Below are 57,664 nucleotides of genomic sequence, written 5' to 3'. Positions count from 1 at the left end.
AACCTTCTGGTATACCGAGGTGCCTTTTATATGATTATCAATCTGGCACAAGCAGGTCCGGAGTTTATCCTGCCTGCCTCGTTTCACGAGGAGAGTATCGAAGGGACTCCGCTCCCTTCGCCTGCGGCTCAGGATTAACTCTTTCTAAGATTTGGCCTTCGTTACCACTCGGCAGTGATCTTCGATCCGAGTAAGCCCTTCGTCGGCTTCCGCCTCCTCAGGATTAACTCTTTCTAAAACTCGACCTTCACTAACACTCGGTCTCGTCAAGAAAGAGTAAACACGACGAAATATGACTCATGCCATCCGGCGATAAAGCAATCTGCCTCTGGGAGATCCTTCGACTACGTCGCTCGCCAAACTCACGACTTCACTCAGGACGAAATATGCCTTATCCCGTCCAAGGACGGGCTAGACCTATTTCGTTTTCGCTTGACATCTGGGGTTGTGAATGTTAGCGTGATAATTCCCTTTGTGATGTTTTTCACAAAGTCGTCTCACAGTCCAAAACAAGGGAGGTCTGAAGGATGGCCCAGGAATTCTTGAACTATATAGGTGGGAAGTGGGTCAAATCTCATACTGGAAGAACTACTGAGAACGTCAATCCGGCCAATGGGAATGTTCTATCTGTATTCCCGCGGTCAAACGCCGAGGATGTGAAGAAGGCAATCGATGCAGCAGAGAAGGCCTTCAATAGCTGGAGGCTCATGCCTGCCCCCAAAAGGGCTGAGATTCTCTACAAGGCAGGAGATCTTCTCATTGAACGAAAAGAGGAATATGCACGGGAGATGACTCAGGAGATGGGCAAGGTCTTGACAGAGACTCGCGGAGATGTGCAGGAGGCGATTGACTTCACCTTCTACTCTGCGGGCGAGGGCAGGAGGTTGCTTGGTGAGACGACTCCGTCTGAGCTTCCCAACAAGTGGGCGATGTCGGTCAGGATGCCTGTGGGTATTATTGGCGCAATCACCCCGTGGAACTTCCCCATGGCAATCCCGTCCTGGAAACTGATGCCTGCTCTCGTAGCTGGGAATACCATTGTTTTCAAGCCGGCAAGATATACTCCCAAATCTGCGTGGAACCTGGTCAAGACTCTCGAAGATGCAGGCCTTCCTAGCGGTGTACTGAACATCGTTTTTGGACACGCGGGTGAGGTTGGCGACACGATGATAGAGGATAAAAGAATTCGTGCCATATCCTTTACCGGCTCATGCTCTGTGGGAACAGACATTGCATCAAGATGTCCGAAGACGTTCAAGCGAGTATCACTGGAGATGGGCGGTAAGAACGCCATTACGGTCCTTGAGGATGGAGATCTCGGCCTGGCATTGGAAGGGATCATATGGTCCGCGTTCGGCACCACAGGCCAGAGATGCACTGCCTGCAGCCGGTTGATTGTTCAGAAGCCCGTCGCGAAGAAACTGACCCAGATGGTTGTTAACAGGGCGAAGACTCTGAGATTGAGTGATGGGCTCAGGCCCGAGACTGAGGTCGGTCCGGTAATAAATGAAGACCAGTTGAACAAGATACACGAATATGTGGGCATAGGGAAGAAGGAGGGTGCGAAGCTTCTCTGCGGCGGCGAACCGGCAACCACTGGTGAACTTTCCAAGGGATTCTTCTTCAAACCCACAGTCTTTGGAGACGTGAAACCCAACATGAGGATTGCCCAGGAGGAGATATTCGGCCCGGTCCTGAGTATAATCACAGTGGAATCTCTTGAGGAGGCTATCGAAGTCAACAACAACACGGATTTCGGCCTGTCCAGTTCTATCTACACACAGGATGTGAACAAGGCATTTGTGGCCATGCGAGACATATACACAGGGATCTGCTACATCAATACAGGGACCATAGGTGCCGAGGTTCACACACCCTTCGGCGGAACGAAGGGGACTGGTAACGGCCACAGGGAGGCAGGAACAACGGCTCTGGACGAGTGCACAGAGTGGAAGACAATCTTTGTTGACTTCTCTGGGACACTTCAGAAGGCCCAGGGCATAGACTAACCCTTCGATTCATAAATTCGATGACGAATTCATTCACCCAGGACTAGTGCTGAGTGAGCGACGTGGGGCAATGTCCCTTGAATGGAACGTCACTGTATTTGCGAATCGAAGCACTAGCTGCACTGTCGGAACACTCTGGATTAGAGTAAGAACTTCCTTACAAGGAGCACACTGAGAAGATGCGTAAAGTCATAATCATGGGTGCTGCTGGAAGAGACTTCCACAACTTCAACGTATTTTTCAGAAACAATAACACCTACAAGGTTGTCGCCTTTACAGCAACCCAGATTCCTGACATAGACGAGAGGAAATATCCATCTGCCCTCGCAGGTAAGCTATATCCCAGGGGCATACCGATCCATCCAGAACCCAAACTGAAAGATTTGATAAAGAAGCACGATGTGCATGTGGTCGCGTTTTGCTACAGTGATGTTTCATACCGTCATGTCATGTCAGTGGCCTCAGAGGTAATCGCTGCTGGTGCAGACTTCATGTTCATGGGTCCTGAGTGCTGTATGCTTAAGGCGAAAGTGCCTGTGGTTGCTGTCTGTGCGGTAAGGACAGGTTGTGGCAAGAGCCAGACGACAAGGAAAGTCTGCCGCCTTCTAATGGAGAGAAAGAAGAAGGTGGTGGCGGTCAGACATCCGATGCCGTATGGTGACCTGAAGAAACAAATCTGGCAGAGGTTTGAGGATCTGAAAGATCTGAAAAAGCATGACTGCACCATCGAGGAAAGGGAAGAGTTCGAACCTCTGATAAGAATGGGTGTCACCGTCTATGCTGGTGTTGACTACTTCGAGATTCTGAAACGCGCTGAGAAAGAGGCTGACATTATCGTATGGGATGGAGGGAACAACGACTTCCCCTTTTACAGGAGTGACCTCCACATAGTCCTTCTTGATGCGCTCAGGCCAGGAGATGAGCTCTTCTACCATCCGGGTGAGGCGAATCTGAGAATGGCTGACGTGGCAATAATCAACAAGATCGATTCCGCAGCAGCAGAGGATGTGGAGGAAGTGAGGAGCAACATTCGTGAGGTCAATCCGAAAGCGACCATAGTAGATGCCGCCTCTCCTGTCTTCTGTGATGATCCAGAGAAGATTCGGAACAAAAGAGTGTTGGTCATAGAGGACGGTCCTACCCTCACCCACGGCGAGATGGCATTTGGCGCAGGTATTGTGGCCGCAAGGAAATATGGCGCCCGAGAACTGGTGGATCCCAAACCCCATGCTGTGGGTTCCACAAGGGAATCGTTTGAGAAGTATCCTGAAATCGGGAGTCTTCTTCCGGCCATGGGATATGGAAGTGAACAGATCAAGGACCTCGAGAAAACCATCAACAAGGTTGACTGTGACTGCGTGATTGTGGCCACACCAGTTGATCTTTCGAAACTTATAAAGATAAAGAAACCTTCAGTAAGGGTGACCTACGAGATTGACGAGATAGGCAAGCCCGACCTGAGAGGCGTGATAGATGATTTCCTGAAGAAGAAGTAGATCAGTTGATTCTCGGCCTGAGGCCGAACACCGCGGCCTCTGTCCTGGACTAGCTCTTTTTTCGGAGGTTATGGTGGGGGGAAAAAGGGCTGTAGTTGCGCTTGGCGGTAATGCGATAACCACACTGGGCGATACTGGGTGGATTCCAGAGCAGTTTACCAGGACGCGGGAGACGATGACATCGATAGTCGAGCTGATCGAAGACGGCTTTGAGCTTGCAATAACCCACGGCAACGGGCCTCAAATTGGCAATGCCCTGATCAGGGTTGAGGCCTCCAGAAACATGGTTCCTCCACTGCCTCTGGAAATCTGTGTTGCAGACCTGATGGGTGGCATGGGATACATGATAGAGCAGATCCTGAGAAACGCCCTCCAGAGAAAGGGGATCCACAAGGATGTGGTGACTATAGTGACGCAGGTTCTTGTGGACAGCAAGGACGATTCTCTGAGCCGTCCGACCAAACCGATCGGCCCTTACTACACAGAAGAAGAAGCAAAAGAAGTCGCCAGGGAGATGGGCTGGACGATAGATGAGATACCTGAAAAGGGGTACAGAAGGCTTGTTCCTTCGCCCAGGCCCCTGGAGATTGTGGAGAAGGAAGCCGTAAGAAGCCTGATTGATGCAGGAAGCATCGTCATTGCGGCCGGCGGCGGTGGAGTCCCAGTGATTCCCAACAAGAACGGCGGTCTGGACGGTATAGATGGAGTCATTGACAAGGACCTTGCTGCCGGTGTGCTCGCAAGAGATATAGGGGCAGGTCTTCTGCTCATTATCACGGATGTCGACAGAGTCTTTCTCAACTACAGGACTAAAGACCAGAAAGAGATAGACTGCATGAGCACCACTGAGGCTAGGAAATACATGGAGGAAGGTCACTTCCCGTCCGGAAGCATGGGGCCAAAGGTCAACGCTGCCATTGACTTCCTTCAATCGGGGGGGAAAGAGGTTATCATAACATCGATACGACTGGCCAGAAAATCGCTTGACGGTGAGGCCGGAACACGCATTGTGCCGTAGTATTCCAGGAGCTCTGCGAGGCAGGGCTTTATTCTGAGGAGGAAAGATGAAAATACACGAGTATCAGGCAAAAGAGATTTTTTCGAAGTTCGGGGTGCCTGTTCCTCCTGGTGATGTGGCAGAAACGCCAGAGCAAGCATACAGTATAGCCAAGAGAATAGCCGATAAACTGGTGGTCAAGGCGCAGGTTCTTGTTGGAGGAAGAGGCAAAGCGGGGGGCGTGAAGCTGGCGGATAGCCCGGAAAAAGCGAAGGAAATCGCCTCAGAGATACTGGGAATGGACATAAAGGGTTTGAGAGTTGAGAAGGTGCTGGTGGCACAGGCGGTTGATATCAAGGAGGAGTACTACCTGGGAATAATTCTGGACAGGAGGAGCCAGAAGCCGGTGGTGATGGCCAGTGCTGCAGGAGGGGTGGATATAGAGGAGGTAGCGCGGAACACCCCGGAAAAGATATTCAAGATGACCATCGAAGATGTGCAAATTGGTCTAATGCCACATCAGGCGAGATGGCTGTGCCTGAAGATATTTAAGAGCAAGTCGCAGGCTCTCAAGGCCTCCCGGATACTCATGTCACTGTATCGGGCTTTCATGTCGAGTGACGCCTCGCTTGCAGAGATAAATCCCCTTGTGGTGACCACATCTGGAGATGTTCTGGCAATCGATGCAAAGATGAATGTTGACGACAATGGTCTTTACCGGCATAAGGAAATTGAGGAGATGAGAGACCTGAAGGCTGAGGATCCAAGGGAAGCTGAGGCGAGAGAGAAAGATTTGAGTTACATCAAACTGGACGGCTCGATTGGCTGCGTGGTGAACGGCGCCGGGTTGGCCATGGCCACAATGGATCTGGTGAAGAAGTACGGCGGCGAGCCGGCCAACTTTTTGGACATCGGTGGAAGCTCAAGCCCTGAGAAGGTGGAGAATGCGGTCCGAATACTGATGACTGATGAGAATGTTAAGGCTGTCTACTTCAACATCTTTGGTGGGATCACCAGGTGTGATGATGTGGCAAATGGAATCCTGGTTGCCCTTGACAAGATGGACATAGATGTTCCGATTATCATTAGATTGACAGGTACAAATGAGAATGAAGGAAGGAAGATTCTTGAGAAGACAGACCTGATCCCGGCAGCCAGCATGGCAGAGGGGGCAAAGAAGGCGATAGAACTGGCAGGAAAGGCTGGATAGGGGGACAAGTTGAGCATAATAATTGATGAAAAGACGAAAGTAGTTGTACAGGGAATCACCGGCAGGGACGGCTCTTTTCACACAAAAGGGATGGTTTCATATGGGACGAGTGTGGTTGCAGGAGTCACTCCTGGAAAGGGCGGGCAGGATGTTGACGGTATCCCGGTCTTTGACACGGTGAAAGAAGCAGTGGAGAAGACCGGCGCAAACACCGCAATCTCATTTGTTCCTGCAAGGTTTGCGGTTGAGGCCATTTATGAAGCGGGTGACTCTGGCGTGAAATTGATAGTGTGCATAACTGAAGGTATACCTGCGCTTGAGATGGTTGGCCTTCTCAGTTTTCTGTCAGAGAAAGGCGTTCGCCTGATCGGTCCAAACTGCCCCGGGCTGGTGAGTCCGGAAAAGTGCAAGGTGGGAATTCTGCCGACTCAGGTATTCAAGCAGGGTCCTGTGGGTGTTGTCTCAAGGAGCGGGACCCTTACCTATGAGGTAGTGAGTCACATAACCAATGCAGGCTACGGCCAGTCGACTTGCCTGGGCATAGGCGGAGATGCCATAATAGGCACCCGATTCATTGACTGTCTCAAGCTTTTTGAAGAAGACCCACAGACCGAGGCCGTGGTTCTGGTTGGTGAAATAGGTGGGACGGACGAGGAGGACGCCTCTGAGTACATCAAGGCGCATGTGAAGAAGCCGGTCATCGCGTTCATAGCCGGCCTCACAGCTCCTCCAGGCAAGAGAATGGGACATGCGGGTGCCATCATATCAGGTGGTAGCGGGACCGCAAAGGAGAAGATAGCGGCTTTTGAAAAAGCAGGCGTCCAGGTGGCAACAGAACCTGAGCAGATTGGCCAGCTTGTCAAAGCCCGACTTAAGTGATTTGGAGTGCACTCTCTTAATAATCAAGCCGGACGCCGTGTCTGGCCACCACATAGGTGACATCCTTTCTGCAGTTGAGAAGAACGGTTTCATCATTATCAAGATGCGCATGTTGGTCATGGACAATCAGACTGCAGCAAGGCTCTACGCCCCACACAAGGGTAAACCATTCTACGAACCCCTGCTTCAGTTCATGACCTCAGGGCCGATAGTGGTATGCCTTCTCGAAAGAGCCGATGCCGTTCAGACGCTGAGGAAGCTTATGGGTGAAACAGATTCGACAAAAGCTGCCAGCGGGACATTAAGGGCCCTCTACGGAGCCAACAAGCAGACCAATGCCGTCCATGGTGCAGACTCGGAAGAATCTTTCAAAAGGGAATGTGCAATATTCTTCGGTGGGAGAGAGAACTGGGAATCTCTTGCCGCAAAAGGACCTTCAAAGTAGGGGGGAAAGATGAGACTTGAGGTAGCATATTCCAAGGATAAGGTTCCCCTGGAAATTGCCGATGACAGGGTCGCTTCGGTGGTCCATCCCAATGAGGTGGAGAAGAGAGACGCTGGTAAGATTTTGAACAAGGCAATGAACAACCCGGTCAACTCCAAATCGTTCGATGACTTCCTATCTGACGCAAAGGATATCCTGTTAATCGTAAATGACGGGACAAGACCCACTCCAACCGCAAAAGTACTCGACCTAATCCGAGATAGAATTGAGAAAGTTCCCTTCAGGTTCATAATAGCAACCGGCATTCATAGAGCTCCCACAGAAGAAGAGTTCCAGTTCATTTTCGGCCCGCTGTATGAAACCTTCAAGGACAAGATATACGTTCATGATGCGCGCAAAGATGAAGATATGGTACACATCGGCACCTCCAGAAATGGAACCGAGATGTATGTGAACAAGCTAGGGATGGAGGCTCACAAGATAGTCCTGATCGGTTCGGTGGAGCCTCATTACTTCGGCGGATACACGGGCGGAAGGAAGTCGTTTCTTCCCGGCATCGCATCATTCAAGACGATAGAACAGAATCACAAGTTTGCACTGAAACCCGAATCCAGGTCTCTTGCCCTTGAGGGGAATCCGGTTCATGAGGACATGATAGATGCTCTGAGGACCATAGAGGACAAGGAAGTGTTCTCCATACAGACTGTTCTGGACAGAGACAGGGACATATACGATGCGACCGCAGGACACATACATGACTCCTTCTACGCTGCGATAGAGTCCGCAAAGAAGGTCTTCTGCGTGTCCGTACCAGAGAAAACTGACATTGTTATATCCGTGGCACCATACCCTATGGACGTCGATCTCTACCAATCCCAGAAGGCCATCGACAACGGAAAGCTGGCGTTGAAAGACGAGGGGATACTGATCATGGTCTCCAAGTGCCGGACTGGCATAGGGGAAAAGGCGTTTTATGATCTTCTTTCCAGTTGCGAAACTCCAGGAGAAGTCCTGGATAAGATTAGCAAGGATTACAAGTTGGGGTGGCATAAGGCCGGAAAGATGGCAGAGGTTATGGCAAGGGCGCAGGTCTGGGCAGTAACAGACCTGAAGGACGAAGATCTGGAGAAGATATTCATAAAGCCCTACAAGTCTTTGCAGAAGGCGGTGGATGACGCATTGGCTGAAAAGGGGAAGGATGCAAAAGTGACCATTCTCATGGACGGTTCGATAACCGTTCCCATGGTCAGCGGATGAGTAAAAGGAGATGGACCCGGATTTCAAGAAAAGGCTGGAAAGAGCGGTGGGGAAAGACTCGGTGGAGACCGAGATAGAAGGACTTCAACCCCATAAGAAGCAGATGGGGCGAGTGCCGGAGGCGGTGGTAAACGTAAAGGACAGTCGTCAGGCTTCGAAAGTGGTGAAGCTGGCCAACAGGTTCAGGGTTCCCTTTGTTTTTGCAGACTCATCAGGTCTCCTCACAAAGGGTGAGAATAGAGTGAAAAGGGGATTCGTCCTTAACTTCGCGAGCATGAATAGAATAAAGGAGACGAGAATCCTTGACCTCTTGTGCGTCGCTGGACCCGGCGTTACGCTGGACGATTTGGGCTCCGCACTCAAGCCGTGCGGCTTCTTTTTTCCGCCAGATCCAGGGGGGAGTGGAGGACAAAGCCTGGGTAGAGTGGTGATGGACAATGCTCCTTTTCCCGCGGGGATCAAGTACGGGGCCACCCGCGACTATGTACTGGGGGTTGAGGTGGTGACGCCAACTGGAGAAGTTGTGGCGCTGGGCAGTACGACTTTGAAGAACTCGTCCGGCCTTCAGATTGAAAGGTTCTTTGCCGGCACCAGCGGGATGCTCGGGTTTCCAACTGAGATAACCGTTGCAGTTAAGCCTCTGCCAGCGAAACGTTCACTATGCACTGCCTCCTTTGATTCTCGAAAAAAAGGTCTTGAGGCAGTGGGCGACGTGCTCGGGTCTGGCGTTACTCCAGCTTCTCTGGAGATGATGGACAGAGCCTGGGCGAGGACGTGCGCTGTGCTGGAAACAATGTCTGGTGGAATAGCTTTTCTTCTGGTTGAGTTAGACGGCCACGCCACAGCAGTGAAGAGGGGGACAGATGTCGTTTCAAGGATTTGCAGGAGGGCAGGTGCTCTATCTGTCAGTCGCACTTCTGACACCAAAAAGATCGAGAAGTGGAGGAGAAAGAGAAGGTCGATTGAAGGTTTTGTCAGTGAAGATGGTACTCTTGCAATGAGCATGGTCGTACCATCCTCTCAGGTCGCAGAAACTCTGGATCAAATTGGCAGGATTGGCAAGAAGCACAACTTGACTGCTGGTACCTGGGGCTTCTTCTTGGGAGGTAATTTCCACATGGTGATGGTTGCAGCGCCAGGAAAGCGGAAGAGCACTGAAGAGACACTTGCAGAGGTCCACAACACCGTCTCTTCTCTGGGTGGAGCCACGAACTGCTCTGAAATGATTGGGTTCTCCCACAGCAAGATTCGGACATCAAAAGAATCCTCATTGGACAGGGTTTCCCTGGCCATCAAGAAGGCTCTTGATCCAAACGAGGTGCTTGGCGCGGGAAGGAGGAGCCACAGAAAAGCCGTGCAGAGCTGACCATTTTGGGTAAATTGTCAGGGTGTACTTTAACACTTAATTGACCAGGAGGTTGAGATGAAGGTTGACATACAGCATTTGAAGAAGATTGTGGGGCCTGAAAACGCTTCTGATGATGTTGCTGAGCTGTATATATATGGTTCCGATGCATCGGTCCATCAGGCGATGCCAGATGCGGTCGTAAGGCCGGGGAAAACAGAAGAGGTTCAGGAGGTAATGAGGTACGCTAACAAGAACAAGATCCCGGTGATAGCCAGGGGTTCTGGTTCAGGTATGTCCGGACACGCTGTGCCCATTGACGGCGGCATAGTCATGGACATGAAGCGGATGAACAAGATCCTTGATATTAGGATTGAGGATGTACTGTGCGTGGTCCAGCCCGGTGTTATAGACGATGACTTGAATAGAGTGCTCAGGCCTAAGGGGGTTTTTTATCCGCCAACACCAGCCTCGAGCAGAGTTGCCACCATTGGCGGCGAAATTGCAAACAACGCCTCTGGACTCAGGTCGGTGAAATACGGTGCCACAAGAGATTCTGTTCTGGGTATGAAAGTGGTACTCGCAAATGGCGACCTGGTGACTCTGGGTTCGAATACGAGAGTCGAGGCCTCTGGCTATCAGCTGGCCAGGCTCATGGTCGGGTCTGAAGGGACTCTTGGGATAATCGTAGAGGCGACTTTGCGCCTGACTCCTGTGCCGAAGTTCAAGGCCATGGCCATGGCCAAGTTCAACAAGCTCGAGGATGCCGGCAAGACAATAACCGCAGTCATGACCAGCGGGATTACTCCCTCGGTCCTGGAGCTGATGGACAATGTGGCAATTAAGGCGGTGAATACAGCCCTGAATATGGGCCTGCCAGATGTGGAAGCCATAATCATGTTCGAGGCGGACGGCAGGATAAAAGCGGCAGTTGAAGCCGACATGAACGATATAGAGGAGATCTGTGAGGCCAATGGTGCATTCGGTATTGAGATGAGTGATGATCCAAAGGAGATGACCCGCATATTCTCTGGAAGGAAGAAGCTGTTCGCCGCCCTATCCAGGTATCAGAAAGGCCTTTCCTGCACGTCTCTGGCAGATGATATGGCAGTTCCCAACTCAAAGATGGCTGCCACTGTGCAGGAGATCGTGGATGTGGGGAAGAGGAACAATGTGGTCATGACCGCCTACGGCCACTGCGGTTCTGGCGTTGTCCATACGAAGATACTGATGGACACGACGAAGCCAGGCCAGTGGGATAATGCCAGAAAGGCGGTTTCAGAAGTTTATGACTTTGTACGCAAGGTTGGTGGAACCACATCTGGTGAACACGGGATTGCCTTATCAAAGGCCCCATCATGGAAAAAGGAGAAGAAAGATTCTCTTGAAATGATGAGAGCCATAAAAAAGGCTCTTGATCCCAACAACATTCTGAATCCTCACAAGATGATGGATGCACCTGATGATTGGGTAAAAGCCACAGACCTGAGATACACTACAAAAGTCCAATAAAAAAGAGGTGAAAAGAGATGAAAACCAAACACCTGAAAGACTGGGAAAATGAACTGGACATCTGCATACGCTGCTCCTACTGTTTTGAAGACTGCCCCATCTTCAAAGAACTTGGTTGGGAGTCCAGTTCTGCGAGAGGCAAGATTCTGTTTGCCTATGGATTCTTGCACGGCGAGCTAGAGCCCTCGGAGTTCATAGCTAAAAGGGTTTTTGACTGCACCCTTTGCAGGTTATGCAAGGAGAAGTGTTCCGCCAAAGTAGACATCACCGAAATAATTGAAGCGTGCAGAGCTGACCTGGCGAAAGAAGGATTCGTTCTTCCCGGGCACAAGGAAATGCTGGAGAACATAGTTGCGACAGGGAATATTTTCGGTGACAAGGAAGCCCGAGCTCCTGTGCAGGATGGGGAGACGCCTCTGTTTATAGGTTGCCAGTATCTCGCGAGGCCTAACAGGACAAAAGGATGGATAAAGCTGCTCGAGAAGATGGGAGTGAAGCCCAAGATAGTAGAGGAAACCTGCTGCGGCTTCCCGATGAAGGCTCTCGGGGACAGGGAGAAACTCGAGAAGCAAAAGAAGGATTTCAAGAAGAAGTTTCCTTTCAAAGAGGCGATCACGCTCTGCCCCACCTGTGCAGCATTTCTGAAAGAAGACTACGATATCGACGCAAAGCATGTCATCAACGTGGTCCTGGAAAAGCTCGGCGGCCTGAAACCAAAGAGCGTGGGGAAGAAGGTAACCTATCATGACCCTTGCGACCTTGGAAGGTCTCTTGGTGTGTATAACCAACCCAGGGAGGTGCTGAGCAAGCTCGGGGTTGAACTGGTCGAGATGAAAGGCAACAGGAACCTGTCAAACTGCTGTGGCGGCGGCGGCGGCATGCTCGTTTCAGATGTCCCGGTCTCAGACAGAATCGCTGACAAGAGAGTGAAAGAGGCTGTTGACACAGGGGCTGACTTGCTTGTGACTGCGTGTCCAACCTGCGAGCAGGTTTTGAGCAAAGCCTCAGCAAGGATGTCGGAGAAGGGACAAGGAAGCATCAAAGTCCAGGAAATGTTTGATCTTCTGTGGAATGCCGTTAAGTAAAGGAGATTGCTATGAGGGAGATACGGGCAAGCCAGATAACTGAGTTGGTCAAGAAGCTGTGCATCGACGCCAACTACAATCTGGGAAAGGACGTGTGGGAGAAACTCGAGGCCGGCCGGAAGACAGAAGAGTCTCCCACAGGAAAGGCGATACTCGATCAGATATTGGAAAATGCGAAGATTGCTCGCGATAACGAGGTTCCGATGTGCCAGGACACGGGTTTCGCAGTCATTTTCTGTGAATTGGGTCAGGATGTCCACGTAGTGGGCGGCGACTTCAATGAAGCCATAAACGAGGGCGTCAGGCAGGGGTATGGTGAAGGCTACCTGAGAAAATCGATTGTTGACGACCCAGTAATCGAGAGGAAAAACACCAAGGACAATACCCCCGCCATAATCCATCTCAGGATAGTCCCCGGCGACAAGCTGAAGATAACGGTTGCCCCCAAGGGCGGTGGAAGCGAGAACATGAGCGAAGTGAAGATGATGAAACCAGCAGACGGTATAGAAGGCGTGAAGGAGTTTGTGATTGACAAGGTGAGAAGGTCTGGCGGCAATCCCTGCCCCCCCATCGTTGTTGGTGTAGGATTGGGTGGTACATTTGAGAAGTGTGCTTTCCTGGCCAAGAAGGCTCTGTTGAGACCTCTGGGGGAACACAACAAGGACCCGAAATACGCGGAGGTGGAGAAGGAACTCCTGGAGAGAATCAACAAGCTTGGAATAGGTCCTCAGGGGCTAGGAGGCAGAACCACTGCCTTGGCTGTCAATATCGAGGTTCACCCTTGCCACATCGCAAGCATGCCTGCGGCAGTCAACATAAACTGCCACGCATCTCGCCACAAGGAAGGGACGATATAGACTCGACCACGGAGGTTCCCAACCGAAGCAGTTAACTCTGGAGGAAAAATGGCTGAACACAAACTTACGACGCCGCTTTCCGATGAGGATGTGAAAAAGCTGAAGGCCGGAGACACAGTCTTCTTGAACGGCACAATCTACACAGGAAGAGATGCCGCACATAAGAGGCTGGTCGAGCTGATTAAGAAGGGTGAACCACTTCCTGTGGACTTCAAGGGTCAGGTCATCTACTATGTTGGGCCCGCTCCTGCAAAGCCCGGCCAGGCAATAGGCTCTGCGGGGCCGACAACGAGCTACAGGATGGATCCCTATGCTCCGGCCCTGATAGAAAAGGGTCTGAAAGGGATGATAGGAAAAGGTCCGAGGGGAGAAGATGTTGTGGAGGCGATGAAGAAGCACTGTGCAGTCTACCTGGCTGCAACCGGTGGGGCGGCGGCATTGATCGCCAAGTCGGTTACGAAGTGTGAAGTGATAGCATACGAGGACCTTGGTGCCGAAGCGATCAGGAAGATGGAAGTGAAGGATATGCCTCTTATAGTGGCTCAGGACTGTCACGGTGGAAATCAGTTCGCAGAAGGTGTCAAACAGTACGAGAAAACTTGAAAGACGATGGAGACCAGATCTTGTTGCATCGATTGTTCTCTTCCCGGGAGTTTTCCGTTCTGGCAAAGCCGAATATTCAAGAAAAGAAGCGTGTTTGGCGTTGACACAATTCGGTCGCCGAGTTAATATCTCCCTCTATGTCCATCAACATGGCAAAGCTCAGAAAGGATGAGCCATGAAGTACTGGCGAAAACCTTTGGATGCAGATAAGGTCAAGCAGGACAAGGGGATAATCCACATAATAAAGGATAGGTGCAAGGGGTGCGCTTTCTGCGTCGAGTACTGCCCCAAGGACGTGCTGGAAATGTCAGAGGAGTACAATGCGAAGGGGTATCACCCGCCGTATGTCAAGAATCCTGATGACTGCGTGAATTGCCACCTCTGCGAGATGCTCTGTCCTGAGTTCGCCATCTTTGTTATTTCAGAGGAAGAAGAGGAGAAAGAAAAGAAGGAGGAAAAGAAGGTTGAAAGCAGATCCTAAGAGTGTACTCACTGGTTCCCATTTCATAGACGGCGACCACGCTGCCGCCGAGGGGGCCCTTGCCGCCGGCTGCCGGTTTTTCGGAGGTTATCCCATAACCCCTTCTACAGAGGTGGCAGAGAGATTTGCCAGAAGATGTCCACAAGTAGACGCTATCTTCATCCAGATGGAAGACGAGCTCGGCTCTCTCGCCTCAGTTATAGGTGCGGTCTGGGCCGGGAAAAAAGCGATGACGGTCACATCCGGCCCCGGTTTCTCACTGATGATGGAACACATCGGCCTTGCAGCAATGCTCGAGACTCCATGTGTTTTGGTGAACGTCCAGAGGGGAGGTCCATCTACGGGTCTTCCCACTCTTACCGGTCAGGCCGATATGATGCAGGCCAGGTGGGGGTCACATGGTGACTACGAAATAATTGCTGTATCTCCGAACTCCCCTCAAGAGACTTTCGAGTTCACCATTAAGGCATTCAATCTTTCAGAACAGTACCGGGTTCCTGTATTCGTAATGATGGATGAGTGCGTAGGACACATGACCGAGAAGGTGGTTATTCCTCCCGCTGATGAGATAGAGCTTGTTGAAAGGAAATGGTACAAAGGTCCTCCGGAGGAGTATCTTCCCTTCAAGCCCGATAAAGATATGGTTCCTTTCATGACCAAGATTGGAGATGGAACAAGATTCCACGTGACTGGCCTTACCCACGATTACAAGGGATATCCGGTGATGAATGCTGCCTGCCAGGAGCAAAATGTGAGACGGCTGGTGGACAAGATAAGGCTGAATACCGACAAGATATGCGAATGGGAGGAGGATTCGATAGAGGATGCTGAGGTAGTTGTGCTCAGTTATGGCATAACCTCCAGAGTCGCCATCAGGGCTATTGATCTAGCAAGAGAAAAGGGGATCAAGGTGGGGGCCATGAGACTGGTAGTTGTGTGGCCTTTTCCCGAAGAGAGGGTGCGTGAGCTCTCCAAGAAGGTGAAGACTTTTGTTGTACCTGAGATAAACTATGGACAGATCGTTCTTGAGGTAGATCGGTGCTGCCAAGGTCGTGCCAGGGCTGTGCTTGCGCCTCATGGAGGCGGTTGGGTACACGACCCGGAAGATATTCTCTATGCCATTGAACAAGCGGTTAAGGACGACTCTCCCATTGAAGGTTACAAGGAGTACAGACGGAAGAAGTAGGACTACCACACGACTTAACAAAGGAATCATTATGACTCCAAAAACATTGACAGCAAAAGCGAAAGAAGAGAGACGGCATCCAATGGAGAATCTCCTTCGGATGGACAGAATACCGCATATATGGTGTCCTACATGTGGTCTGGGGACAGTTCTCACCGCGTGGGTATCGGCTCTGGAGAAGGCTGGCATAGATCCCAAAATGACCGCAGTGGTCTCGGGGATAGGGTGCACGGGTAGGGCGGCGGGCTATCTGAAGGTGGATTCACTGCACACCACTCATGGAAGGCCAGTTGCTTTTGCTACAGGAGTCAAGCTGGGCAATCCCAATATCAATGTTTCTGTAATAAGCGGTGATGGAGATCTGATTGCCATTGGCGGAAACCACTTCATACATGCCGCCCGGAAAAACATGGATATCACAGTCATATGCGTCAACAATTTCATCTATGCGATGACGGGAGGTCAGGTGGCGCCTACCACACCCATAACCGGATACGCCACCACTTCGCCTTACGGCAACTTTGAGCACCCGTTCAACATTCCCCATCTTGCAGAGTCCTGCGGAGCAGTCTATGTGGCAAGGTGGACTGTGCTTCATGTGAGAAGGTTAGTGAATGCTATCACTGAGGCTCTTCTGAAGCCGGGTTTCTCGGTCGTCGAGGTGATTTCACCTTGCGCCAACTACTACGCCAGGATTAACAGGTTGGGAACCGGGCTTGATCTGATGAAGTTCTATCACGACAATTCTGTTATCAAGAACGGCGAGGATACCAGGAACGTGGCTATAGATTTCCAGAAACCGATAATTGTGGGGAAGTTCATCGATAGAGAGAGGCCCACCTTCCTTGACTCTTACAACAAGAGATTGAAGGAAGTGATGGGTGATAAGTTCAAGCGATACGAGGGATGAAATGAGAGAAGTGAGATTTGCTGGATTTGGCGGTCAGGGGATAATCCGCTCAGGGATCATAATAGGTGCTGCCGCCTCCCTTCATGACGAGAGGTTTGCTACCTTGACCCAGTCGTTTGGACCGGAGGCGAGAGGCGGAGCATGCAGTGCCCAAGTTGTTGTTTCTGACGAAAGGGTGCTCTATCCGTACATTACAAAACCAGATATTCTGGTGGCCATGTCTCAGGAAGCCTACGCAAAATACGAAGAGGAGTTGAAGGATAACGGTCTTCTTGTCTATGATGCCGACCTTGTTCATCCAAAGAAGAGGAAGGTGAAAAAAAAGGAGTTTTCTATTCCTGCAACCAGATTTGCGGAGGAGCTGGGAAACCGTATCATTGCCAATGTGGTCATGCTGGGTTTTTTCACTGCGGTTACCGACGTTGTGTCCAAGGAGGCAATGAAGAAGGCGATACCGAGCTTTGTCCCTTCAAGGTTCATAGATCTTAACATGAAAGCCTTTGACAAGGGTTACGACTACGGGAAAGAGGGGCAAAAGAGTTGACCAGAAAAGCAAGTCCTTTGAAGTCACTTCTGTCTTCTGAAGACGCCGCGCTCGCGTTTCCCGAGATTGATGCAGAATATAGGATAGAAAAGACAAAGATACCAATATGCAGGGTCAACTGCCCTGCTGGTGTAAACATAAAGTCATATGTAGGGCTGATTGCAGAGCGGAAGTTCGACAAGGCTCTTGAGGTGGTTCGAGCCACCAATCCTCTGCCTGGAATATGTGGACGTGTTTGCACTCATCCCTGCGAGAATGAATGCAAGAGGAATGATGTCGATGATCCGGTGGCGATATGCGCGTTGAAGAGGTTCGTCGCTGATTACGAGCTGTCACACAAGTCCAGGACAAGACCCAAGCCAATAGAGCAGACAAAAAAGGAAAAGATTGCCATAGTTGGCTCAGGTCCCGCCGGTCTGACCGCGGCAAATGACTTGGCCAGGATGGGATATGGAGTTACCATATTTGAGGCTCTTCCCGTAACCGGGGGGATGCTTTCGGTCTGCATTCCTTCTTTCAGACTTCCACGAGACGTAGTGCAGACAGAGATAGATTCGATTGCGGCTCTGGGGGTTAAGATAAAGACGAACTCGAGAATTGACGATGTCGAAGGTCTTCTTAAGAGAGGTTACAAAGCAGTCTTTGTGGCGGTGGGTGCTTATCAGGGCCTGAAGCTTGGTGTACCAGGCGAGGATGAACTCGAAGGTATCGTCGACTGCATCAAGTTTTTGATGGACTTCAATCTTGGAAAGAAAAAGAAGAAGCCCGGCAAGAAGGCTATCATCATAGGAGGTGGGAATTCTGCACTCGACTCCGCGAGGACAGCATTGAGACTGGGTTGTGATGAGGTTCATATCGTATATAGAAGGTCTCGAAAAGAGATGCCTGCCAATCCTCATGAGATAGAAGATGCCGAGAAGGAAGGCGTGAAGATATCGTACCTCGCGGCTCCCGTGAAAATAGTCGGTAAGAACGGAAAAGCCACGGGCATGGAGTGCATAAAGATGAAACTTGGTGAGCCGGATGCGAGTGGTAGGCGGAGACCCATTCCCATAGAGGGTTCGGAATTCACCATAGATGCTGACTTCATAGTCCCTGCTATCAGCCAGAGACCGGATCTCAGTTTTCTTTCGAAGAAACACAACTTCGAGATAACAAAATGGAATACATTCTCTGTTGATGATGAAATTCTGCAGACAAGTGTTCCAGGCATATTCGCTGGAGGCGATGCTGTGACAGGCCCAAAGACCATCATTGATGCGATCGGAGCCGGTCATAGGGCAGCAGCGTCAATGGACAGATATCTCAGGGGAGAGAAGCTGAAGCCAGCGTGTTCTTATCCCGAGGACGAGGAACTGGAGCTGATCGTCGATGGTCACGCTCATCAGGAGATCAGGAGAGCAGAGGTACTTGCTCTTCCTGCGGCGAAGAGGCTCAACTTCAATGAGGTAGAATCGGCATATGACGAGGAGACTGCTGTCAATGAGGCCAAGAGGTGCCTAAGATGCGGCCCGTGCGTTGAATGTGAGGAGTGCATTGCCTCATGTTGGAAGAAACTGATGGCTGTTGAGGAGGCAGGCAGGGGCGAAGATGTATTGATTCAGATTCCCTGGGCTCCTGAAAGATTCCCTCCCGGCCTTGGCCCCTGGAAGGCCAACATCGTCCTGGGTAGTAAGAGCAAGAAAGAGGTTCTAGCCGAGCCGATAATAAGCGAAGTCGTCAGTAGGAAATGCAGGGGATGCGGTAAGTGCAAAGATGTGTGCGAGTACAAGGCGGTCAAACTCGAGGAGTCAAATGGAGGTCTTACCGCAAAGATTGATCCCCTCCTTTGTCACGGATGCGGCACCTGTACTGCTGTTTGCCCGTCATCTGCCATAGAGCCGTTACACTTCGCAGATGCCAGGCTGACTGGGTTGATGAGTACCTGATATTAGGATACCAAGATGGCTGCTGGAAAGAAGTTCATCTCAAATATAGTTGCTTTTGCCTGCAACTGGGGAGGCTATCCTCTGCTGAAGGAGGTCGATGTTGAATCGTCTTCCGACATCCATCTAATCAGGCTGATGTGTGGGGGGAGAGTGAGTGCGGGACTTCTGTTGCGAGCCTTTGAACACGGTGCAGACGGAGTGGCGGTGTTCGGATGCGACGAAGGAGAATGTCACTATTCATTCGGAGCCACAAAAAGCAAAGAAGAGTTTGAACTGGCAAGAAGAATGGGACGTCTTCTGGGAATAGACGATGAAAGGTTAGTCTATTGCAGCGTTCACCCCGGGGATATGGAGAAGACTCAGCAAGACGTGAAAGAGTTCTTGAAAGGGGTGAAGAAGTTGGGTAGATCAACGATCACGTTGGGACAAGGCTGACAATGGAGTCCACCAAAGATACGATAAGAAGAAACAATGCCTACTACTGCCTCGATTGCGGGAAGTGCACTTCTGTCTGTCCTGTTACGACTGTGGGACAATCTCCCAGGCTGGCAGTGAAGAAGGTATTGCAGTCTGAGGACGAGGATGTGGCAGCATATGAGTTTTTCTGGTCGTGTCTCACGTGCAAGGCATGCAATGAGGTGTGCCCATCAGATGTATCATACGCTGAAATGACCGCAGAGTTGAGGGGGTTTGCAAGAGAATTTGGGGTAACAGGTGAGTGCACCCACTCTGGCGCGATAAACGCGCTGGAAAGGATTATGACTGCCCCAGATTTGAAGCAGAACCGGATGGACTGGATCTCAGATGATTTAAGGATAAGAGACAAGGGCGATGTCCTCTACTTTGTGGGTTGCCTCCCCTATTTTGATGTCTTTTTTGAAAGTTTCAACTTGAACTTATTAGATATTGGAAGAAGTACCATAAAGGTTCTGAACAGGCTGGGGATAGAGCCGGTCGTCATGAGAGATGAGAGGTGCTGCGGGCATGATCTGTTGTGGACTGGGGAAGTAGAGAATTTCGAACGGCTGGTCACACATAATGTCAAACTGATCAAGAAGACAGGAGCAAAAACAATTGTTACCGCGTGTGCCGAATGCTACAAGACTCTGAAACAGGACTACCCCAAATTCTCATCGGATTTCAAGCTTGAGGTTGTCCATCTCTCCGAGCTCCTCGCCAAGAAGCTATCGGATGGTAAGCTCTCATTCAAGAAGAAGGACGGAGCTGTCACCTATCACGATGCATGCAGGTTGGGTAGGTTCTGTGACGTTTTTGATGAACCTAGAGCGCTCATGAATGCGATAGAAGGTCTGCAGTTTAAGGAGATGGAGCGAACAGGCAGACAGGCTTTGTGTTGCGGAACAGTTTCGTGGACAAACTGCGGCACCATAAACAAAGAAGTTCAACTTGATAGATTGAGGGAGGCCAAGTCCACAGGTGCAGATGCGCTTGTCACCACCTGTCCAAAATGCCAGATACACTTCAAGTGTGCGATGGACGGGGAGGATAGGGGAAAAGACGTGAAGATTGAAATGGTGGACCTGGCCAGCTTGATGGAGAAATCATTGGAATAAGTAGAGAGGGAGGTGAGTCGATTGGAGAAGGATGACCTTCGTATTGGTGTATTCGTCTGCGAATGCGGGCAAAACATCGCCGGGTCAGTCGACTGCGATGAATTAGTCGAGCACGCCAAGAACCTGCCAGGCGTTGTTTGCGCAGTGAAGAATAAGTATACCTGTGCCGAGCCCGGGCAGCAGGAGATCAAGCAGTACGTTGTCGACAACAAGCTCAACAGGGTTGTTGTCGCTTCCTGCACTCCCAGGATGCACGAGCCGACGTTCAGAGCCTGTGTAAGCGATGCGGGTCTGAATCCCTATCTGATGGAGATGGCGAATATCAGGGAGCATTGCTCGTGGGTTCATAGCGCGGACAAGAAAAACGCGACGAAAAAGGCTGAGGACCTGATTGCGGCCGCGGTGGCTCGTGGAGCCAGGCTTGAACCTCAGGATGAGCTTGAGGTTCCAGTCACGAGAGCTGCGCTGGTTATCGGCGGAGGCATAGCAGGGATACAGGCATCTCTCGACCTGGCTGATTCGGGATATCCTGTATACCTGGTAGAGAAGGAGCCATCCATTGGTGGGTTGATGTCTCAGCTAAACAAGACCTACCCGACAATGGACTGAGCAATATGAATCCTCGGTCCGAGGATGATGGATGTCGGTCGACATCCCAAGATTAAGCTCCTGACCTACAGCGAAATCGAGGATATATCTGGATATATTGGCAACTTCCACGTGAAGGTCAGAAAAAAGGCCAGATATGTTTACGAGGAAGACTGCAACGCCTGTACCGAGTGCGAGAAGGTATGCCCGGTAACAGTCGTGGATGAGCATCAATGCGGCCTTGCAGTGAGAAAAGCCATATACATGCCGTTTGCGCAAGCAGTTCCGTCCTCGTATGTTCTCAATATGGAGGACTGCCTGGGGAACAATCCCATAGCCTGCGGGAAGTGTCTCGAAGTCTGTGAGAAGAAGTGCATAGACTACGACATGCAGGATAAGATTGTTGAATTCGATGTGGGAACTGTGATTGTGGCCACAGGCGTGGATGTTTTTGATCCGAGAAAATACGATGAGTTCGGATATACGAGATACCAGAATGTTCTGACAAGCATGGAGTTTGAGATTCTTACCGGTCCTGGATACGTGAGTGAGGGACATCTGGTGAGACCTTCCGACATGGAAGTTCCCAAGTCAATTGGGTTCATACAGTGCGTTGGCTCCAGAGACCTGAAGAGAGGCAACCCATATTGCAGCAACATATGTTGTATGAATACCGTCAAGGATACTCTTTTCCTGAGGGAACACTACCCAGACATGGTGGCCAAGGTCTTCTACATGGACATGCGGACATTCGGTAAGGGTTTTGAGGACCTCTACAGGAGAAGTATGGAAGCGGGTGTTCAATACATCAGAGGGATACCCGGGCAGATTAGGGAAGATCCCGAAACGAGGAATCTTATTCTGACCGTGGAGAACACAACGACAGGAGAGGTGGAGGAACACGAAGTGGGAGTTCTGGTCCTTTCTGTGGGGGTCACTCCAAGGCTGGATTCAGATCACGTCCAGAGGCTGCTTACCCTCTCCAGAACGAGCGATGGGTTTTACATGGAGCAACACCCCAAACTGAAGCCGATAGACGCACCTACAGGAGGAGTTTTTCTCGCCGGTTGTTCTGAGGCTCCCAAAGATGTGAAAGACAGCGTAACTCAGGCAAGCGGCGCTGCTGCAAGAGCTGAGACGATTCTGTCTGCGGGCAGGATAAAGATAGAGGCCATCACTGCCTGGGTTGACGAGGATCTGTGCAGTTCATGCGTCATCTGTTCGAAGGTCTGTCCTTACGGTGCCATAGGTGCAGATACAAAGGCTAAGACGCCTGCGGAGGTGGTTGAGGCTGCGTGCAAGGGGTGCGGTACATGCGCTGCTGAGTGCCCGTTTGAGGCGATCACCATGCGTCATTTCTCTGATGATCAGATAGACGGGATGGTCGACGCATATCTTGCAGAGGATCCCATGGATAAGGTGATTGTTTTTGCCTGCAACTGGTGTTCTTATGCTGGCGCCGACCTTGCTGGGCTCTCGAGGCTTCAGTATCCTTCCAGTGGGAGGGTAATAAGGACGATGTGCTCTGGGAGAGTGTCTGATGAGTTCATCTTGCGCGCCTTCAGGAAAGGAGCGCCGGTTGTGCTAGTATCAGGCTGTCATTTCGCTGACTGCCACTACATCGACGCGAACAGGTGGACTCAGAAGAGAGTGGAGAAGCTCTGGGACAAGCTGGAGAAATGGGGGATCAGACCAGAGAGGCTTCAACTGGAGTGGATAAGCGCAGCAGAGGCTCAGAAGTGGGCGAGAACTATGCGCGAAATGGAGGAACTGCGCAAGACAGTCACCAAAGAAGAGGTCGAATACACGGTAAAGGTTCTGACTGAACAGGAGGAGAAAAGGCAGAAGAAAAAGGCAAAGAGGGCAAAGAAAACGACAGCGGCTGCAGTAACATAACTTCTGACGAAGTACGAAGACCTCCCCCCTATGTCATCGCGAGGAGCATGGGAGACCCTTCGACAAGCTCCTCGTGGAACGAGGCATGCAGGACAGGCGAAGCAATCTGGATGGGAAAGTACAGAGTACAAAGGACAGAGTACGTAGAACGTATCTTGTAAGAGGGGAAAGTTATGGCAGAGATGGTGGACTTCAAGTGCCTCAGGTGCGGGCATGATTTTCAAATGAAATACACACCTAATGTTCCTGAAGAGCGCGCTTGCCCCAAGTGTGGTTCCAATAGTGTCCGGCACATAAAAAAGAAAGAAGAGAAGAAGTAGCTTGGAAAAAGCGAAACCCAGGATCGTCATAAAGAAAGAGTGGTGCAAGGGGTGCGCCATCTGTGTTGAGTTCTGCCCAAAAGATGTCTTTAAGATGGAAGGTGACTACCCTGTTGTAGTAGATATTGATGCTTGCACCCAGTGCGAACTCTGCGAGATTATGTGCCCGGATTTCGCCATTCTGCTCGAAAAAACCAAATCTAAGAAGAAAAGTACGAAGGGCAAGGTGCAAAGTACCAAGAAATAATTTCGAATTGCAAATTACGAAAGAACAAAGACGAAGTGGGTGGGGAGATATTTCCTGCGCACTTCGTTTTTGTCGGTTTGAGGCATTCTCCGGGGACAGCCCCCCAATTTTACAATTATGCACAGACATCAAACCCGCTTGGGGACAGCCCCCCAATTTTACAATTATGTAGAAGATTACATAGTCGGGTGTAAACAGCGTTTACACTTTTTCGGCGTGGCAGAATCAAAGCCAGTTCGATGCTGCAATGCTAAGCTCAAGAAACTCTTCGAGTTAAAGAGAATCTTGTATATGAACAGATGGGCCGGCACGAAGTTTGCGTAGATTGTAGGGTGGGCGTCGGCTTCTGTAACTTGCCATCCGAAAGTTGTGAGCTGTGACCAAGACCGAATTCAGAAAAGCATAGTGGCACGAAGACCCCGACTGATAGGTGAGGGACTATATCATCACGTCTATGCCTGGGGAAACGATCGACACCCGGTCTTCAAGGCGGATGCCCATTTTGAAAAGTACCTTAAGTATTTGGAACTCTACGGCTCCCTCTGTGAAATCCATATAATCGCATACGGTCTGATGGACTGGCATATTCATCTATTTCTGCTTGATTGGCACGCACGGTTGTCGGAGTTTATGGACAGATTGCACGGTGATTACGCTCAGTTTTTCAATAGGGTGACCGGTAGAGTTGGACACGTATTTGGTGAACGCTTCAAGAACAAGATTGTTCAATCGGACAGCTATGGTGTGTGGTTGTCGCGCTATATTCATCGGCAAGCGGTGGAGGCTGGCCTGGTGTCTGATCCCAAGGACTACAAATGGACAAGCTATGGTGACTACCTCAGGCTTGTTCCCAAGGGATTCGTCAAACCCGGGGTTATTCTTGATCAGTTTGGCCGAGGCAAGGTGGGTCGTCGGCGATACAAACAATTTGCCCAGAGTGAAAATGATGGCCCAGTCAATTGGACTGAAACACGCGAATCAGTAATAGGGGATGACGAATTTGTTGAGTTTGTTGAAGTGTCGAAGTGCCGTGCGAAAGAACGGAATCTTGATGTTAAGAACTTGATAGTGGCTGTTAGCCGTCAATTGGGTGTGACGTCTGAGCTTGTTTTAAATCCCAGGGGGAGAGTCCAACGAAAACTCCGTCACGAAGCCTTTAGGATTCTCGTAGACGATTACCACTTTTCTATATCTCAAGTTGCCCGGGCATTTGGGGTTTTTCCAAATGCGGTGGCAAGTGCCCTGAAAAAGCATTAGCTCGAAATTGTAAAATTGGGGGGCTGTCCCCGGCGGAGGATGCGAATAGGTCAAAATTGTAAAATTGGGGGGCTGTCCCCACGGGGGAGAATTGCGTTGACAGTGGGGTTTGGCGGTGATAAGTTGTCCGGGCGATGTCCAAAGAACCGTTCAGACTGATCCCATCGATCGACAGACTTCTTGGGAAGGAATCTGTCCGTAAATCGTTCAGGAAGTACCCGAGAAAGCTTGTTGTCGAGTGTATGAGGGAGACTGCTGGATCCTGGAGGCAGAATATCAAGCGCGAGAAGGTTGATGAAGCAAATCTCACTGAGGACATCTTCATCGAGGAAGCTTTGACTTTAGCACGATCCAGGGTAGAAGGCAGTTTCACCAGGGTCATAAACGGTACTGGCATAATCTTGAATACAAACCTGGGGCGAGCCCCGTTGAGCGACCTTGCGCTTGCGAAACTGGACAGAATCTCCCCGGGGTACTCGAATCTGGAGTTTGATCTGGAAAAGGGGGAGCGAGGACGCAGAGATGTCCACGTCGAGGATGCGCTCTGCAAGCTGACGGGTACGAAATCTGCACTGGTTGTTAACAATAACGCCGCTGCAGTGCTTCTTGTTCTTGACACGTTTGCGAAGCGCAAGGAGGTGATAGTTTCCAGAGGCGAACTGATAGAGATAGGCGGAAGTTTCAGACTTCCTGATGTTCTGAAGAAGAGTGGTGCGAGGCTTGTTGAGATCGGCACCACAAATAGAACCTACATTGCTGACTACGAGAAGGCGATCACGGAAAAGACTGCCATTCTTCTCAAGAGTCATACTTCCAACTATAGAGTAATAGGTTTTGTGCACAAGCCAGAACCCCGGGAGCTCGTCAAGCTCGCAAGAAAGCACAAGATAATCTGCATGGAAGATATTGGAAGTGGTCTCCTTGTTGATCTTTCCATGTTTGGGCTTGATGAACCTACTGTGCAACAGGCTGTCAAGGCAGGCATGGACCTTGTGACATTCAGTGGAGACAAACTTCTGGGTGGACCTCAGTGCGGCATCATACTTGGCAAGAGAAAATTGATAGAGGAGCTAAGGTCGAATCCATTGATGAGGGCCCTCAGGGTGGACAAACTCACCCTGTCTGCCCTGACTGCGACTCTTGCCATCTACCTTTATTCAGATGCACCTATGGGAGAGATCCCACATCTACTTATGATCATGCTTGCTGCCCCAACCATCAAGAGAAGAGCTCAAAAAGTACAAAGACAGTTGGAGAGGATAGAGGGGTGCGAAATCAGCATTGTCGAATCTTCAGCGGCGGTTGGCGGCGGCAGCTGTCCAGGCTTGAAGATTCCATCCTGGGCTATTGGGATAAAGTCAAAGAAATACTCTGCACAGAAGCTCGCGAAACTGTTGAGGAAGCAGGATCCCCCGGTCATCGCCACCGTATCCGAGGACATGGTTAATCTGGACATGAGGACGATCTTGCCTGAAGATGAAAAGCCTCTGATTGCCATTTTCAAGTCGATTATGGCGTAAAATCCAATGGGAGCTATAGTAGGTACTGCAGGTCACGTGGACCATGGGAAAACAGAGCTGGTCAAGGCTCTCACCGGTGTTGATACGGACCGCTGGGAAGAGGAGAAGAGGCGGGGCCTCACCATTGATCTGGGGTTTGCTCCTTTGGATCTTCCCCGGTTCGGAAGAGCTGGTCTCATTGATGTTCCCGGTCACAAAGATTTCCTGCGAAATATGCTGGCTGGAATGGGCGGAGTGGATGTCGCTCTCATGGTGGTAGCGGCGGATGAGGGGGTAATGCCCCAAACAATGGAACATTTTGAGATAATCAGGCTGTTCGGTGTGAAGAAGTTGGTGGTAGCAATCACAAAATGTGACCTCGTTGAAGATGAGATGGCAGAACTGGTGGGTCTTGATGTGGAAACGCTCCTCGAAAAAACCCACTTTGAAAACAGTCGTATTGTTAAAATCTCGTCCAAGAACCGCACTGGTCTTGACCAGTTAGTGGGAGAGCTTGACTCTGCACTGGGATCCTTTCCGGGGAAAGACTATGACAGACCAGCAAGACTTCCCATTGACAGGGTATTCGTTCTGAAAGGGGTGGGAACTGTGGTTACCGGAACGCTCACAAGTGGGAGAGTTGTTCAGGGTGATGAGCTTGTCGTCTACCCCAAAGGGATCAAGACTCGTGTCAGGCAGATTCATGTGCATAATGAAAAGAGAGATGAAGCCCTTGCCGGGAATAGAGTCGCGCTAAATTTGACCAGTGTGAGCAAAGATGAGATGCAGAGAGGGGACATCGTAACTGAACCTGGGTACTTAGAATCCTCGGTGATGTTTGACACCAGACTCGAGTTGCTTGAAAATGTCCCTCAACTCAAAGACTGGACGAGAGTCAAGGTGTATCTTGGCAGTGCAGAGGTGCTTGCGAGAACCGCCATTCTTGGCAAGAAAGAGATCGAACCGGGAGGAAGAGGTTACGTGCAGCTGAGACTCGAGAAGAAGGCCGCTGCCAAATTTGGCGACAGATTTGTGGTCCGCAGTTATTCCCCAATGAGGGTGCTGGGAGGAGGAATCATACTGGATTCGAACCCCAGGAAACACAAGCGGTCGGATCGGATCGTTCTTGATGTGCTAGAAGCCCGGGCATCAGGTGAGTTATCCAACATCCTTTCAGCCCATCTCAACACAGGATTGGTGTACATAGCCGAACTCAGAAAGAGCATCGACGTAGATGAGCAGCAGCTTCACAAGGCGGTAGGAGTTGTTACAGAGGAGGGGAAGGCGGAGAGGCTGGGTGACATACTTTTCGACAAATCATATTTGAAAAAGATAAGAGAGCGAACCTCAGGTATACTGGAAAAGTACCACAAGGAAAACCCCCTCCAGAAGGGCATGTCCAAAGAAGAGTTGAGAGTCAGAATGAAGATGGCTCCGCAGACGTTTGATCTGTTTCTCACCAATAGCTCTCAGTTTCAGGTGGTGGGAGACAGGGTGAAGCTGGCTCGGATTAGCCTTGAGTTGACTGATGAACAGGCCGAGGAGAGGAGCAAGATCGAGAAGTTCTTCCTTGATAGTGGTTTCAGTCCACCCTCCAAGGATGATGTAGTCTCAAAGTACTCCAGTCAGCTCTTCTATTCTCTGATTGATTCCGGGAGTCTTGTGAGAATCAGACAGGATATTCTCATCCACAAGGATATTCTGGAAAAGGGGAAGAAAGAGATAGCCAAGGCGGTAGAGAAAAAGGGCCCGCTCAAACTGACAGAGATTAAAGAGATTCTCAAGACCACCCGAAAGTTCGCAGTCCCCGTTGCCGAATACCTTGATAGAATAGGATTCACAAGGCGAGAAGGGGACCTCCGCACGCTCGCTACGCTCGGGAATTCAAAATGAAAATTGTCGAAGATCCTGAGTGAAGCCAGACGGAGCGACGAAGGGCGCAGTCTGGCGAAGTCGGAGGGCAAATCGTTGAAAATCCTTCGCACTCGGCTTCGCCGAGCATAAACTCCATCGGAGGGCAGAAATCAGAATCCCCCCCGACGCCCTTCCCAGCGGCCGTAGGTCGCAAGGTTGTAGCTGAGAGCTGATGGCAGACAGCTGATAGGTGTCTTATATCCTAGAACTTAGATCTTATGACTAGATCATTCCTTCAGTCTATAAGTGACCGGTACGGTGATCCAGACTGCGACGGGTTTATCCCTGTTCATTGCCGGACTGAACTGCCATTGTTTAATGGCCTGAAGAGCTGCGGTGTCCAGGATTTCGTGTGCGGATTGTGCGACATGTGCTCTGATGACCTTGCCCGTTGTGTCAATGTACGCCGACACAAAGACGGTCCCCTCAAGCTGGGCCAGTCTTGCGAGTTTCGGGTATTGTAGATTTGTCCTCCTGATCGGTTCTGGCGGCTCATCATGTATTATGAAAGAGTCTGGCGGCGGCGGACGGTGCCACAATTTGTCCAGCTTCGGAATTGTTACAACGACGTCAGGGTCGTCGTCCTTTGCCGGTACAACCGAGGGCGGCGGTTTTGGAATCTCGGGAGGTTCTTCAGGCGGCTCCGGCATCGGCACCGCAATTAAGGTATCTGGCCTGTCTATGGGTCTCGGTGTGATGGGGTGAAGCCCGAACTCCTTCTTGGCCACAAAGCCCGCCAGGTGGAGGCACAGCGCCAGAAGCAGCGAAAGCTTCAGGATATAGCCATACTTTTCTTTGAGATCTCTACTCTGCCGTTTCATCTTTTCACCTCCTTTTGAGGAGTTGAACTGTGTGATGTCCTTCCTCGTCCATATAGTGCTACACCGCAGGACTGCAAAATATTCCCAAACACACCCACTTTTTCACCTTTTCGAAAAAGTGAAATAGAGGACAAAATGTGTTTGACGCGATTCGTCTGTAGAGTATGATATTCTTGCGGGTTCCGGAGGCGTGTGCTTACTCCATAAGGGGGGTTCTTAATGGGAAAGTCCATCAAATCGGGGATTGTGTTTGCAGTTCTTGGTGGGATCTGGGCGGTACTTCATACTGCGTATCTAATGGCTCGTACCCTACCTCGCTCGGAAGGATATATCATCCCGAAGTCATTAGCTGGTCTGTTCTCTTTCACCGACTTTGGGAAATTGATCTTCAGCATTCCTGTCGGCTGAGGGCCGGTATCATGCCCGACCGGTCCGGTCTCCTGGGGGCTCTGGATAATACCAAACGGTATGTACGGCATAGCCGTCGTAGTCCTTTCAGTCATCGGGTTGGTAATAGTCGCCAAGACCCTGAATCCCAACTTCAGATTCAAGCCTTTTATTCACAGCAGGTCATTGTGGACTGTGTTCTTCTGCTCAATGTTGACAGCAGGCTTGCTTATTCTATCTGTATTCTTATTCGGCAGTACTATGAGGCTCTTCGGGTTCAGGCATGTTGAAGATTTACTATATTATACTGGCACGGGCAGTTAATCTTCGTCATTGTGTTCGGGATTTTCGGTAGCGGACTATGGTTCATCTGGAGCCACAGGGGTGTGGCCGGAGACCTTAATACCGTATCCTTAAGCGGTTTTAAGGGGCGACTGTCTCTTCTGCGGGACGGAGGGATAGCTGGAGCTGTCACTGCTGCGATTTTCTTTCTTTTTTTGTTGTCGTACAGACCCTATTGGTACCAATTTGCGGTATTTCGCTATCAGCCCTACATTCCCTGGATGATCTTGGTCTTCATCTGGTTCCTCGTTCTGACCCTCGTCGCGTCCTTCGTATTCGGTCTGTTCTTCTACAGGATGGCTGCCATACTGGGTTGGCGGAGAAGCGTCAGATCCCTAGCCTATGCTTTTTGCATAGGAGTCGCAATGGTCCTTATCACAACAACATTCTTCAATGCATTCTGGCTAGAACGATATGATTACAAAAACGAGATGATAGAGATCTTGCATTTACCGAACAGGGCAACGGAACCCCCGAAGACGGTCGTCTTGTTCGGAGACAACGAACACAGAATAGGTGCCAGAGAGTTTCTCTACACAAGATGGTCTAGATTCGACCCAATGGCTTTGAACAAGGCAGGTGTGGATGCTGCCTATCGTCTTCTGGAAAGCAGAAGCTACAGGACCTTCCTGGCTGGCCAGATGAATGAGTACTTGGAGCAGTACTACAAAAAAAACTGCCAGATAGCGCCGCTCCTCAGATACTATCAACAAAGATTTGAAGAAGGGGACGACATCAGGGCGTGTTCGGACCTCCTGTGGTCTTTGCTGCATGTCCTCCCGACACCTGAGAGGAAGAGGATGCTTGTCTTGCTCACTGATGAGGCGAGGTACTTCATCGCAGGCGGTGCCTGCTATCGGTTGGGTAACATATACGCACACATGGGTGACTCAGCTAAAGCGGATATCTGGTTCGATAGGGCAGAAAAGCAAGGCTACCCTGTTGGGTACAGATTCCCGGTCTCAAAGGTAACTGATGGGATTCTGCAAGGATCGATCGTGGTTGAAGGCAATCCTGCTTCGCAGCTAAGAATTGGGCTGCTTCGCGATTACCGCCGAATACGGAGGTACAGGACCGAACCAGTATATCTGGAGGCTCTGCCGGAGCATCTTGATATATATGTAATTGATGGGACGGAGCCGGACCAGGATGGCAATTTCAAGTTTGAAAACCTTGTGGATGATGACTACTTTCTTGCAATAATGGCTGATACGCTGCTGATTTATCCGACGTGGGAGAGAGTGAGCCTGAGCAATGCACCTGGGAAGATAACAATAGACCCAGAGCACGTTGTCGTGGATCTCGGCGTGATAAGAATAGACACCCGCCCTTAAGGCAAAGTACAGAGTACAGAGTACAAAGTACAAAGAAGAAACTGCAAACTCCCAACTGCGAATAGCTGAATACTGGAGAAAAAGGACGAAGGACGAACGAAATAGGTTCGAGCCTTCGTGAGAAGGCACGTGGCATATTTCGTCCTTCGTCGGCGTTAGCCGATGGAGGCAAACGAAAAGAGAACCAAAAGTCCATGCCGGCCCGGTACGTCGCGGCATCGTTCTACAAGATTCTCAATATAGTCCTTCTCTTGACTGTCACCTGAGCTTCACGACCTTGACTGGCTTGCAGCCCTGAGCTGTAAGGAAGTAGATGCCAGAGTGGACGTCACGACCAATCAGGTCTCTACCATCCCAGACGCCTTTTTCGGCTCTCGCCACCAATCGCCCACAGAGGTCATAGACCTGAAGCGTGGTCTTGACCCCATATATATTGACGCTATTTCGAAACGGATTCGGATACACTCTGAGCCTGGTTGTGGAGATTTGTGCCCTGTAACGCTCTTGGATCCCCAAGATGTTCCAATCTGTGAGCTTTGCGTAAATATCCATACTCTTGTGCCGGCGGTTGTCTCCCCATGTGAAAAGAACCGCGTTGTGGTTTGAGGCAAGACAAAACGGCCATGAAAGTTGGTGATTATATGGGAATGAGTCTGGCTCATTTATCTGAACGTTGGGGCCAATTGGTGTCCCATTTTCAAATTTCTGCGCAACCAGTTCGCGATCACCGTCAGGATTCCTGAGATCTGTCCATACGACCACAAACCTGCCACCCTCCGGGTCGATCGCGACTGAGGAACGGTATTGATAGTTCGAACCAATGTCATCGTTCACCCTGAAATTAGAGCCTTGTGGTGTTCCAACCGAGTCATACTGCTGCGCATAAATGTCAGGACGCCCGTTGCGCCTATCCTGCCATGCGACGACAAAGTTTCCTGCCTCGTCCATTGCAACTGTGGGCCCTTCGGCTGAAGCTTCATGGTCATTCACTTCCAGGTTTGGACCCTGCGGCATTCCTGATGAGTCATAGCGCTGCAGATAAATGCTGGACTCACCATTACGCTCATCTTGCCAGACGATAGCAAAGTTGCCGGATAAATCCATGGCGACCGAAGGAAGCTCCTGTGGCATCGAGCCCAAATCATCGTTAACCTTGAAGTTCTGACCTTGGGGCGTCCCTGATGAGTCATAGCGCTGCGCAAAAATGTCAAGATACAAATCATCATCGCGGCCATCAATCCAAGCCACAACGAAATTTCCAGTCCCATCGATTGCAACCGATGGGTAATATTGGTGAGTGGAGTTTGAGTCGTCGTTCACCTTGAGGTTGGGCCCCTCTGCTATTCCCAATGGGTTGTAGCGCTGTGCGTAGATGTCTCCGTCGTAACCATTACGGTGGTCCACCCAAGCGATGACAAAATTTCCCCAAGGATCCATTGCAACCGAAGGCATGCACTGGTAACCCGAATCTGCATCATCGTTGACCATGAAATTCGGACCTTGAGGTGTTCCAAATGGGTCAAGGCGCTGTGCGTATATATCAGAATCGACGTTGCGCCAGTCTTCCCAGACGACAGCAGAATTCCCATTTGCGTCCATTGCAGCGGTGGAGAATTCCTGGAAAGTCGACCCCTCGTCATCGTTCACTCTGAAGTTAGAACCTTGTGGTGAACCGAATTGGTCATACCGCTGTGAGTACATGTCACGATGTCCACTGCGCTCGTCATGCCAGACTACAGCGAAGTCACCATTGCCGTCAACTGCAACAAATGGATCACCTTGTTCGCTTGTACCCGCGTCATCATTGACCTTGAAATTTGAACTCTGCGGTATTCCCAATGAGTCGTAGGTCTGTGCGTAGATGTCAGGTTGAGCATCTCGGTTGTCTTCCCATACTACAGCGAAGTTCCCTGACAGGTCCATTGCCAGGGATGGATACTTTTGTATGGTTGATCCCACATCATCGTTCACCTTAAGATTCGAGCCCAGGGGTACACCAGACGAGTCATAGCGCTGTAGGTAGATATCTGAACCTACATTGCGGTAGTCCTCCCAGGCAATAATGAACCCCCCAGACGAATCCATCGCAACTGAAGGATCTTGCTGCCATTCGCTGAGTGTGTCATCGTCCACCCTGAAGTTGGGTCCTTGCGGACCTCCTGATGAATCATAGCGTTGCGCGTAAATGTCATGGTTACCGCCGCGGTCATCATCCCACGCCACAACAAAACTCCCAGACCAATTCACGGAAACTGACAGGCCCACTTGATATGTTGTATCAGGATTGTCGTCCACCTTGAAGTTTGTCCCGAGCGGTGCTCCTGATGAGTCATACCGCTGGCAGTAGATGTCGGAAGCCCTGAAATCTGCCCAGGCAATGGCGAAGCTGCCAGAGCCATCCATTGCAACTGAAACATGCCAATTCTCGGCCCAGAGCTCATTTACCTGAAAGTTTGAGTCCTGCGGTACTCCGGATGCATCATAGCGTTGCGCGTACACGTCAGAGATGTGACCATTCCGCCAGTCCTCCCAGACGACCACAAAGTTCCCATTCGGGTCCATTGCGACAGAGGGGCGTAGCTGGTGGTGCGGGCTTGCGTTATCGTTTACTCTGAAATTTGGACCGTCTGGCGCGCCGGATGCGTCATACTGCTGCGCGTAAATATCAAACGAACCATTGCGGCAATCTTCCCAGACTAGTACAAAGTTGCCAGCTGTGTCCATGGCAGCAGCGGGATACTTCTTGGGGCATACGCCCGTGGTGTCGTCATTGATCAGGAAGTCGTTCTTAATTACGCCGCTTATCAGTTCTAACTCCCGTCCGGTCACATACTTGGTGTTGGAAGCTGATATGGGGATGTCCTGGCGCAGACTGTGAAAACCGGGTCTGCGTAATGCGGGATCCTGTGCCGGTAGATCAAGATGTGTTGTCCAGTCTCCCAGGCTTCCACCATCTCTGATGGGCCGATGTGCAGGTTCTCGCAGAGTCTGAGCATCGACGCTCGTGAACGAGCAAGTGAGGATTGTGAAGAATGTGCTGACAATAATCCAGGCAGGGAAATCTCCTCCATGAGAGGCTAATCTCGGGATGTTCATATCGCTTTCCTCCATCTTTAAGGGCTTTTTGAGAATCTTTATGCTTTGCCTATTTTCTCTTGCCTCATTGCAATTTATATACTCGGCAAGCTCCACAGTCAAGCGTTTTCTGTCCCCCGGCAGGGGAGAGGCATTCAGTTCCCCAGGAATGTTGGCCCGTGTCTGATTGAGCGGTTTTCCAGAACACAACAGCGCGGTGCGTGCCCGCGCCATCCCACGGCCTCGCCCCGTCTTACCAGGGCTCAGGATAGGCAAAAAGGCCTTTACAAAAATCGGGCTTTTATGTATATTGGGTTGTTCTCTTGAGACCGAGTCTGACTCATCTACAAGAGTGGAGGCGGATAGGTGCTGGTGTGCCTGCTGGACTTCAAATCCAGTCGGTCTGCACTCTGTGGACTGGTAGGTTCGATTCCTACACGCCTCCGCCACAAAAAGTTATGGCAACAGAATGTTATCTTCCCGTTGATGTCAGGATGGTGTCAAAAGCGGGGTGGCTGGTCAGGGAGAATGGGATAGAGGTGAGGGTGGTTTCCAGCCCACCTGAAGTGGATCCGGAGTGCGGTTTTTCGCTGGTTTTCCCCTGTGAGAGACTGGAAGAAGTGACCAAACTTCTGGATGGTTCTGGGATTGTTCACAAGAAGGTCAGGAGAGTGGAGAGCTGAACGCATGAACGTGGGCAATGTAGTATTCCTCAACAAGGACAGGATAGGCCACGGTGAAGATGAGCTTGGCAAGATATTAATGAAAGCTTTCCTTACAAATGTACTGGCCGTCGAACCGCTTCCCACCCACATCGCTTTCATGAACTCCGGAGTGAAACTCACGGTAAGTGGGAGCGAAGTGCTGGACATACTCAAAGAGATGGAAAAGAAGAACGTAGGTCTGCTTGTGTGTGGAACATGTCTCGACTACTTCAGGATCAAAGACAAGCTTGGCGTCGGCAAAGTTTCGAATCAGAATGAAATCGTCAAGACATTCACTGCCGCGTCAAAGGTGATTACGGTTTGACATGGATGAGATAAAACTTACATCGATGACCAAAGCTGCTGGGTGAGCCGCCAAGGTCTGCCAGAAGGACCTGGTCCAGGTCCTCAAGAAGATCACAGTGTGGGATCATCCTAACATAGTCTATGGCATAGACAGTGTGGGGGATGCTGGTGTCTATTCAATAGACAAAGAGAGATCTCTCATACAAACAGTTGATGTCCTTACTCCGATTGCAGATGACCCTTACACCTTCGGTGAGATTGCCGCCGCAAACTCTTTGAGCGATGTGTATGCTATGGGTGGGAAGCCTCTGACGGTTCTCAACATAGTTGGCTTTCCAACCAAACTGGACATTGATATACTAACCAGGATATTGGAAGGTGGGGCTTTCAAGGTGAGAGAGGCCGGTGCCGTAATGATTGGTGGCCATACAATCAAGGACGAAGAAATCAAATATGGTCTCTCTGTGTCCGGTATTATTGAGACAGAAAAGCTTGTCACTGCTTCCAGTGCCAGGCCCGGGGATGTACTCGTTCTGACTAAAAGGATCGGCACAGGTGTCATATCAACAGCTTTGAAAAGAGGGAAGGCCTCAAAAGAGGCTATACTGGCGATAAACGAGTCCATGAGGACGCTAAACCGGCGTGCATCAGAACTGATGATGAAGACGGAGGTTGATGCCTGCACAGACGTGACAGGTTTTGGCCTCATGGGGCATGCTCTTGTAATGGCAGAGCAGAGCAATGTGGGCTTGAACATCTTTTCGGGAAAGGTTCCGTTCTTTGAATGGGCCCCAGGTTACGCTGGGAAGGGCTTTGTACCGGGTGGAACAAGAGCAAACTTCGATTTCATCACTCCTAAAGTCGATTTTGATTCCTCTGTCAGTGAAACAGAGAAGATTCTACTTTGTGATGCTCAGACCTCCGGGGGACTTCTGGTAGCCGTTGATGAGACCAAAGCCGACTTCTTTCTCAAGGCACTCCAGTCTGTTCCGGAGACTGCTGTGTCGGTCATCATTGGTGAAGTGGTGAGTCAGCATCCTGGCAGCATATCTGTCGCGTCTTAAGAGGACATGTGCGATGAATGAGATAGTCCAGAAAAAGGAACTTGCACCCGATATAGACGAATATGTTATCAACGCTCCTCTTGTGGCAAGCAAGTGCCTGTCCGGCCAGTTTGTCGTCCTGAGGCTCCATGAGGAGGGTGAGCGGATACCGATTACCATCGCCGACTTCGACAGGGATACGGGCTTCCTAACCCTGGTGATACAGGAGGTGGGGAAGACGACCATGGAGATGGGAACGATGAAAGAGGGCGATGTTCTTTCTGATGTTATTGGTCCTCTGGGCAGGGAAAGCAAGATTTCCAAAATAGGCACCATGGTTGCCGTGGGAGGAGGAATTGGCATCCCTGCTGTACATCCGATAGCCCGTGCTTTCAAAGAGGCGGGGTCGGCGGTTATTTCTGTCCTTGGAGCGCGCAACAAAGAGCTCCTCATATGGGAAGAGAGGATGCGCTCCTTCAGCGACAAGATTTCTATTACGACTGACGATGGGTCATACGGGAAGAAGGGGTTTGTCACAGATGCTCTTAAGGAACTGATAGACTCGGGGACCAAAATAGACCAGGTTACTGCAATTGGTCCAGCAATAATGATGAAGATGGTGTCTGAGGTTACCAGGCCCAAAGGGATCAAGACAGTTGTCAGCCTGAACTCTCTTATGCTTGACGCCACTGGCATGTGTGGTGTTTGCAGAGTAGAGGTCGGGGGCAAGACGAAATTTGCTTGTGTGGATGGACCTGAATTCGACGGGCATGAGGTCAATTTTGACATACTCATGTCGAGGCTCACCATGTACTTGCCTGAGGAGAAGGAGTCGGTAGAGGCCTATAGGAAAAAGCTCTCGTCCGGGAAATGATATGGCAAAGAAGAAATTGTTGCTGGACAAGATTCCTGTAAAGAGACAGGCTCCAAAAGAGAGAGTTCTCAATTGGAATGAGGTCGCTCTTGGCTACAGTGAGGAAGACGCAGTCAATGAGGCCACAAGATGCATAATGTGCAAGAAGTCCCAATGCATAGATGGCTGTCCGGTAGAGATTGACATCCCGGGCTTCATTGATCTCGTGAGGAATAGGGATTTCGTAGGCGCAGCCAGGAAGGTGAAAGAGAAGAACATCCTTCCTGCCATTTGCGGCAGGGTGTGTCCTCAAGAGGTGCAGTGTCAGGAGACCTGTGTGCTGGGTAAGAAGGGAGACCCGATATCGATTGGAACTCTGGAGAGATTTGTCGCGGACTATGAGGCCAAGAACGCTGAGATTGAAGTACCTGAGATTCCGCCCAGTACAGGCAAGAGGGTTGCAGTTGTCGGCTCCGGACCTGCTGGGCTTACTGTAGCCGGAGACATGGCAAAGCTCGGCCACTCTGTCACCGTGTTTGAAGCCCTTCACAAGCCTGGCGGGGTTCTTGTATACGGAATACCCGAGTTTCGTCTTCCCAAGACCATAGTCGCTCGCGAGTGTGAATACATGGGAAAGCTTGGTGTGGAATTAAAAACCGGGTTCGTGGTGGGAAAGACAAGGACCGTGGAGGAGCTGTTTGAAGAAGGATACGAAGCAGTCTTCATAGGAACGGGGGCGGGCCTTCCCCGGTTCATGAAAATACCGGGCGAGAATCACAATGGAGTCTATTCGGCAAATGAATGGCTGACCAGGATAAATCTGATGAAGGCCTATAGATTTCCGGAATATGACACACCCATAAAGGTTCGGAACAAGGTGGCTGTCATTGGCGGCGGCAATACTGCCATGGATGCTGCCAGGACTTCATTGAGGTTGGGCGCAGAGGTCGTTTACGATGTCTACAGAAGATCGAGAAAAGAGATGCCGGCGAGAATTGAAGAGATAGAGAATGCAGAGGAAGAAGGAATTCAGTTTAACTTCCTGGTCAATCCTGTTAGAATCATCGGGGACGAAAAAGGCTGGGTGAAGCAGATGGAGTGTATTAGAATGGAGTTGGGAGAGCCTGATGAGTCTGGAAGGAGGAGACCCATACCCATAGAAGGGAGCGAGTTCAAGCTGGATGTGGACATAGTCGTGGTTGCCATTGGCCAGAGTCCCAACCCGCTCATTCCTCAGAGCACCCCTGGTCTGGAGGTTGGGAAGTGGGGCAACGTGGTTGCGGACGAGGAAACTGGTAAGACGTCGATGAAGGGGGTTTTTGCTGGAGGTGACATAGTCACGGGCGAGGCAACAGTCATTCTGGCTATGGGTGCCGGGAGGAAGGCGGCAGAAGCCATGGACGAATATCTGAGGACCAAGAAATGGTGAGTAAGACGTGCAAGCAGCTCAAGATGGATATGTCGGAGCTGCGCGATGGAAAGGCAGAATTGGAGTTTGACTGCAGTCTGGATTCTCTCTCGTTAAAGCGAGATATTGTTGATCTGGACGGCAATGCACGAGCTAAGATGTCCATCTTCAACACAGGCGACGGGGTTGATGTTAGGGGCTCCGTCTCCTTTGTCTGCTATCTGGTATGTTCGCGGTGTCTAAGAAGATATGAAATGAATCGCACCGAACGAATCATGGTTTACTATAGAAAGGCCGGAGCAGTTCCGGCCTTTCGTGAGATTGAACTTTCCGAGGCAGATGCAATGACTTACTATTACGATGACAATGTGATTAACCTCGCTTCCAGCATTAGGGACGCGATTCTTCTCTTTATTCCTATCAAACCTTTGTGTTCGCCGAAGTGCAAGGGATTGTGTCCCATATGCGGGCAGAATCTTAATCAGGGCAGGTGTTCATGTAGTAGAGAAATGGTTGGTGCAAGATGGGAGGCTCTTAAGAAGTTCAAGCGCTAGCGAGAGAGGAGAAGAGATGCCGGTTCCCAAGAGAAGACATTCCAGGACAAGAAGCAGGAAAAGGCGCACCCACTACAAGGTGGATGAACCAGCGATATCCATTTGCCCAGAGTGCAAAAAGCCCAAGCCCCCACACAGGGTTTGCCCGCACTGTGGTTATTACAAGGGTAGAGAGGTAATCAGTACAGAAACGTAACTATGACAAGAATTGCTCTCGATGCCATGGGTGGAGACAGGGCGCCGGACACAATTGTCCAGGGCCTGGCCGAAGCCATCAAAGACAAGCAGTTTAGTGCTTTTCTTATTGGAGACGAAAAGAGGATAGGCAAGTCACTGGAAAGGTATGGGGTGGGCAGGTCTGTCGAACTTGTTCACGCTTCTGAAGTGATTGGACCTGATGAGTCCCCGTCAATGGCAGTGAGGAGGAGGCGCGGCTCATCCATTGGGGTTGGAGTGAGGATGCAGAAAGAAGGCAAAGTCGACGCGTTCGTCAGTGCAGGAAGCACAGGCGCGGTCATGGCTTTCTCACTGCTTACTCTCGGTAGGCTCGGGGGGGTAAACCGTCCAGCCATAGCAGCCTTTTTCCCTACGAAGGTAGGGTTCAGCCTGGTTCTTGATGTCGGCGCCAACTCAGACTGCAAACCACTCAACCTGCTCCAGTTCGCTATGATGGGGTCGATCTATCTCAGTTACTCCTTTCAGAAAGAGAGCCCAAGAGTGGCGTTGCTTAGTATGGGAGAGGAGGATTCCAAAGGAAACGACCTGACTCTGGCTACGCATGAATTACTGAGATCTGCTGACCTGATTAACTTCGTAGGGAACATTGAGGCAAGCCGCATACTCGATGGTGTTGCAGATGTTGTAGTCTGCGATGGTTTTGTTGGGAATGCCATACTGAAGTTTGGTGAGGCGATTATCGATTATGTGTCCCAATCTGCGAAGGAGTCAGTAAGAGGTGGACTTAAGGCGAAACTGGGGGGCTTGATGTTGAAGTCCTCGTTCAAGAAAATGATAAAAAGAATGAACTACGAAGAATACGGGGGCGCGCCTCTTCTGGGAATAGATGGTGTGGTTTTTGCCTGTCACGGGAAGTCTACACCCAGAGCAATAAGGAGTGCCCTCATCTCCACTTGCAACTACGTGGAGGGGAGAGTGAACGAACATATTAGAGAAGAACTGGCGCGGCATACACCTTGAGGAGTAGCGAAAAGGGGGACCAGAAGCGTGGCAAAGAAGGCGAGGATAATAGGAACAGGCTCTGCACTTCCAGAAAGGGTTCTTACTAACTACGATCTTGAGAAGATGGTGGATACGTCAGACGAATGGATTGTGGAGCGGACAGGAATTAAGGAGAGAAGAATCGCCGACGAGAAGACAGCTACCTCCGATCTTGGCCTTCTCGCAAGCAAGAAAGCGATAGAAGATGCGAAGATAGATCTGAAGGAAATAGAGATCATTCTGGTTGGAACAGCTTCCCCGGACATGCTCTTTCCTTCCACTGGATGTGTCGTGCAGAGCAAACTGGGATTGGAGAACATACCTGCATTCGATGTTAGTGCGGCCTGCTCCGGATTTCTATACGGTCTGGAGATAGCGAGGGCCCTTCTGGAATCGGGAATGTACAACACACTTCTACTGCTCGGAGCCGAAACGCTTTCCAAGATCGTAGACTGGACGGATAGGTCAACCTGTGTATTGCTTGCAGATGGAGCGGGTGCCTGTGTCATGAAATCACTCAATGGAGAGAGGGGCATACTGAGCACATTTGCTGCCGCTAACGGTTCCCTCGGGAAACTCCTGTACCTTCCTGCCGGTGGGAGCAGAAACCCTGCGTCAGTGGAGACTGTAGAAAAACGGATGCACTATATAAAGATGAAAGGAAATGAAGTCTTCAAGCATGCGGTGAGGGCTATGGTGAATGGAGGCCAGATTGCTCTAGAGCGAGCGGGGCTGACTGCAGCAGACGTGGATCTTTTCATACCGCACCAGGCTAATATGAGGATAATAAAGGCGGTGGCCAAAAGATTGCGTGTGCCTGAAGAGAAGGTATACACGAACATACATAGAGTTGGCAATACCTCAGCCGCTTCCATTGCAATATGCATTGATGAAGCAAACAAGGACGGAAGGCTGAACGAGGGCGACATCGTGCTCCTGGACTGTTTTGGCGGGGGCCTTACCTGGGCGAGCGCGGTAATCAGGTGGTAGAAATGAGAGTTGCATTTATCTTTCCGGGACAGGGGTCACAGGGAGCAGGGATGGCAAAGGCCTTCTACGAATCCTTTCCCTCCGTTCGTGAAACCTACGAGAAGGCAAACGACATACTGGGGATGGACATAGCTTCGCTGTCATTTGAGGGTCCCGAAGAAGAGCTCCGCAAAACAAAAAACGCTCAGGTAGCCATACTTCTGCACAGTGTTGTTGGTGATGCTTTACTGAAAAGTATGGGAATCAGACCGGACATAGTGGCTGGCCACAGCCTGGGAGAGTATTCGGCGAATGTTTCTGCTGGCTCACTTGAACTGGACGATGCCCTCCATTTGGTCAGGTTCAGAGGAGAGCTGATGTGGCAGTCGGGTGTGAAGAGTCCAGGGACCATGTCAGCAATCGTAGGAATGGATTACGACCAGGTGGAACAACTGTGCAGGGAGGCATCCACACATGGTATTGTATCCGTCGCCAACTACAACTCTCCTCATCAGGTAGTCATATCCGGTGAACCTGAGGCTGTGAAGGTTGCATCCGAGCTGGCCAATTCCCGGGGAGCCAAGAGGGTCATGCCTCTTAAGGTGAGCGGAGCTTTTCACTCTGAGCTGATGCGAGATCCGGCACTGAAATTGTCCAAGGTTCTTTTCAAGACCAAGATCTCTGACCCGACAACCCCTGTGGTTGCAAACTGGTCTGGCAAGATGGTGAAGGACTCAGAAGGTGTGGGCGATGCTCTCAGAAGGCAGATGCTCAGTCCGGTCCTGTGGATTGACTCAATCAAAACGATGCTTGGATTTGGAGCCAAATGCTTTGTGGAGGTAGGGCCAGGAAAGGTCTTGCTCGGCCTTCTGAAAAGGACAGACTCAAAAGTTGCCATGTATAGCGTTGCTGATACAAAGAGTCTCGAATCGACTGTCAAGGCACTGGAGCAGGAGATACCCAGGTGAGACTAAAAGAGAAGGTTTCTGTAGTGACAGGTGCTGCTAAGGGAATTGGCAGAGAGATAGCGTTGAGGTTTGCTCAGGAAGGAGCAGACGTGGCGGCTTGGGATGTGGAGACGGACGAGATGGAATCTCTAAAGACTGAGATAGAAGGAAAAGGCAGAAGATTTCTCGGCCTTCAGGTCGACGTGTCTGACTTTGATACAGTGAAAACTGCTGTGGAGAATGTTCTTGACGGATTTTCGCGTATCGATATACTAATTAACAACGCAGGCATAACCAGGGATAATTTGATTATTCGGATGAGCGAGGTGGATTGGGACTCGGTGATAGACGTGAACTTGAAAGGTGTATTCAACTGCACGAAGGCTATTTCCAGGGTTATGTTGAAACAGAAAAGTGGTAGAATAATAAACATCTCCTCTGTGATTGGCATTTTTGGAAATGCCGGGCAGTCAAACTATGCAGCCTCCAAAGGCGGAATAATATCCTTCACGAAGTCGATTGCAAAGGAGCTTGCCTTCAGAGGCATAACAGTTAATGCAATCGCTCCGGGATTTATAGATACGGGCATGACCGGTTTGCTTGGAGACGAGGTGAGAGAGAAGTACTTGCAGTCGGTACCCCTAAGAAGGATGGGAACCGGCAAGGATGTGGCTGAGGCCGCCCTCTTCCTTGCTTCCGATCAAGCGTCCTACATTACTGGCGAGACAATAAGGGTTGATGGGGGGCTGGCTATGTAGGTGGAGTGGATGCGATGGCGACCGACTGTGTCGTGGGTTTGTTTTGGGTGTCGTCACCGGAGTCTCTGGGAATGAATCAGTAAAAAGTGGAGGTGTGAGGATGTCGTTGGAAGAAGAGGTCAGGAAGATAATTGTTGACCAGCTTGGAGTCGATGCAGCTCAAGTGACCATAGAAGCACGCTTCGTTGATGACCTTGGAGCTGATTCACTCGATACTGTGGAGCTGATAATGGCTCTCGAGGAGAAGTTCGGCGTAGAAGTTCCTGATGATGATGCGGAGAAACTGGTAACAGTTGGAAAGGCAGTCGAGTACATAGGGAAGAAATTGGGAGAGAAGAAAGAAGGGTAGCGGCTTGGCAAGAAGAGTTGTAATAACTGGATTTGGAGCAGTGACTCCTATCGGCTCCAACGTGAAAGAATTCTGGGATTCCCTTGTGGAGGGGAAGAGCGGTGTTGATCGCATAGCTGTATTTGACCCGACAGATTTCCCTGTGCGCATAGCTGGAGAGGTGAAAGAATTCGAACCGGCAACCTTCATGGATAGAAAAGAGGTTCGCAGAACCGACAGGTTTACTCAGCTTGCATACAAGGCCGCCCTGGAGGCTATTGAGGACTCCGGGATCGACGTGTCCTCGAATTCTGAACGTATAGGAGTGCTTATAGGGAGTGGGATTGGTGGGGTGGGAACCTGGGAGGAGCAGCATAAGAGGTTGTACGAAGGTGGTCCCAGCCGGGTTTCTCCTCTTTTCATTCCCATGATGATAATTGATACGGCCTCCGGATTCATATCCATTAAGCTGGGTGCCAAGGGGCCAAACTTTTCTACAGTTTCGGCATGTGCGTCAGGTGCTCACGCAATAGGGTTCGCCCGCGAAATCATCGCCTCTGACATGGCTGATGCGATGATAACGGGTGGATCAGAAGCGCCCGTTACACCTCTGTCTCTTGCCGGCTTCTCTGCGATGAAGGCGCTTTCCACTAGAAATGAGGAACCCGAAAAAGCCTCCAGACCTTTTGATAAGGAGCGGGATGGGTTCATCATGGCTGAAGGGGCAGGTGTTCTCGTTCTAGAGGAGCTGGATAGGGCAAGAAGAAGGAACGCCAAAATACATGCAGAAGTTATTGGATTCGGCATGAGTGGTGACGCATATCACATAACCGCCCCTGCTCCGGGAGGAGAAGGTGCCGCAAGAGCCATGGCCCTGGCTGTGCGACAGTCGGGAGTCTCTCCTGAAGATGTGGATTACATAAACGCCCATGGAACATCGACTCAGCTGAACGACAAGTTTGAGACTACGGCAATCAAGTCCGTGTTCAATCAAAGCGCCCGCAAATTGCAGATCAGTTCGAACAAATCGATGACTGGTCACCTTCTTGGCGCTGCGGGTGCAGTGGAGCTTATAGCCACAGCATTGACCATCGAAACCGGAGTTGTACCGCCCACCATCAACTATGAAAACCCTGATCCTGAATGCGATCTGGATTATGTGCCCAGGGAAGCGAGAAACTCAAAGGTCAGTATCGCTATGTCGAATTCCTTTGGGTTCGGCGGTCACAACGTTTCCATAGTCCTCAGAGCCATAGAAGACTGAGTATGAAGCCGGAGTCGAAACGGAAAGTTGTCACTCCTGAGAGGCTTGACTCCCTGAGGGAGTTTCAGGAGCGGATGGCGATCTATTTTGTGGATCCTTCTCTTCTGGACATGGCCCTCACTCATAGCTCGCACTCTAGCCTTTCCAACGAGAGACTTGAGTTTCTGGGAGACTCAATCGTGGATATGGTGGTCGGAGAATACGTGTACAAAAGGAAAGCCCGTGCCTCAGAGGGCGAGATGACGGATTGGCGGTCAGACCTTGTTAGGGAGGTGGCTCTGGCAGAGGCGGCAAGAGGGATAGATCTGGGCAGTTACCTTCAGCTCGGAGAAGGAGAACTAAAGTCGGGAGGCGCAGGGAAAGCATCCATTCTCGGCGATGCTTACGAAGCATTGATTGCTGCCATATATCTAGAAGAAGGATTGGAAGAGGCCAGGGAGTTCATATATGATACGCTGATTGGCAGAGAGAAGTCCATTCCGAAGAAAAAAAACTACAAGTCGCTGCTTCAGGAAGCGACCACCCGCAAGGGAAGACGTAATCCAACATACAGGGTAGTGTACGAAGAAGGGCCTGATCACCGAAAGACTTTCACCGTCGAGGCCCTGGTTGACGGTGAGGTTGCCGGTACCGGGCACGGAAAGAGCAAGAAGATTGCAGAGCAACGTGCTGCCAGAAATGCTATTGGAAAGCTGAAAATGGGAAACGAAATGGTGCCCTCTGGCGGAGACGAGCCCGGCAAGCGGAGTTCAGCGAAGACGCCCAAAGAGAGAGAAGGAGACTGATAAATCCTAAGGAGATCGTGTGGCGGATAGATTTGTGGGCACGAAGATTGTGGTAAAGACGTCTGAGGAAGACGGGATGCCTGCCTCTTTCATCTGGCGTGGCAAGACCTACCGTGTGGATAAAGTCGAACGAGTATGGCAGGATTGGGGGTTTCCGCTCGGCCGGGCGCCCAGGAGACAGGCTTGGAGGGCACGGAGACACCGGAACTTCTATGTTGTCTCCTCAGAGAGTGAGAGTTTCGAGATTTGCAGGGATAGAGGGAAGAAGGGCGGGTGGGTACTCCTGAAGATTTTCCAGAAAGGAGAGAACGGTGAACGTAGTAGTGTGTTTGAAACAGGTTCCTGACACTGAACTTTCTCTGGGCATAGCACAGGGTGGGCAGGATATAGACAGAGGTGATATCAGCTATGTGATCAATCCATACGATGAGTACGCGATTGAAGAGGCGCTCAGAATCAAGGAGAAATCTGGTGGTGAGGTCACTCTGGTTGCAGTGGGTCCTGGCAGATATGAGGAGGCTCTGCGTGGTGGTCTTGCCATGGGGGCTGACAGGGCAATCCATGTCAAGGATGAAGCGCTTGAAGGCTCGGATCCGATGGTAATTGCATATGTGCTTTCCAAGGTTATTGGAGGGGTCGACTACGATCTCATATTGTGTGGCAAGCAGGCAATTGAGGATGACTCGGGTCAGGTTGGGCCAGCTCTGGCAGAGCATCTCGATCTACCCCAGGTGACGGTTGTCACGAAGCTGGAGATTGACAGTGACTGCAAGAAGGCGGTTGCGCACAGAGAAGTGGAAGGCGGCATAGAGGTCGTGGAGACCTCCTTGCCGGCAGTGGTGACAGCGCAAAAGGGGCTGAACGAGCCCAGATACGCTTCGCTGAGGGGAATGATGAAGGCAAAGAAGATGCCTGTTGAGACAAAGACTATCGCCGACCTCGGCATTTCTTCGGATGAGGTTGGGAAAGCCGGATCAAAGACCCATCTGATTGAGCTTACCTATCCACCGAAGCGTTCTGCTGGCAGAATCCTCGATGGCGAACTTGCCGAAGCAGTGAAAGAGCTTGTTCGGTGCTTGAGGGAAGAAGCAAAGGTGCTGTGAACAAAGGAGTTGAAAACCATGGGAGATGTGCTTGTAGTTGCTGAACATTCTAATGGAAAGGTGAGAAGCGCCAGTTACGAAGTCCTGGGCGTAGCCGAAAGACTTGCTGAGAAGACCTCTGGTTCTGTGAGTGCCGTGTTGGTGGGCGACAAACTTCAAGGGTTGGACAAACTCCTTGCCTCATACGGCGCGCACAAGGTGTACCTGGTCGAAAACTCACATCTTGGGGTCTATTCTACCGAAGGGCACTGCGCAGCCGTGTGCAAGGTGATAGAAGAAGCCAAGCCTGAGATGGTTCTTTTTGCTGCCTCTTCCAGGGGCAAAGATCTGTCTCCAAGAGTGGCAGCAAGGCTTGGAGTGGCAATCGCCTCTGACTGCACAGATGTCTCATATGATGATGGTCTGGTCGGTACCAGGCCCATCTACGCGGGAAAGATAGTGTCGAAGGTGAAGATTTCAGGCAAGAAGCCCTACGTTGCGACCATAAGGCCAAAGATATTCCCCGTCCCAGAGAAGGACGAGAGCGCTACCGCCGAAGTGACCAATGTGCATGCGGCCGTGGATGCTTCGACTATCAGGGCAAGGGTGAAGGAATTCCTCAAACCTGAAACAGAGTTTCCAGATGTGGCGGAAGCAGACATAATCGTTTCTGGTGGAAGAGGTCTGAAGGACGGCTCCAAGTTTGAGATTCTGGAGGAATTGGCCAAGCTGCTGGGAGGTTCTGTCGGTGCGTCAAGGGCAGCAGTCGACGCAGAGTGGAGAGACCACGCAGATCAGGTGGGTCAGACCGGCAAGGTTGTGAACCCGAATCTGTACGTTGCGTGCGGAATATCAGGTGCTATCCAGCATCTGGTGGGTATGCGTACGTCAAAATGTATAGTGGCAATAAACAAAGATGCCGAAGCGCCAATATTCAAGGTTGCGGACTATGGTATTGTGGGAGATCTGTTTGAAGTGGTGCCGCTGCTGAAGGAAGAGCTCGAAAAGCAATGCCGGTGACCCGTCTACGCTCAACCTCGTTGAGCTTCCCCACTTCGCTCTGCAGAGCTACGTGGGACTTCGCGACGGGCTTTGCCCGACTACGCCGGCCCCTATACACCCGAAACTGCGAAATTCCCCGTCTTCGCTTTTGTTAGCTTCGACGGGCTCTGCTCTCCGACTTCCCGTCCCCTTCGAAATTACGAAACGAAATAGAGCCACGCTATCGGAGAGGGCGTGACGCATATTTCGTCCTGAGGCGTTAGCCGAAGGATCTGCTTGTGCCAGATTGCCACGACTCGCTCCGCGAGTCTCGCAATGACAATTCTGTTTTCGTGTAGGGGCAGGGTTTCCCTGCCCAGGGGGATGGGCGCGGGGACCCTCCTTCGCCCTCCGTGGCTTCCAGACTCCGCTGTCCCTAGCTTCGTCAGGCAAGCTGAGGTAGGTTCCCCACTTCGCCGCTACAAAACCACTGAATACGAGATCTCCGATCCTAGATCTGAGATCTTAGATGGTTCACCCTTCAGGGTGAATCAAGGCAAATTGTAAAAGCATCCCACCCCACCTCTACCCTGGATGCAAGGGCACTGAATGCGAGATCTGCGTTCTTAGATCTGAGATCTAAGATGGTTTAGTACATCCCATCCATACGGAATTCTGCTGCATTCAACCAGTAGCCAGAACCATGGGGTCAGGTATAAACTTATGGCCCAAAATGTCAAACTGTTAAGTTGAAAATCCTTCGAGTATTCGGAGGACACCGAGCAAATGGCCTTAAAGTGACACCGTCCCCAGCCCCAGTTAGACACCACATGCATGGATCGCACTCCTTTGGGGTTTTTTTGGGGGTTGCGTAGGGTCATGGATATATGCTATATAAATATAGTGGATGAGGTATACTAGGGTAGACACAAGTCGCGTCACGTGCGTTCGCAGCCCCGTTGACGGGCTCTGAGTTCATCATGGAGGGTTTATGCTGATTCGTGTAAGACATCCCAATAGGAACAACGCCTCGATGCAACGGCCTGCAATTCCATTGCTTATGCCCGAAGCGATGCGTCTTTCGGAGGGGTCTTATACGGCAATCGACACAGTGTTTGGGGTGTTATGCGGATCGGCATAAACAGCGTTAGGCGGAAAATTCTAGGCTTCTTCCGAAAAGCTTGTTTATCTTATGGTGCGGGTAGTTCTACACCGACACATTCAGACGCTATTCAAGATCATATATAAGGGGAGGGAAAATGTCTCCAAGGGATGCTGGACGTGAAGGGCCATATGCTTTTCATCTTGATAACGAGCGATCATACGGCTTCGTCAAATCGGTTAGTGGGGGCTCCCCACGAACAAAAACAGCGGTTCGAAGTGGTCTACGCACATACTCCCTCAGGAAGCGACCTGTGTCTCGATCATATGAGAACTTCTATGTGGAAGCAGGCATGGGCGCACCATTGAGCTTGTTCCAATGGGTTTCCGCGACACTCAAAAACGGTTTGGTTACCCGTAGTGGTGAAGTCCATAGTTGTGACATAGAAGGCAAAAGCCTAGGCGTCAATCAGTTTTTTGATGCTCATATCCGTGAGATTACATTTCCTCGCTTGGATGCATCCTCTACTGAAGCTGCATTCTTATCAATATCGATTCATCCGAGCGGCGTTCGCCTTCAAAAGGGAACAGGTGAAGAGATTTCCGCGAAGAGCCCTGCGCAGGAAAGGAGGATCAATCGATCTTCCTTTCGTGTCGAGATGGGCAATTTTCAATCACAGAGGATCAGGCAAGTGGAAGAAATTAAGTGGTCTCTAGCCTTGACCGAAGATGACGCTGCATCGGATCGGTTTCCGGAGGCAGATCCAATCGAATGGACCGATGTGAGCAACATAAAGCTTGTTCTGCCTGTTACCGACGCCCAAGATTGGTTGGACTGGTTCTATAAGGTTCAATCAGGTGATGAACAGGATTACGAAGTTGATGGGTTCGTAGAGTGGCTTTCAGCCGATAACAGTGTGTCCCTGGCCCGAATTGACCTTCTTGGGTGTGGGCCGGTTGCAATTGATATGTTCGGCACGGAATCTAATCAAGATGCGGTGGCTTTCATCGGAGTCGAACTCTACGCAAACAGTTTACGTTTCAAGATCAACTGATAAGGCTTTTTTCCGCCTGACCCGTCGCTGGAGCAGACGCCCAAACGGCGCGGAAAAACCGATTTGAATCAGGAGAGTTGATGCTGGAAAATGATTGAAGCGAGCGTCGGGCCTCGCCCCTAGAACGGATCTGAGTGCGAGATCTGCGTTCTTAGATCTGAGATCTAAGATGGTTTAGTACATCCCATCCATACGGAATTCTGCTACGTCTAGCCAGTAGCCGGAATTTGTTACGCTGTCATACTGCGCCTGAAGTAGTGCGTGATGATATTCCTCCTCCTGGCGTACTTTTTCGAATATCTCTTTGGCCGTTTCATCATTTGCTTTTGATTTGGCTTCGTTGAAGAATTTTATCGCCTTTCTTTCTATCTCCATCGCCTGTCTGAGCGCCTCGACCTCACCCGGTTCTCTTCCTGCCTTCATTTTGTTCTTCGCCTCACTAAAGAGAGGGGGTGTGGTCACACTTTTCAGCTCGGAGGCGACAGCGCGCCAGTCTTCAGTGTCCGACATTGAGTCGAACATCTTCCGGAACGTTTCCATGTGCGCGATCTCCTCAGCTGCAAGCCTTTCGAACATCTCTTTTCCCAGCTTGTTATTGGTCTTCTCCGCAGCCTGGTGGAAGAATGCATGTCCTTCCTTCTCCATTTGTATTGCCGTTCTTATCGCTTCTGCGACTTGCGGACTGGCCTCACCCATTCTGAACCTCCGTCTTATGATTTGTGAAGTGTTACCAGGTGACTTTTTGATCTCCCCGATTTCGTTGATCCGCTCTGAGAGTATTCTCTCCCCTCCGTTTCCGTTCCACCGTTTTCTGCTGATTGGAGTGTGGTGCCGAAGGAGGGAATCGAACCCCCACCCCCGTCTCCGGGGAACGGATTTTGAGTCCGCCGCGTCTTCCTATTCCGCCACTCCGGCCTGACATGATTAGAGGCTGGGAAACGAGTTATCCTCTTGCCCAGTTCAACCTCCTTTGGGAAAGCTTCCCACCCATTATACCAGCCGGCCCGGAGCACGTCAACCCTCTAGCTAGTACTTCGATTCGCAATTACGGTGACGTTTGATTCAAGGGATGTTGATTCAAATTGCTCACTCAGCACTAGTCCTGAGTGAATAAATTCGTCATCGGATTTATGGATCGAAGGACTGGTACCACTAGAGTGCAATATCTGCAGCAAAAATCTGAATATTGTTTGACAGTAGAGCAGTTTAGGTGTAGTTTTATATTGGAAAGTTGTCCACAAGGGGTCAAATTGCGTAGGACAGGGCTGGCTGTTCTTCTTCTGTTTTTCATCTGTTCTTGCAGAGCGGAAAGGTTCAATCCTCTCGATCCAGAATCTCCGCGGTTCAAGGACGAGTGGGTAGTGGCCGGCACCGTGAGAGACTGGAACAGTGGATATATTGAAGGCGTGCGAATAGAACTGAAGCCCGGTCTCATGTCTGGAGTCACAGACGGTACAGGAGAATATGAGATAAAGAAAGTCCCACGCGGTTCCTATACTGCTGTTGCCTCAAAGGAGTTTTGTTCTGCCGAGACAATCCAGGTCGAAGTTGTTCCTGGGTCCCCAACAATAGTCGATTTCAAACTGGATCGGTTGCCAGTGTTCTCTCAGATACGCGCTACCACCCATGACGACAGTATCAGCACCGGCAACGACCTTTATGCGATCTTTTCCGCTAAGGTCCTGGATCCAGATGGATGGGTGCTGAGTGACAGCGTCTTTCTCAGTCTGGATACTTCTATGGTTTGGCCCATGAGGGATCTTGGCAGTGACAGCTTCGGTCTGACTCTTCCTGACGACAGCCTACCAGGCAACAACCTCGAATATCTGATCGGCAGAGATCTCGTTTTGCTTGCCACGGACAACGCAGGGAGGCGTTCTATTTCCGACTCGTTTGGAATAACCAGGATAATATACGATATTCCAGTAGCCCTCTCTCCCATAATCTATGCACCTCAGAATCCTGTCACTTTCAAGTGGTCAGGTATAGATGTCGAGTTCGAGTTCACCTACACGCTGACCGTAGAGCAGATTAATCCACCCGAAAACAAAATATGGGTTGTGGAGGGGATCTCATCCAATTCGACAAACTACCCTTTGAAGGATACTCTGACACTTGGAGGAACATTCCTATGGTGTATGAAGGCGTTGGATTCATTTGACAACAGCTCCCGGTCTCGCTTCGAGTTATTCACAGTGGATTAGAAGTCTTTATCTGGAAGCCTGATGGAAAACAGTTACTCTAAAGAAAAGATGTTCAAGACTCTGTTTGAGATAAGCCAGACTCTCAACAGTATTCTATCTTTGGAACGGCTTCTCAACAAAGTGATGGACCTGGCAATTGAAACTCTCCATGCTGAGAGAGGGTTCATCATACTTAAAAACGAGTCGAGTGATGAGTTGAAGATTGCCGCAGCCAGAAACATGGAAAAACAAGATGTGAAGGACTTGAGCGTGATTTCTCGCAGCGTCGTTCGCTCAGTTCTTCATGACCGGAAGCCCTTGCTCACTCACGATGCAAAGGTGGACACGCGTTTTAGGGGATCTGAATCTGTGAGACTACACAACATAATCTCCATAATGTGTGTTCCACTTCTGCTTAAGAATAGGCTGTTTGGTGCGATATACGTGGATAACACCCGCAAGAAGGGTGTCTTCTCCGATGAGGATCTGGAATTTCTAACCATATTTGCGAATCAGGCAGGAACTGTGATTGAGAATGCAAGGCTGCATGAATCTTTGCTTGATGAAAACGTTAGGCTCAGGCAAGAGGTGAGAAAAATATACGGCTACGAGAGCTTGCTCGGCAGGAGTCCGAAGATGCTCCGCTTCTTTGAGCTTCTGGATCGAATCATAGATTCGGATGTGAGCGTCATGCTGCTCGGAGAAACCGGAACCGGCAAAGAACTGGCAGCCCGAACAATCCATTATAACGGGCCAAGAAGGGAGAAAAACTTCGTGCCTCTATATTGCGGCTCGCTTCCAGAGACCCTTCTTGAAAGCGAGCTCTTTGGTTCGAAGAAGGGCGCTTACACTGGTGCAGTTCAGGATAGACAGGGCCTTTTTGAGGTCGCAGATGGTGGAACCATCTTCTTTGATGAGGTCTGTGACGTAAGCCACCCAATACAGGCGAAGCTGTTGAGATCACTGCAGGAAGGAGAGTTCAGGAGAGTAGGCGAGACAAAAATAAGAAGGGCTGACGTGAGAGTCATATCAGCGACCAATAAGGACATAAAGAAGGAAGTGAGGGAGGGGAGGTTCAGGGAGGACCTGTTCTACAGGTTGAATGTGATCAGCATAACCATACCGCCTCTCAGAGAGAGAAAGAAGGACATTCCACTTCTGGCCGATTACTTCTTGAAGAGATATGCTGACAAAGCCGGCAAAAGGATTGAGCGTTTAACTGATGAGGCAGTGTCGAGATTGACCGGATACAGCTACCCAGGCAACGTTAGGGAGCTGGAAAATACGATAGAGCGCGCAATTCTGCTTTCAACCTCAGACCAGATCACTGGCAAGGAGATCACCTTTGAGATGAGGGACGTAAGGGAAGAGACTATTTCCTCCTCTCTGGCTGAGCGTGAGAAAGCTTTCATACTGGATATCCTTGAGAAGATGGGTGGTAACAGGAGGGAGACCGCAGATGCTCTGGGTATCTCATTGAGATCTCTCCAGTACAGGCTTAAGGAATGGGGTGTAATAAAGAGACGATGAGCGAGATGATAGGAAAATACAGGATAAAGGAGGTTCTCTCAAAAGGTGGTGCCGCCACAACCTATAGAGCTCGTCAGCCCCAACTTGACAGAGATGTTCTGCTCAAGGTTCTCCATCCTTCCTTGACCAAAGATGACAAGAGTGTGGAGCGATTCTCCCGTGAGGCGAAGGCGGTTGCAAAGATAAGACACGCCGGAATAGCCCATATTTACGACTACGGTAAGACGAACGGCCTCTACTATATCGCAATGGAATTTGTGGAAGGATTGAGCCTTGCTGAGGTCCTGGCCAAAGAGAAGAGAATGCCTGTTGATGTGGCAACCTATGTGGTCTCTCAGGCCTCCAGGGGTCTAGGGTTCGTCCACTCCCAGGGGATTGTCCATAGAGACATCAAGCCTGGGAATATCATTCTGGGCTATGATGGTGCTGTGAAGGTGGCCGATTTTGGACTTGCGTACTCGGAAGCTCTGCCTTCAATAACAATTGATGGTGAGCTTTTCGGAACCCCGAGCTACATGTCCGTGGAGCAGATAAAGGGAGAAGAAGTTGACGCCAGGGCGGACATATATTCACTTGGCCTCACCTTTTACCAGATGCTCTCGGGAGTAAGGCCTTTTGAGGGCAGCAACTATTCAGCGATTATCACCAAGAAGTTGACTGAGGATGTAGAGCCAATAAAGAAGATTGTTCCGGACTGTCCTCAAAGACTTGCTGGTATCGTTTCCAAAATGGTTGATAGGAATCCTGCCAGAAGATACCAGTCCATGGAAGATTTGAGCCAGGAGCTCGAGGTGTTTTCCAACGAGTCAGCCTTCACCCTGGATGAGAGAATTCTGGTCGACTATCTCGGTGGCAAGAAAGAAAGTGTGCTGACAATCGCCCCTGCCAAAGGCCGAAAACGTAGAGGGCTATACCTCTATCTAACAGCTTTGGCGGCAGTTCTGATCGCTGGCGGCATAATTGGGGGCAGACTCAAACCCGAAAGTCCTGTGGATACTTTGAATCCGCTTCAGCCTCAGGTCGGAATAGAAGCTCCTTCCGTGCATGAAGAAACAGAGGAGACGTCGGCTAAGGGTGTTGAGATGGTACTACCTTCTGTGCAGGTGGAGACGGGAGCCATTCTGGTTACCTCTGTGCCTGGCGGGGCAGACATTTTTGTTGACGGCACTCCGCAAAACTCCAGGACTCCTGCCCTGATAGCGGGTCTCACCCCAGGAGAGCATGAGGTTGTACTCCTGCGGGAGGGATATGGAGAAACGGGTCAAAAAGTGTCCATAGAACAGGCAGACACGTCTCGTGTTGCGTTTACTCTCCATCCGAAAGAGAGGTTTGGTTTCGTCAAGATAAATGTAACACCCTGGGCAGTTGTCCATATCGACGGCGACTCGATTGATACGACACCATTTAACAGGCTCCTGAGATTGGATCATGGCAGGCACAAGCTGATCCTGGCTAACGCTCAGTTTCCAGACTATGTCACACACATCAATGTGACTGGCGGTGAAACGACGAGGATTTCCATCAGTCTTAGAGATGAATTCGGATATTTGATGTTGAAGGTTCACCCGTGGGCTGACGTGTACATAGATGGGGAGTACAAGGATACGACGCCTCTTACGAAACCGATACCTTTGCTCCCAGGGAAGCACCTCATCAAGCTGATAGGACCCTCATCTGCAACCTGGGAAAAGGGAGTGGCTCTTGAGCGGGGCGAGACTGTGATGCACAAGATACTCTTTTCCCCAGATTAGTGCATGGTTTGCAGGAGCACCGGCGGTCCCGGATGGCCGGTGGGGAACAACGACTGGTAAGTTTATAGCATGTTTGTACTTAGTATGTTGCCAGATAGAGGAGTGATTGGCATGCATCTTGCGATATATAGAACAACGGGTGAATATATGGGAAAGGCAGGGAGTCTGATATTGTTCAAGAACTCATTGTTGGTAGCGGCTCTTACCCTTCTGTTCTTTTTGTCTGCTCCTGAGGTCTCTGGGGCGAGCAATCCATATCAAATCTGGATCCCTTATGTCGAATCGCCTCAGATAGAGTTCGACGGGCATGTGGATACGCTAGGGGAATGGGTTGATGCGGGCCGCTATGACATTTCTGACGTGAGGGGCGCAGATACCCCGACCGATTCGGGTTCTGTCTTCTTGTATGCTTCCCACAATTATTCCTATTTGAGAATTGCGGTAACGAATCTGGGCGACTCAGTTCTATCAGGTGAAGATATTGTCACCCTGTGGGCAGACGATAACAACAACGACACGCTTGACATCATTGTCGAAGGCAAGTACTCTCTGATGCATTACCCACAGGGAGATTCGTTGTTCTTCTCGCCCTGGTTTTCATCAATTCTTGAGACGGAATTTCAGATCGGTATCAGCGATGTTGATGGGTATGTTTCTTTTGAGGCTGAAATTGCACTTGGTGCGATCTTCTACTATATAGACTCTCAGACAGACCGGGCTTTCGGTGCCTGGATCGGAGTTCAGGACGGAGACGCTGGTGGTCACAATGGTATCTGGCCGCATGAGGGGATTCATTTGTTCCCAGAACACTATGGGGATATGTACCTCGCAGGCCCAGGCGAATCCCCGCCACCTGGTCCTCCCACCAATGTGACCGTGCGTGTAGACCGCCCGGATACTGTTGTCATTGAGTGGGACAACCCGATGTTTGATGCGGTCGGGAACCCACTCGATGGACTCGATTCAGTTTTCATATACAAAGAAGGGATCAAGTTCCGTTCCATTCCTGCAGATTCAGTTGGTGCGCACAACTTGTGTAGAGACAAAGAGGTGCTGCTCACGAAGAGCTATTCATATAGGCTTTCGGCAGTCGACACTGTACACAATGAGAGCCCGCTCACCGAGGCTCAATGTGTTGTGCCTGGATATCTTTACTACTCCAGCGATTTTGAGGACGATAATGGCGGTTGGTTTCCAGGAGAAGAGAGCACCTGGGAGTGGGGCGAGCCCCGAAGTGTGGGGCCCAACCGAGCCTATTCTGGAGAAAAATGCTCGGCCACCAACCTCGATGGGTACTATGGCAAGAATATCCGGTGGCAACTGACGAGTCCTCCGATCTCGATTGAGAACCTTGCGCTTACAAGAGTCGTCTTCTGCGTCTACCATTGGTACGAGGCTGAGCCCTGGTTCGATGGCGGCAACGTGAGAATATCGACTGATGGAGGATCCTCCTGGAACCTAGTTGAGCCTGAAGAGGAATATCCGATCGAGTCGATATCTGGTCTTGACGAAGAGCCAGGCTTTGGTGGCCATTCTGGCAGATGGGTACACTCGATCTTTGAGATTTCAGAAAACATCGGCAATATCGTAGAGATGAGATTGGACTTCGGCTCGGACGCTTCAACAGAGTTTTCCGGATGGTATGTGGACAACATTGATGTTGTTACAAGCACCCCCGGCGTTGGAGTTCAAGAGACAAGGAATCTCAAGGAAGCCAATTTGAATGAGCCCATGCTGGTTGTCAGCCCCAACCCGTGTCGCGGTTGGGCCACCGTTGTCTTCAAGGTGTCACGTCCGGAAAGGGTCGGCTTATACGTGTATGACCTTGCTGGAAGGAGAATCGCCACGCTTTGTGAGGGGAATCAGAAGGCCGGAGCTCATTCTTTGATCTGGGACGGAACAAATGGCACGGGTGAGAGTGTCTCATCTGGTGTGTATATATGTAGGCTGAATATTGGGGCCAGTTTCAAGGCTGTGAAACTGCTCGTCATAAAGTAGTTCCCTCAAAACAGTTAATGGCGCCGAGTAGGTTCTGTCTTTTAGTAGCGGCCCTTGTGGTCTGCTTTTCTGTAACAGGAGTGGGGGCGAAAGATGACTTCGTCTCGCGCGCCGAAGATTTTTATGCCGAGGGTGAGTATCTACTCGTTATCGACTACGTTGAAACGATCCTTTCCGACACTCTTGGCTTGGACACGGGGGACAGAACCTTACTTCTGAGGATCCTGGGCTCATCATATGTTGCGGTAGGAAATACAGAATCGGCCAAGAAGCGGTTCAAGAAGATGCTTGAACTAAAAGCTGATTGTGAGCTCGACCCTGTGTTCACCTCTCCCAAGATTCTTTCGGTGTTTGAGGAGGCAAGGCAGGAGTTCGAGACCGAGCAAGCGATCAGCCAGCCTGAGACCTTGAGCACCAAGCTCGCCCCCCAAGAGTCAGGGCGCAACGTGTGGCTGGGTCCGGCGATGAAATCACTCATTGTACCGGGACTTGGTCAGTTTCAGAACGGCCATCAGAAGAAGGCCTATTTCTTTATTTCCTCTGAGGTTGTCTCACTTGCAGGCCTGCTGGTCTCTCAGGTGAAGTTTGACGAGGCGCGAAGAACATACGCCGGAAATGACGATCCATCAAGGATGGAACCTCTCTACAGCAGCTACAACACATGGTTCATGGTCAGAAATGGATTCATCGCTACCTCGGTTGGCATCTGCTTGCTGAGCTCTGTGGACGCCATAATAGGCGCTCTGGAGAGCGAGTACAGGGAAAAGCCACCCCGTGTCGGGGTCCTTCCTCTTGGGAACGGCTTTTTCGCCTACCTGAGTTTCTGAACGTGCACAACTAGTGCAGTG

52 protein-coding genes, 2 tRNA genes and 1 pseudogene are annotated in these 57,664 nt (G+C 50.6%); 51 read left to right on the top strand and 4 right to left on the bottom strand.

Annotation, left to right across the window (positions count from 1 at the left end):
* Window positions 1-527 precede the first annotated feature (527 nt).
* The 24 genes and pseudogenes from E3J62_10360 to selB all read left to right on the top strand — a co-directional run bounded on the left by E3J62_10360 (window position 528) and on the right by selB (window position 28,018).
* Complete coding sequence (locus tag E3J62_10360) at window positions 528-2,009, top strand: aldehyde dehydrogenase family protein (GenBank protein TET44502.1); 1,482 nt, start codon at window positions 528-530, stop codon at window positions 2,007-2,009.
* Window positions 2,010-2,188: 179 nt separating this feature from the next.
* Complete coding sequence (locus tag E3J62_10355) at window positions 2,189-3,505, top strand: GTPase (protein ID TET44501.1); 1,317 nt, start codon at window positions 2,189-2,191, stop codon at window positions 3,503-3,505.
* A gap of 70 nt (window positions 3,506-3,575) precedes the next feature.
* On the top strand, window positions 3,576-4,523 hold the full coding sequence (gene arcC, locus E3J62_10350) for a carbamate kinase (GenBank protein TET44500.1): 948 nt from the start codon (window positions 3,576-3,578) through the stop codon (window positions 4,521-4,523).
* 46 nt (window positions 4,524-4,569) lie between these two features.
* Complete coding sequence (gene sucC / locus E3J62_10345) at window positions 4,570-5,712, top strand: ADP-forming succinate--CoA ligase subunit beta (protein TET44499.1); 1,143 nt, start codon at window positions 4,570-4,572, stop codon at window positions 5,710-5,712.
* Window positions 5,713-5,721: 9 nt separating this feature from the next.
* The gene (sucD, locus tag E3J62_10340) at window positions 5,722-6,591 is read left to right on the top strand and encodes a succinate--CoA ligase subunit alpha (protein TET44498.1); all 870 of its coding nucleotides are present in this window, start codon (window positions 5,722-5,724) and stop codon (window positions 6,589-6,591) included.
* A gap of 1 nt (window position 6,592) precedes the next feature.
* Complete coding sequence (locus tag E3J62_10335) at window positions 6,593-7,036, top strand: nucleoside-diphosphate kinase (GenBank protein TET44507.1); 444 nt, start codon at window positions 6,593-6,595, stop codon at window positions 7,034-7,036.
* 9 nt (window positions 7,037-7,045) lie between these two features.
* Complete coding sequence (gene larA, locus E3J62_10330; protein ID TET44497.1) at window positions 7,046-8,293, top strand: nickel-dependent lactate racemase; 1,248 nt, start codon at window positions 7,046-7,048, stop codon at window positions 8,291-8,293.
* A 10-nt stretch (window positions 8,294-8,303) separates the two neighbouring features.
* Window positions 8,304-9,659 (top strand): FAD-binding protein, encoded by a 1,356-nt coding sequence (locus E3J62_10325; protein TET44496.1) that lies wholly within the window; start codon window positions 8,304-8,306, stop codon window positions 9,657-9,659.
* A 57-nt stretch (window positions 9,660-9,716) separates the two neighbouring features.
* Window positions 9,717-11,150: an FAD-binding protein gene (locus E3J62_10320; protein TET44495.1), complete on the top strand. Its 1,434-nt coding sequence runs from the start codon at window positions 9,717-9,719 to the stop codon at window positions 11,148-11,150.
* 17 nt (window positions 11,151-11,167) lie between these two features.
* Window positions 11,168-12,235, top strand: a complete 1,068-nt coding sequence (locus E3J62_10315) for a (Fe-S)-binding protein (GenBank protein ID TET44494.1) — start codon at window positions 11,168-11,170, stop codon at window positions 12,233-12,235.
* Between the two features lie 11 nt (window positions 12,236-12,246).
* Window positions 12,247-13,092: a fumarate hydratase gene (locus E3J62_10310; protein ID TET44493.1), complete on the top strand. Its 846-nt coding sequence runs from the start codon at window positions 12,247-12,249 to the stop codon at window positions 13,090-13,092.
* A 48-nt stretch (window positions 13,093-13,140) separates the two neighbouring features.
* Window positions 13,141-13,695 carry a Fe-S-containing hydro-lyase gene (locus E3J62_10305; protein ID TET44492.1) on the top strand — a complete coding sequence of 185 codons (555 nt, stop codon included), beginning with the start codon at window positions 13,141-13,143 and terminating at the stop codon, window positions 13,693-13,695.
* Window positions 13,696-13,891: 196 nt separating this feature from the next.
* Window positions 13,892-14,176 (top strand): 4Fe-4S dicluster domain-containing protein, encoded by a 285-nt coding sequence (locus E3J62_10300; protein ID TET44506.1) that lies wholly within the window; start codon window positions 13,892-13,894, stop codon window positions 14,174-14,176.
* Complete coding sequence (locus E3J62_10295; protein ID TET44491.1) at window positions 14,160-15,362, top strand: 2-oxoacid:acceptor oxidoreductase subunit alpha; 1,203 nt, start codon at window positions 14,160-14,162, stop codon at window positions 15,360-15,362. The genes E3J62_10300 and E3J62_10295 overlap by 17 nt, the downstream gene beginning before the upstream one ends.
* Before the next feature lie 82 nt (window positions 15,363-15,444).
* Window positions 15,445-16,272: a 2-oxoacid:ferredoxin oxidoreductase subunit beta gene (locus E3J62_10290; GenBank protein ID TET44505.1), complete on the top strand. Its 828-nt coding sequence runs from the start codon at window positions 15,445-15,447 to the stop codon at window positions 16,270-16,272.
* A gap of 1 nt (window position 16,273) precedes the next feature.
* Entirely contained in the window at window positions 16,274-16,816 is a 543-nt protein-coding gene (locus E3J62_10285) for a pyruvate ferredoxin oxidoreductase (protein ID TET44504.1), read from the top strand.
* Entirely contained in the window at window positions 16,813-18,744 is a 1,932-nt protein-coding gene (locus E3J62_10280) for a 4Fe-4S dicluster domain-containing protein (protein ID TET44490.1), read from the top strand. Before E3J62_10285 ends, E3J62_10280 begins: the two co-directional genes overlap by 4 nt.
* A gap of 15 nt (window positions 18,745-18,759) precedes the next feature.
* Window positions 18,760-19,179 (top strand): hydrogenase iron-sulfur subunit, encoded by a 420-nt coding sequence (locus E3J62_10275; GenBank protein ID TET44489.1) that lies wholly within the window; start codon window positions 18,760-18,762, stop codon window positions 19,177-19,179.
* 2 nt (window positions 19,180-19,181) lie between these two features.
* A complete protein-coding gene (locus tag E3J62_10270) occupies window positions 19,182-20,318 on the top strand; it encodes a (Fe-S)-binding protein (protein ID TET44488.1) in 1,137 nt (378 codons plus the stop codon).
* A gap of 21 nt (window positions 20,319-20,339) precedes the next feature.
* A pseudogene (locus tag E3J62_10265) lies at window positions 20,340-22,802 on the top strand (hydrogenase iron-sulfur subunit).
* 321 nt (window positions 22,803-23,123) lie between these two features.
* Window positions 23,124-23,369, top strand: coding sequence for a 4Fe-4S dicluster domain-containing protein (locus tag E3J62_10260; protein ID TET44487.1), 246 nt, complete (start codon window positions 23,124-23,126; stop codon window positions 23,367-23,369).
* A 324-nt stretch (window positions 23,370-23,693) separates the two neighbouring features.
* Window positions 23,694-24,626, top strand: a complete 933-nt coding sequence (locus E3J62_10255; protein TET44486.1) for a hypothetical protein — start codon at window positions 23,694-23,696, stop codon at window positions 24,624-24,626.
* Between the two features lie 134 nt (window positions 24,627-24,760).
* Window positions 24,761-26,146 carry an L-seryl-tRNA(Sec) selenium transferase gene (locus E3J62_10250; GenBank protein ID TET44485.1) on the top strand — a complete coding sequence of 462 codons (1,386 nt, stop codon included), beginning with the start codon at window positions 24,761-24,763 and terminating at the stop codon, window positions 26,144-26,146.
* A 6-nt stretch (window positions 26,147-26,152) separates the two neighbouring features.
* Window positions 26,153-28,018, top strand: a complete 1,866-nt coding sequence (gene selB / locus E3J62_10245; GenBank protein TET44484.1) for a selenocysteine-specific translation elongation factor — start codon at window positions 26,153-26,155, stop codon at window positions 28,016-28,018.
* Window positions 28,019-28,266: 248 nt separating this feature from the next.
* Here selB and E3J62_10240 read toward each other — a convergent pair whose 3' ends face one another.
* Window positions 28,267-28,860: an energy transducer TonB gene (locus E3J62_10240; GenBank protein TET44483.1), complete on the bottom strand. Its 594-nt coding sequence runs from the start codon at window positions 28,858-28,860 to the stop codon at window positions 28,267-28,269.
* A 219-nt stretch (window positions 28,861-29,079) separates the two neighbouring features.
* Between E3J62_10240 and E3J62_10235 the strand changes: the two genes are divergently transcribed.
* The 3 genes from E3J62_10235 (at window position 29,080) to E3J62_10225 (ending at window position 30,923) form a co-directional block, all read left to right on the top strand.
* Window positions 29,080-29,268, top strand: a complete 189-nt coding sequence (locus E3J62_10235) for a hypothetical protein (GenBank protein TET44482.1) — start codon at window positions 29,080-29,082, stop codon at window positions 29,266-29,268.
* Window positions 29,269-29,328: 60 nt separating this feature from the next.
* Window positions 29,329-29,571: a hypothetical protein gene (locus tag E3J62_10230; GenBank protein ID TET44481.1), complete on the top strand. Its 243-nt coding sequence runs from the start codon at window positions 29,329-29,331 to the stop codon at window positions 29,569-29,571.
* 62 nt (window positions 29,572-29,633) lie between these two features.
* Window positions 29,634-30,923 (top strand): hypothetical protein, encoded by a 1,290-nt coding sequence (locus tag E3J62_10225; protein ID TET44480.1) that lies wholly within the window; start codon window positions 29,634-29,636, stop codon window positions 30,921-30,923.
* 258 nt (window positions 30,924-31,181) lie between these two features.
* On the opposite strand, the gene E3J62_10220 is transcribed toward E3J62_10225, so the two are convergent.
* Complete coding sequence (locus tag E3J62_10220) at window positions 31,182-34,232, bottom strand: T9SS type A sorting domain-containing protein (protein TET44479.1); 3,051 nt, start codon at window positions 34,230-34,232, stop codon at window positions 31,182-31,184.
* Window positions 34,233-34,352: 120 nt separating this feature from the next.
* On the opposite strand from E3J62_10220, the gene E3J62_10215 reads away from it, so the two are divergent.
* The 19 genes from E3J62_10215 to E3J62_10125 all read left to right on the top strand — a co-directional run bounded on the left by E3J62_10215 (window position 34,353) and on the right by E3J62_10125 (window position 49,354).
* Window positions 34,353-34,447, top strand: a tRNA-Sec gene (locus E3J62_10215).
* 9 nt (window positions 34,448-34,456) lie between these two features.
* Window positions 34,457-34,681, top strand: a complete 225-nt coding sequence (locus E3J62_10210) for a DUF3343 domain-containing protein (protein TET44478.1) — start codon at window positions 34,457-34,459, stop codon at window positions 34,679-34,681.
* On the top strand, window positions 34,635-35,027 hold the full coding sequence (gene yedF / locus E3J62_10205) for a sulfurtransferase-like selenium metabolism protein YedF (GenBank protein ID TET44477.1): 393 nt from the start codon (window positions 34,635-34,637) through the stop codon (window positions 35,025-35,027). The genes E3J62_10210 and yedF overlap by 47 nt, the downstream gene beginning before the upstream one ends.
* A 70-nt stretch (window positions 35,028-35,097) precedes the next feature.
* Entirely contained in the window at window positions 35,098-36,072 is a 975-nt protein-coding gene (gene selD / locus E3J62_10200) for a selenide, water dikinase SelD (GenBank protein ID TET44476.1), read from the top strand.
* A gap of 13 nt (window positions 36,073-36,085) precedes the next feature.
* On the top strand, window positions 36,086-36,925 hold the full coding sequence (locus E3J62_10195) for a sulfide/dihydroorotate dehydrogenase-like FAD/NAD-binding protein (protein ID TET44475.1): 840 nt from the start codon (window positions 36,086-36,088) through the stop codon (window positions 36,923-36,925).
* Between the two features lies 1 nt (window position 36,926).
* Window positions 36,927-38,333, top strand: a complete 1,407-nt coding sequence (gltA, locus tag E3J62_10190) for an NADPH-dependent glutamate synthase (GenBank protein ID TET44474.1) — start codon at window positions 36,927-36,929, stop codon at window positions 38,331-38,333.
* Entirely contained in the window at window positions 38,327-38,866 is a 540-nt protein-coding gene (locus E3J62_10185) for a DUF177 domain-containing protein (GenBank protein TET44473.1), read from the top strand. Before gltA ends, E3J62_10185 begins: the two co-directional genes overlap by 7 nt.
* A gap of 16 nt (window positions 38,867-38,882) precedes the next feature.
* Complete coding sequence (locus tag E3J62_10180; GenBank protein ID TET44472.1) at window positions 38,883-39,062, top strand: 50S ribosomal protein L32; 180 nt, start codon at window positions 38,883-38,885, stop codon at window positions 39,060-39,062.
* 2 nt (window positions 39,063-39,064) lie between these two features.
* Window positions 39,065-40,063 carry a phosphate acyltransferase PlsX gene (gene plsX, locus E3J62_10175; protein TET44471.1) on the top strand — a complete coding sequence of 333 codons (999 nt, stop codon included), beginning with the start codon at window positions 39,065-39,067 and terminating at the stop codon, window positions 40,061-40,063.
* Between the two features lie 27 nt (window positions 40,064-40,090).
* Window positions 40,091-41,074, top strand: a complete 984-nt coding sequence (locus E3J62_10170; protein TET44470.1) for a ketoacyl-ACP synthase III — start codon at window positions 40,091-40,093, stop codon at window positions 41,072-41,074.
* A gap of 2 nt (window positions 41,075-41,076) precedes the next feature.
* Window positions 41,077-42,021 (top strand): ACP S-malonyltransferase, encoded by a 945-nt coding sequence (gene fabD / locus E3J62_10165; GenBank protein TET44469.1) that lies wholly within the window; start codon window positions 41,077-41,079, stop codon window positions 42,019-42,021.
* Window positions 42,018-42,758, top strand: coding sequence for a 3-oxoacyl-[acyl-carrier-protein] reductase (gene fabG / locus E3J62_10160; GenBank protein ID TET44468.1), 741 nt, complete (start codon window positions 42,018-42,020; stop codon window positions 42,756-42,758). The genes fabD and fabG overlap by 4 nt, the downstream gene beginning before the upstream one ends.
* A 100-nt stretch (window positions 42,759-42,858) precedes the next feature.
* Window positions 42,859-43,107: an acyl carrier protein gene (gene acpP, locus E3J62_10155; GenBank protein TET44467.1), complete on the top strand. Its 249-nt coding sequence runs from the start codon at window positions 42,859-42,861 to the stop codon at window positions 43,105-43,107.
* Between the two features lie 4 nt (window positions 43,108-43,111).
* The gene (gene fabF, locus E3J62_10150; protein ID TET44466.1) at window positions 43,112-44,350 is read left to right on the top strand and encodes a beta-ketoacyl-[acyl-carrier-protein] synthase II; all 1,239 of its coding nucleotides are present in this window, start codon (window positions 43,112-43,114) and stop codon (window positions 44,348-44,350) included.
* Entirely contained in the window at window positions 44,230-45,135 is a 906-nt protein-coding gene (rnc, locus tag E3J62_10145) for a ribonuclease III (GenBank protein ID TET44465.1), read from the top strand. The genes fabF and rnc overlap by 121 nt, the downstream gene beginning before the upstream one ends.
* A gap of 19 nt (window positions 45,136-45,154) precedes the next feature.
* Window positions 45,155-45,481 (top strand): hypothetical protein, encoded by a 327-nt coding sequence (locus tag E3J62_10140; protein TET44464.1) that lies wholly within the window; start codon window positions 45,155-45,157, stop codon window positions 45,479-45,481.
* A complete protein-coding gene (locus E3J62_10135) occupies window positions 45,447-46,238 on the top strand; it encodes an electron transfer flavoprotein subunit beta/FixA family protein (GenBank protein ID TET44463.1) in 792 nt (263 codons plus the stop codon). Before E3J62_10140 ends, E3J62_10135 begins: the two co-directional genes overlap by 35 nt.
* Before the next feature lie 18 nt (window positions 46,239-46,256).
* Window positions 46,257-47,237 (top strand): electron transfer flavoprotein subunit alpha/FixB family protein, encoded by a 981-nt coding sequence (locus tag E3J62_10130; protein ID TET44462.1) that lies wholly within the window; start codon window positions 46,257-46,259, stop codon window positions 47,235-47,237.
* Between the two features lie 1,220 nt (window positions 47,238-48,457).
* The gene (locus tag E3J62_10125) at window positions 48,458-49,354 is read left to right on the top strand and encodes a hypothetical protein (protein TET44461.1); all 897 of its coding nucleotides are present in this window, start codon (window positions 48,458-48,460) and stop codon (window positions 49,352-49,354) included.
* 174 nt (window positions 49,355-49,528) lie between these two features.
* On the opposite strand, the gene E3J62_10120 is transcribed toward E3J62_10125, so the two are convergent.
* Entirely contained in the window at window positions 49,529-50,050 is a 522-nt protein-coding gene (locus tag E3J62_10120) for a DUF2202 domain-containing protein (GenBank protein ID TET44460.1), read from the bottom strand.
* A 130-nt stretch (window positions 50,051-50,180) separates the two neighbouring features.
* Window positions 50,181-50,269, bottom strand: a tRNA-Leu gene (locus E3J62_10115).
* 191 nt (window positions 50,270-50,460) lie between these two features.
* Between E3J62_10115 and E3J62_10110 the strand changes: the two genes are divergently transcribed.
* From E3J62_10110 to E3J62_10090, 5 genes are all read left to right on the top strand, one after another.
* Window positions 50,461-51,558, top strand: coding sequence for a carboxypeptidase regulatory-like domain-containing protein (locus tag E3J62_10110; protein TET44459.1), 1,098 nt, complete (start codon window positions 50,461-50,463; stop codon window positions 51,556-51,558).
* Window positions 51,559-51,606: 48 nt separating this feature from the next.
* On the top strand, window positions 51,607-53,067 hold the full coding sequence (locus E3J62_10105; protein TET44503.1) for a GAF domain-containing protein: 1,461 nt from the start codon (window positions 51,607-51,609) through the stop codon (window positions 53,065-53,067).
* On the top strand, window positions 53,043-54,818 hold the full coding sequence (locus E3J62_10100) for a PEGA domain-containing protein (protein ID TET44458.1): 1,776 nt from the start codon (window positions 53,043-53,045) through the stop codon (window positions 54,816-54,818). The genes E3J62_10105 and E3J62_10100 overlap by 25 nt, the downstream gene beginning before the upstream one ends.
* A 69-nt stretch (window positions 54,819-54,887) precedes the next feature.
* Window positions 54,888-56,816, top strand: coding sequence for a hypothetical protein (locus E3J62_10095; protein ID TET44457.1), 1,929 nt, complete (start codon window positions 54,888-54,890; stop codon window positions 56,814-56,816).
* A gap of 17 nt (window positions 56,817-56,833) precedes the next feature.
* Window positions 56,834-57,643, top strand: a complete 810-nt coding sequence (locus E3J62_10090; protein TET44456.1) for a hypothetical protein — start codon at window positions 56,834-56,836, stop codon at window positions 57,641-57,643.
* Window positions 57,644-57,664 lie beyond the last annotated feature (21 nt).

It is taken from the genome of candidate division TA06 bacterium (assembly GCA_004376575.1).
In the GTDB taxonomy this organism is placed as follows: domain Bacteria; phylum Hydrothermota; class DG-26; order E44-bin18; family E44-bin18; genus E44-bin18.
This window is presented reverse-complemented; position numbering and strand designations above follow the sequence as displayed.

What these genes read in the sequence shown, in the direction of transcription:
- E3J62_10360 (TET44502.1), top strand. Translation starts at nt 528, where the DNA reads ATGGCCCAGGAATTCTTGAACTATATAGGTGGGAAGTGGGTCAAATCT.
- E3J62_10355 (TET44501.1), top strand. Translation starts at nt 2,189, where the DNA reads ATGCGTAAAGTCATAATCATGGGTGCTGCTGGAAGAGACTTCCACAAC.
- arcC (TET44500.1), top strand. Translation starts at nt 3,576, where the DNA reads ATGGTGGGGGGAAAAAGGGCTGTAGTTGCGCTTGGCGGTAATGCGATA.
- sucC (TET44499.1), top strand. Translation starts at nt 4,570, where the DNA reads ATGAAAATACACGAGTATCAGGCAAAAGAGATTTTTTCGAAGTTCGGG.
- larA (TET44497.1), top strand. Translation starts at nt 7,046, where the DNA reads ATGAGACTTGAGGTAGCATATTCCAAGGATAAGGTTCCCCTGGAAATT.
- E3J62_10325 (TET44496.1), top strand. Translation starts at nt 8,304, where the DNA reads ATGGACCCGGATTTCAAGAAAAGGCTGGAAAGAGCGGTGGGGAAAGAC.
- E3J62_10320 (TET44495.1), top strand. Translation starts at nt 9,717, where the DNA reads ATGAAGGTTGACATACAGCATTTGAAGAAGATTGTGGGGCCTGAAAAC.
- E3J62_10315 (TET44494.1), top strand. Translation starts at nt 11,168, where the DNA reads ATGAAAACCAAACACCTGAAAGACTGGGAAAATGAACTGGACATCTGC.
- E3J62_10310 (TET44493.1), top strand. Translation starts at nt 12,247, where the DNA reads ATGAGGGAGATACGGGCAAGCCAGATAACTGAGTTGGTCAAGAAGCTG.
- E3J62_10305 (TET44492.1), top strand. Translation starts at nt 13,141, where the DNA reads ATGGCTGAACACAAACTTACGACGCCGCTTTCCGATGAGGATGTGAAA.
- E3J62_10290 (TET44505.1), top strand. Translation starts at nt 15,445, where the DNA reads ATGGAGAATCTCCTTCGGATGGACAGAATACCGCATATATGGTGTCCT.
- E3J62_10285 (TET44504.1), top strand. Translation starts at nt 16,274, where the DNA reads ATGAGAGAAGTGAGATTTGCTGGATTTGGCGGTCAGGGGATAATCCGC.
- E3J62_10275 (TET44489.1), top strand. Translation starts at nt 18,760, where the DNA reads ATGGCTGCTGGAAAGAAGTTCATCTCAAATATAGTTGCTTTTGCCTGC.
- E3J62_10270 (TET44488.1), top strand. Translation starts at nt 19,182, where the DNA reads ATGGAGTCCACCAAAGATACGATAAGAAGAAACAATGCCTACTACTGC.
- E3J62_10250 (TET44485.1), top strand. Translation starts at nt 24,761, where the DNA reads ATGTCCAAAGAACCGTTCAGACTGATCCCATCGATCGACAGACTTCTT.
- selB (TET44484.1), top strand. Translation starts at nt 26,153, where the DNA reads ATGGGAGCTATAGTAGGTACTGCAGGTCACGTGGACCATGGGAAAACA.
- E3J62_10240 (TET44483.1), bottom strand. Translation starts at nt 28,860, where the DNA reads ATGAAACGGCAGAGTAGAGATCTCAAAGAAAAGTATGGCTATATCCTG.
- E3J62_10235 (TET44482.1), top strand. Translation starts at nt 29,080, where the DNA reads ATGGGAAAGTCCATCAAATCGGGGATTGTGTTTGCAGTTCTTGGTGGG.
- E3J62_10230 (TET44481.1), top strand. Translation starts at nt 29,329, where the DNA reads ATGTACGGCATAGCCGTCGTAGTCCTTTCAGTCATCGGGTTGGTAATA.
- E3J62_10220 (TET44479.1), bottom strand. Translation starts at nt 34,232, where the DNA reads ATGGCGCGGGCACGCACCGCGCTGTTGTGTTCTGGAAAACCGCTCAAT.
- E3J62_10210 (TET44478.1), top strand. Translation starts at nt 34,457, where the DNA reads ATGGCAACAGAATGTTATCTTCCCGTTGATGTCAGGATGGTGTCAAAA.
- yedF (TET44477.1), top strand. Translation starts at nt 34,635, where the DNA reads ATGGTTCTGGGATTGTTCACAAGAAGGTCAGGAGAGTGGAGAGCTGAA.
- E3J62_10195 (TET44475.1), top strand. Translation starts at nt 36,086, where the DNA reads ATGAATGAGATAGTCCAGAAAAAGGAACTTGCACCCGATATAGACGAA.
- gltA (TET44474.1), top strand. Translation starts at nt 36,927, where the DNA reads ATGGCAAAGAAGAAATTGTTGCTGGACAAGATTCCTGTAAAGAGACAG.
- E3J62_10185 (TET44473.1), top strand. Translation starts at nt 38,327, where the DNA reads ATGGTGAGTAAGACGTGCAAGCAGCTCAAGATGGATATGTCGGAGCTG.
- E3J62_10180 (TET44472.1), top strand. Translation starts at nt 38,883, where the DNA reads ATGCCGGTTCCCAAGAGAAGACATTCCAGGACAAGAAGCAGGAAAAGG.
- plsX (TET44471.1), top strand. Translation starts at nt 39,065, where the DNA reads ATGACAAGAATTGCTCTCGATGCCATGGGTGGAGACAGGGCGCCGGAC.
- fabD (TET44469.1), top strand. Translation starts at nt 41,077, where the DNA reads ATGAGAGTTGCATTTATCTTTCCGGGACAGGGGTCACAGGGAGCAGGG.
- acpP (TET44467.1), top strand. Translation starts at nt 42,859, where the DNA reads ATGTCGTTGGAAGAAGAGGTCAGGAAGATAATTGTTGACCAGCTTGGA.
- rnc (TET44465.1), top strand. Translation starts at nt 44,230, where the DNA reads ATGCGATCTGGATTATGTGCCCAGGGAAGCGAGAAACTCAAAGGTCAG.
- E3J62_10130 (TET44462.1), top strand. Translation starts at nt 46,257, where the DNA reads ATGGGAGATGTGCTTGTAGTTGCTGAACATTCTAATGGAAAGGTGAGA.
- E3J62_10125 (TET44461.1), top strand. Translation starts at nt 48,458, where the DNA reads ATGTCTCCAAGGGATGCTGGACGTGAAGGGCCATATGCTTTTCATCTT.
- E3J62_10120 (TET44460.1), bottom strand. Translation starts at nt 50,050, where the DNA reads ATGGGTGAGGCCAGTCCGCAAGTCGCAGAAGCGATAAGAACGGCAATA.
- E3J62_10105 (TET44503.1), top strand. Translation starts at nt 51,607, where the DNA reads ATGTTCAAGACTCTGTTTGAGATAAGCCAGACTCTCAACAGTATTCTA.
- E3J62_10100 (TET44458.1), top strand. Translation starts at nt 53,043, where the DNA reads ATGGGGTGTAATAAAGAGACGATGAGCGAGATGATAGGAAAATACAGG.
- E3J62_10095 (TET44457.1), top strand. Translation starts at nt 54,888, where the DNA reads ATGTTTGTACTTAGTATGTTGCCAGATAGAGGAGTGATTGGCATGCAT.
- E3J62_10090 (TET44456.1), top strand. Translation starts at nt 56,834, where the DNA reads ATGGCGCCGAGTAGGTTCTGTCTTTTAGTAGCGGCCCTTGTGGTCTGC.